The 48,669-nt window shown below is 69.8% G+C and carries 40 protein-coding genes (1 of these 40 cut by a window edge); 19 read left to right on the forward strand and 21 right to left on the reverse strand.

Annotated features, from left to right (window positions below; translation table 11 throughout):
• The 3 genes from TsocGM_RS12260 to TsocGM_RS12270 form a co-directional block, all read left to right on the forward strand.
• Nucleotides 1–1,275, forward strand: partial view of an outer membrane beta-barrel protein gene (locus tag TsocGM_RS12260; protein ID WP_233578794.1) — the 3' portion only. Its footprint begins 180 nt before the window's first position; only the last 1,275 of its 1,455 coding nucleotides appear in the window; its start codon lies off the left edge, out of view; it ends in the stop codon at nt 1,273–1,275.
• Between the two features lie 415 nt (nt 1,276–1,690).
• Entirely contained in the window at nt 1,691–3,193 is a 1,503-nt protein-coding gene (locus tag TsocGM_RS12265; RefSeq protein ID WP_126725665.1) for an ammonium transporter, read from the forward strand.
• A 230-nt stretch (nt 3,194–3,423) separates the two neighbouring features.
• On the forward strand, nt 3,424–3,771 hold the full coding sequence (locus TsocGM_RS12270; protein ID WP_126725666.1) for a P-II family nitrogen regulator: 348 nt from the start codon (nt 3,424–3,426) through the stop codon (nt 3,769–3,771).
• Nucleotides 3,772–3,892: 121 nt separating this feature from the next.
• Here TsocGM_RS12270 and TsocGM_RS12275 read toward each other — a convergent pair whose 3' ends face one another.
• Nucleotides 3,893–6,169, reverse strand: coding sequence for a [protein-PII] uridylyltransferase family protein (locus TsocGM_RS12275; protein WP_158633516.1), 2,277 nt, complete (start codon nt 6,167–6,169; stop codon nt 3,893–3,895).
• A gap of 148 nt (nt 6,170–6,317) precedes the next feature.
• Here TsocGM_RS12275 and TsocGM_RS26000 point away from each other — a divergent pair, with 148 nt between their 5' ends.
• Nucleotides 6,318–6,959 carry a metallophosphoesterase family protein gene (locus TsocGM_RS26000; protein WP_158633517.1) on the forward strand — a complete coding sequence of 214 codons (642 nt, stop codon included), beginning with the start codon at nt 6,318–6,320 and terminating at the stop codon, nt 6,957–6,959.
• A 90-nt stretch (nt 6,960–7,049) separates the two neighbouring features.
• On the opposite strand, the gene TsocGM_RS12285 is transcribed toward TsocGM_RS26000, so the two are convergent.
• The 6 genes from TsocGM_RS12285 to TsocGM_RS12310 form a co-directional block, all read right to left on the reverse strand.
• Entirely contained in the window at nt 7,050–8,528 is a 1,479-nt protein-coding gene (locus TsocGM_RS12285; protein ID WP_126725669.1) for a glutamate synthase subunit beta, read from the reverse strand.
• Complete coding sequence (gene gltB, locus TsocGM_RS12290; RefSeq protein WP_126725670.1) at nt 8,521–13,368, reverse strand: glutamate synthase large subunit; 4,848 nt, start codon at nt 13,366–13,368, stop codon at nt 8,521–8,523. The genes TsocGM_RS12285 and gltB overlap by 8 nt, the downstream gene beginning before the upstream one ends.
• A 135-nt stretch (nt 13,369–13,503) precedes the next feature.
• Complete coding sequence (locus tag TsocGM_RS12295) at nt 13,504–14,577, reverse strand: LysR family transcriptional regulator (protein ID WP_233578795.1); 1,074 nt, start codon at nt 14,575–14,577, stop codon at nt 13,504–13,506.
• A gap of 341 nt (nt 14,578–14,918) precedes the next feature.
• On the reverse strand, nt 14,919–15,395 hold the full coding sequence (locus TsocGM_RS12300; protein WP_126725671.1) for a carboxypeptidase-like regulatory domain-containing protein: 477 nt from the start codon (nt 15,393–15,395) through the stop codon (nt 14,919–14,921).
• A gap of 222 nt (nt 15,396–15,617) precedes the next feature.
• Complete coding sequence (locus TsocGM_RS12305; protein WP_126725672.1) at nt 15,618–16,085, reverse strand: hypothetical protein; 468 nt, start codon at nt 16,083–16,085, stop codon at nt 15,618–15,620.
• Nucleotides 16,086–16,264: 179 nt separating this feature from the next.
• Nucleotides 16,265–17,311, reverse strand: coding sequence for a DUF1559 family PulG-like putative transporter (locus TsocGM_RS12310; protein ID WP_126725673.1), 1,047 nt, complete (start codon nt 17,309–17,311; stop codon nt 16,265–16,267).
• Between the two features lie 664 nt (nt 17,312–17,975).
• Here TsocGM_RS12310 and TsocGM_RS27640 point away from each other — a divergent pair.
• From TsocGM_RS27640 to TsocGM_RS12325, 4 genes are all read left to right on the forward strand, one after another.
• Nucleotides 17,976–18,104 (forward strand): hypothetical protein, encoded by a 129-nt coding sequence (locus TsocGM_RS27640; protein ID WP_261341642.1) that lies wholly within the window; start codon nt 17,976–17,978, stop codon nt 18,102–18,104.
• A 131-nt stretch (nt 18,105–18,235) separates the two neighbouring features.
• Nucleotides 18,236–19,144 (forward strand): ParA family protein, encoded by a 909-nt coding sequence (locus tag TsocGM_RS12315; protein ID WP_126725674.1) that lies wholly within the window; start codon nt 18,236–18,238, stop codon nt 19,142–19,144.
• 66 nt (nt 19,145–19,210) lie between these two features.
• The gene (locus TsocGM_RS12320; RefSeq protein WP_126725675.1) at nt 19,211–19,489 is read left to right on the forward strand and encodes a hypothetical protein; all 279 of its coding nucleotides are present in this window, start codon (nt 19,211–19,213) and stop codon (nt 19,487–19,489) included.
• A 27-nt stretch (nt 19,490–19,516) separates the two neighbouring features.
• On the forward strand, nt 19,517–20,470 hold the full coding sequence (locus TsocGM_RS12325; RefSeq protein ID WP_126725676.1) for a ribonuclease H family protein: 954 nt from the start codon (nt 19,517–19,519) through the stop codon (nt 20,468–20,470).
• Between the two features lie 523 nt (nt 20,471–20,993).
• On the opposite strand, the gene TsocGM_RS12330 is transcribed toward TsocGM_RS12325, so the two are convergent.
• A complete protein-coding gene (locus tag TsocGM_RS12330; RefSeq protein WP_126725677.1) occupies nt 20,994–22,061 on the reverse strand; it encodes a 3'-5' exoribonuclease YhaM family protein in 1,068 nt (355 codons plus the stop codon).
• 685 nt (nt 22,062–22,746) lie between these two features.
• On the opposite strand from TsocGM_RS12330, the gene TsocGM_RS12335 reads away from it, so the two are divergent.
• Both TsocGM_RS12335 and TsocGM_RS12340 read left to right on the forward strand, forming a co-directional pair.
• Nucleotides 22,747–24,237 carry a cellulase family glycosylhydrolase gene (locus TsocGM_RS12335; protein WP_126725678.1) on the forward strand — a complete coding sequence of 497 codons (1,491 nt, stop codon included), beginning with the start codon at nt 22,747–22,749 and terminating at the stop codon, nt 24,235–24,237.
• On the forward strand, nt 24,234–24,647 hold the full coding sequence (locus TsocGM_RS12340) for a transposase (protein WP_158633518.1): 414 nt from the start codon (nt 24,234–24,236) through the stop codon (nt 24,645–24,647). The genes TsocGM_RS12335 and TsocGM_RS12340 overlap by 4 nt, the downstream gene beginning before the upstream one ends.
• Before the next feature lie 204 nt (nt 24,648–24,851).
• Here TsocGM_RS12340 and TsocGM_RS12345 read toward each other — a convergent pair whose 3' ends face one another.
• Complete coding sequence (locus TsocGM_RS12345; RefSeq protein WP_126725679.1) at nt 24,852–26,426, reverse strand: B12-binding domain-containing radical SAM protein; 1,575 nt, start codon at nt 26,424–26,426, stop codon at nt 24,852–24,854.
• A 322-nt stretch (nt 26,427–26,748) separates the two neighbouring features.
• On the opposite strand from TsocGM_RS12345, the gene TsocGM_RS26005 reads away from it, so the two are divergent.
• From TsocGM_RS26005 to TsocGM_RS12360, 4 genes are all read left to right on the forward strand, one after another.
• Nucleotides 26,749–27,972, forward strand: a complete 1,224-nt coding sequence (locus TsocGM_RS26005) for a hypothetical protein (RefSeq protein WP_158633519.1) — start codon at nt 26,749–26,751, stop codon at nt 27,970–27,972.
• Nucleotides 27,973–28,056: 84 nt separating this feature from the next.
• Nucleotides 28,057–29,073, forward strand: coding sequence for an RluA family pseudouridine synthase (locus tag TsocGM_RS12350; RefSeq protein WP_126725680.1), 1,017 nt, complete (start codon nt 28,057–28,059; stop codon nt 29,071–29,073).
• 205 nt (nt 29,074–29,278) lie between these two features.
• Nucleotides 29,279–30,694: a sialate O-acetylesterase gene (locus TsocGM_RS12355; protein WP_126725681.1), complete on the forward strand. Its 1,416-nt coding sequence runs from the start codon at nt 29,279–29,281 to the stop codon at nt 30,692–30,694.
• 833 nt (nt 30,695–31,527) lie between these two features.
• Nucleotides 31,528–32,544, forward strand: coding sequence for a sigma-70 family RNA polymerase sigma factor (locus tag TsocGM_RS12360; protein WP_126725682.1), 1,017 nt, complete (start codon nt 31,528–31,530; stop codon nt 32,542–32,544).
• Nucleotides 32,545–32,697: 153 nt separating this feature from the next.
• On the opposite strand, the gene TsocGM_RS12365 is transcribed toward TsocGM_RS12360, so the two are convergent.
• The 5 genes from TsocGM_RS12365 to csrA all read right to left on the reverse strand — a co-directional run bounded on the left by TsocGM_RS12365 (nt 32,698) and on the right by csrA (nt 36,898).
• On the reverse strand, nt 32,698–33,630 hold the full coding sequence (locus TsocGM_RS12365) for a UDP-glucuronic acid decarboxylase family protein (RefSeq protein WP_126725683.1): 933 nt from the start codon (nt 33,628–33,630) through the stop codon (nt 32,698–32,700).
• Between the two features lie 103 nt (nt 33,631–33,733).
• A complete protein-coding gene (locus TsocGM_RS12370) occupies nt 33,734–34,162 on the reverse strand; it encodes a hypothetical protein (protein WP_126725684.1) in 429 nt (142 codons plus the stop codon).
• A gap of 51 nt (nt 34,163–34,213) precedes the next feature.
• The gene (gene dapB / locus TsocGM_RS12375) at nt 34,214–35,014 is read right to left on the reverse strand and encodes a 4-hydroxy-tetrahydrodipicolinate reductase (protein WP_126725685.1); all 801 of its coding nucleotides are present in this window, start codon (nt 35,012–35,014) and stop codon (nt 34,214–34,216) included.
• Between the two features lie 58 nt (nt 35,015–35,072).
• Nucleotides 35,073–36,530: a threonine synthase gene (gene thrC, locus TsocGM_RS12380; RefSeq protein ID WP_126725686.1), complete on the reverse strand. Its 1,458-nt coding sequence runs from the start codon at nt 36,528–36,530 to the stop codon at nt 35,073–35,075.
• Between the two features lie 89 nt (nt 36,531–36,619).
• A complete protein-coding gene (csrA, locus tag TsocGM_RS12385) occupies nt 36,620–36,898 on the reverse strand; it encodes a carbon storage regulator CsrA (protein WP_126725687.1) in 279 nt (92 codons plus the stop codon).
• Nucleotides 36,899–37,281: 383 nt separating this feature from the next.
• Here csrA and TsocGM_RS12390 point away from each other — a divergent pair, with 383 nt between their 5' ends.
• Nucleotides 37,282–37,695, forward strand: a complete 414-nt coding sequence (locus tag TsocGM_RS12390; RefSeq protein ID WP_126725688.1) for an ArsR/SmtB family transcription factor — start codon at nt 37,282–37,284, stop codon at nt 37,693–37,695.
• 381 nt (nt 37,696–38,076) lie between these two features.
• Here TsocGM_RS12390 and TsocGM_RS12395 read toward each other — a convergent pair whose 3' ends face one another.
• On the reverse strand, nt 38,077–38,928 hold the full coding sequence (locus TsocGM_RS12395) for a sugar phosphate isomerase/epimerase family protein (RefSeq protein WP_233578796.1): 852 nt from the start codon (nt 38,926–38,928) through the stop codon (nt 38,077–38,079).
• Between the two features lie 337 nt (nt 38,929–39,265).
• Between TsocGM_RS12395 and TsocGM_RS12400 the strand changes: the two genes are divergently transcribed.
• Entirely contained in the window at nt 39,266–40,450 is a 1,185-nt protein-coding gene (locus TsocGM_RS12400; RefSeq protein ID WP_126725689.1) for a site-2 protease family protein, read from the forward strand.
• Nucleotides 40,451–40,465: 15 nt separating this feature from the next.
• Nucleotides 40,466–40,822: an HNH endonuclease gene (locus TsocGM_RS12405; protein ID WP_126725690.1), complete on the forward strand. Its 357-nt coding sequence runs from the start codon at nt 40,466–40,468 to the stop codon at nt 40,820–40,822.
• A 21-nt stretch (nt 40,823–40,843) separates the two neighbouring features.
• Here TsocGM_RS12405 and TsocGM_RS12410 read toward each other — a convergent pair whose 3' ends face one another.
• The gene (locus TsocGM_RS12410) at nt 40,844–41,110 is read right to left on the reverse strand and encodes a cupin domain-containing protein (protein ID WP_126725691.1); all 267 of its coding nucleotides are present in this window, start codon (nt 41,108–41,110) and stop codon (nt 40,844–40,846) included.
• A gap of 421 nt (nt 41,111–41,531) precedes the next feature.
• Here TsocGM_RS12410 and TsocGM_RS12415 point away from each other — a divergent pair, with 421 nt between their 5' ends.
• Together TsocGM_RS12415 and TsocGM_RS12420 are read left to right on the forward strand one after the other, a co-directional pair.
• Complete coding sequence (locus tag TsocGM_RS12415; RefSeq protein ID WP_126725703.1) at nt 41,532–42,506, forward strand: DUF1559 family PulG-like putative transporter; 975 nt, start codon at nt 41,532–41,534, stop codon at nt 42,504–42,506.
• Between the two features lie 98 nt (nt 42,507–42,604).
• Complete coding sequence (locus TsocGM_RS12420) at nt 42,605–43,039, forward strand: hypothetical protein (RefSeq protein WP_126725692.1); 435 nt, start codon at nt 42,605–42,607, stop codon at nt 43,037–43,039.
• A gap of 235 nt (nt 43,040–43,274) precedes the next feature.
• Here the strand turns inward: TsocGM_RS12420 and tnpC are convergent, their stop codons facing one another.
• The 5 genes from tnpC to TsocGM_RS12450 all read right to left on the reverse strand — a co-directional run bounded on the left by tnpC (nt 43,275) and on the right by TsocGM_RS12450 (nt 48,469).
• Nucleotides 43,275–44,804, reverse strand: coding sequence for an IS66 family transposase (tnpC, locus tag TsocGM_RS12425; protein WP_126725693.1), 1,530 nt, complete (start codon nt 44,802–44,804; stop codon nt 43,275–43,277).
• A gap of 54 nt (nt 44,805–44,858) precedes the next feature.
• Entirely contained in the window at nt 44,859–45,209 is a 351-nt protein-coding gene (gene tnpB, locus TsocGM_RS12430) for an IS66 family insertion sequence element accessory protein TnpB (RefSeq protein WP_126725694.1), read from the reverse strand.
• Entirely contained in the window at nt 45,206–45,562 is a 357-nt protein-coding gene (gene tnpA, locus TsocGM_RS12435) for an IS66 family insertion sequence element accessory protein TnpA (RefSeq protein ID WP_126725695.1), read from the reverse strand. The genes tnpB and tnpA overlap by 4 nt, the downstream gene beginning before the upstream one ends.
• Before the next feature lie 500 nt (nt 45,563–46,062).
• Nucleotides 46,063–47,199 (reverse strand): calcium/sodium antiporter, encoded by a 1,137-nt coding sequence (locus TsocGM_RS12445; RefSeq protein WP_126725697.1) that lies wholly within the window; start codon nt 47,197–47,199, stop codon nt 46,063–46,065.
• 301 nt (nt 47,200–47,500) lie between these two features.
• On the reverse strand, nt 47,501–48,469 hold the full coding sequence (locus TsocGM_RS12450) for an SMP-30/gluconolactonase/LRE family protein (RefSeq protein ID WP_158633520.1): 969 nt from the start codon (nt 48,467–48,469) through the stop codon (nt 47,501–47,503).
• Nucleotides 48,470–48,669 lie beyond the last annotated feature (200 nt).

Raw genomic sequence — 48,669 nt, forward strand, 5'->3', positions numbered from 1 at the left:
GTCCCGCCGGTCCAGCCCTTCTCCCCGCCGCCGATGCAGCCCTACGCCCTGCCGGCCGCCGAGAACCTCTACGCCGCCGAGCAGCCCACCCTCGAGGCCGCCGCCGAGGAGGCCGCCGCCGAGGGCGAGCCCCGCCGCTACCTCATGGAACTCTTCGGGGCCGAGCAGAGCAAGTTCCAGGTCTACGGCTGGATCCAGAACAGCTTCACCGCCAACCCCGCCTTCCCGTCCGACGGCATCAACTTCGGCGTCACCCCGAACTACGCCTCCAACGACTGGCGGGGGAACCAGTATTACACCGTCTTCGAGCGGCCGCTCGACCACGACGGCACGATCAACTTCGGCGGCCGTCTCGACTTCCTCTTCGGCCACGACCACTCCTTCAACCACATGAGGGGCGTCTTCGACAACGCCTTCGGTCCCACCCAGTTCGCCGGCATCGACCTCGCGCAGTTCTACGGCGAGGTCCACCTGCCGGTGCTCACCGAGGGCGGCCTGGATGTGAAGTTCGGCCGCTGGTACACGCTGCACGGCTACGAGGTCGTTCCGGCGATCGGCCGGCCCCTGCTGTCGGTCCCCTACATGTTCACCTTCGGCCAGCCGTTCACGCACTGGGGCCTGATGACCACCTGGAACGTCTCGGACAACCTGGTGATCTACAACGGCTCTCCCCAGGGCTGGGACGACTTCCAGAACAGGAACCTCGTCTGGACCTACATGGGCGGCTTCAGCTACACCGGCCTGCAAGACAAGCTCAACCTGACGTTCGTCTACAGCTACGCCGTCAACCAGTTCCACAAGCAGGAGGTCCAGTTGGAGGGAGGCCCGCTGATCGAGGCCTCGAACATCGGCTACACCGGCAACTTCACCCACCTGTGGACCACAGTCCTCAGCTACCAGTGGACCGACCGGCTCACCCAGGTGCTCGAGAACGACATCGGCTACGAGGAGGACGTGCCGTTCGACGCCGGAGGCGGCGTGGTCGGCCACGCCCCCTCGCGCTGGACGAGCTTCGGCAACTGGTTCCTTTACGAGCTGGGCGACAACCTGACCGGCGTCTGGCGGAGCGAGATCTTCTGGGACAACGACGGCTTCCGCACCGGCTTCGCCGACCGCTACTACGAGCAGACCCTCGGCCTGATCTACAAGCCCTGCCCGAACCTCTGGATCCGGCCCGAGACCCGATGGGACTGGGCCCAGTTCGGCACCCCCTACAATGGCGGTGTCTCCGGCAGCCAGTTCACCTACGGCTTCGATATCATTCTGCTCTACTAAACGAAGCCCTCACCCCACCGACTCCCCTCGAGGCCCGAGGCCCCCGACGGGCGGGGCCTCGGGCCTTGCTGCTTGATTCTCGGGCACAAACCGCCCGCCGAGACAGCACCAACGCAGTCCCCACCTCCCGGCGGGTTTCCTCCGCGGAAAGGGCAACTCCTTCCGAAACAAGATCTTGCGACCGATCACACCGGGAAACCTCTCGGATGGCACGGGATCTTCTGACAGCGGCAACGATCCCGGGAGCCGGACGACTCATCGCGTCGACCACGACCGCGCTCCTCTCCTCATCCGTCCCCCCCGATCGATCGGGCGCTCGAAGGCCCCCCGCGCCGAGTCGGGCGGCATCGAACCGCCCCCCCCGGGCCCGGCCGCAGCGGTCCCCGACGATCGACATCCCCGAGGGAACTGACCGATGCAACGCCGAAGGACCCGGACCCTCCTGGTGGCGCTCGGCGCCACAATCGGCCTGGGGCTCGCCCTGGCCCCCCCCGCGATGGCGCAGGAGGAGGATCTCGCCTCCGTGGTCGCCGGCCAGCAGGTGGCCCTGGACACCCTCTGGGTGATGCTCGCCGCCTTCCTGGTGTTCTTCATGCAGGCCGGCTTCGCCTACGTCGAGGGCGGCCTGACCCGGTCGAAGAACACCAACAACATCATGATGAAGAACCTCGGCGACTTCGCCCTGGCCACCCTCGGCTTCTGGATCTTTGGCTTCGCCATCATGTTCGGCGACGGCACCCCGCTCTTCGGCACCAAGGGCTGGCTGCTGCTGGGGGCCGACAACTCCCCGGCCATCGACGACTATGAGGGGGTCTACAGCTCCATCTCCTGGTCTGGCGTCCCCCTGGCCGCCAAGTTCATGTTCCAGCTGGTCTTCGCCGGCACCGCGGCCACCATCGTCTCCGGAGCGATGGCCGAGCGGACGAAGTTCCACTCATACATGATCTACTCGTTCTTCATCAGCGCCTTCATCTACCCGATCGTCGGCCACTGGATCTGGGGAGGCGGCTGGCTCGCGTCGCTGGGCATGTGGGACTTCGCCGGCTCGACGGTCGTGCACTCCACCGGTGCCTGGCTCGCCCTGATGGGGGCCCTGTTCATCGGCCCCCGCATCGGCAAATACACGAAGGAAGGCAAGGTCAACCCCATCCCCGGCCACTCGATCCCGATGGCCGCCCTGGGCGTCTTCATCCTCTGGCTCGGCTGGTTCGGCTTCAACCCCGGCTCGACCATGGCCGCCACGCCCGACATCGCCCACATCGCCCTGACCACCAACCTGGCCGCCGTCGCCGGCGCCGTCGGCGCCATGGTCCTCTCCTGGCAGCTCTTCAAGAAGGCCGACATCTCGATGACGCTCAACGGCGTCCTCGCCGGTCTGGTGGCCATCACCGCTCCCTGCGCCTTCGTCGCCCCCTGGGCGGCGGTGGTCATCGGCCTGGCGGCCGGCCTGCTGGTCGTCGTCTCGATCCTCTTCTTCGACAAGGTCCGGGTCGACGACCCCGTCGGCGCCATCTCCGTGCACGGTGTCTGCGGCGCTCTGGGCACGATCGCCGTCGGCCTCTTCGCCCAGGACAAGTACGCCCCGGGCACGACCGGCGACGGCCTGCTCTTCGGCGGAGGAGCAAGCCTGCTGATCCACCAGATCATCGGCGTCGTGGCCGTCTTCGGCTTCTGCGTCGTCACCGGGGCCATCCTATTCGGCGGCATCAAGCTGATCTTCGGCCTGCGAGTCTCGGCCGAGGAGGAGGTCAACGGGCTGGACATCGGCGAGCACGGCATGGAGGCGTACCCCGACTTCGCCCCCACCGTGAAGGCCTCGGTCCCCTACGAGGACTACCCGATGGCCGCCCGCAAGGCCTCGCTTAAGTCCGAGCCCCCCGCCTCGGCCCCCCGGCCGGTCGAGGTGTCCGCGCAGTGAGCTGACCCGAGCGGTCCCCCGGCCCGGCCCCGAGGGGCCCGGCCGGGGCCGGCCAATGACGGCCGGGCGGCCCCTCCGGAGCCGCCCGGCCCCCCACTCGAACACCCCGGCCGCCGATCCCGAGAAGGGATCGGCATCCCCACCCCAATCCAACCGACGCCTCCGGCCGTCGCCGGCCCCACCTCGGGCCGCCCTGGAGGCGATGGGAGCGGTCCGCCGACCCGAATCTCATGAAGCTGATCATCGCGATCATCCAGCCCACGAAGCTCGAGGCCGTCAAGCTCGCGCTCTCAAAGGTCGAGGTCTACCGCCTCACCGTCATGGACGTCCAGGGCTTCGGCCGTCAGAAGGGATTCACCGAGGTCTACCGAGGCCACGAGTTCACCGTCAACCTGCTCCGCAAGATCGAGCTGCAGATCGCCGTGAACGAAGACTTCGTCGAGCCGACGATCAACGCCGTCATCGACGCCGCCCGATCCGGGCCCGAGGGAGCGATCGGCGACGGGAAGATCTTCATCCTCCCGCTCGACGACTGCATCCGCATCCGCACCGGAGAGCGCGGCCCCGAGGCCATCTGACAACGGTCGGCCGAGGGCCGGAGGGTGGCCGAGCGAGGGCCGTCGAGGGGGGCTCGCCTCGCCCCGGAAGCCCCGCCGGAAGCCGAGAACGGCGTCGGCCGACCGCCATCGCCCTGCGTCCTCACCCCAGCCCTCCCAGCACCCGATCCACCGCAGCCCTCACCCCCTCCATCTGGGCCCCGAGCCGCTCCCGGAGCGCCTCGGGGCCGTCGAGCCGAAGGCGACGGGCAAGTAGGGCAAAGTCCTCGGAATCGGCCGGGGGAACGGTGAGATCCTCGGCGTACCCCCGCACCACCCGGAGGGCGCCGATCAACGACCGCAGGAACCGGCATCCCGAGCGCAGCGTGGCCGCGGTCGAGGGGTCGACCCGGCCGGCGCGTTCCAGCGCGGTGAGGGCCTCGAGCGTGCTGGGACAACGCAGCGTCGGGTCCTCGCGGCCGAAAGTGATCTGAAGGGCCTGCACGGCGTACTCGATGTCCACCAGCCCTCCCGGGCTGAACTTGGCGTTCACGGTCCCCGGCGCGACGAGTTGCCGTACCTGTTGCGCTCTCATGTGCCGCAGGCCCTCCAGGTCGAACGGCTCGGGCCCGAAGACGAAGGCGTCGCGCAGCCGCTCCAGATGCCGGCCCAGCTCCTCGTCGCCGGCCACGGCCCGCAGCCGGATCAACGCCTGCCGCTCGTAGGACCAGGCCGCCCCCCCGGCCCGGTAGTACGACTCGAAGAGCGAGAGCGCCGTGGCCGGAGGCCCCCCCTTGCCATACGGGCGGAGCCGGAAATCCGGCTCGAAGGTCGCACCAGAGCGGATCCCCAGCACCTGACGGAGACCGGTGACGACCCGGTCGAAGTAGTCCGAGGCCGGCGTGTCTCCCGGCGTCGAAGCCACGTCCCGATCGTCCCAGACGACCATCAGCTCCAGGTCGGAGGCGAACCCCAGCTCCCGGCCGCCGAACTTGCCCAGCGCGCAGACCGACACCGGCACCGGCGTCCCGTCGGTGCGCAGGGGGGGCTCGGCCCCGATCCGCTCGACGGCCAGCGCCAGGGTCGCGCGCATGACCACCTCGGCCACCTCGGTCAGCTCGTCGGCGAACCCCTCGGGGCCGTCGCTCTGCCCGAGAATCGTCCGCACGTCGGCCCGGAAGATCTCCCGGTCCTTGAACCGCCGCAGCGCCCGGATCTTCCCCTCCAGGTCGCTCGCCCGGCCCAGGCGATCGGCCAGGTCCGCCTCCAGCTCCGCTGGCGAGGGGGACCGGCGCCATCGGGTCGGATCCCCGATCATCGGCAGCACGTTCTCCGGCTGCGCCAGCAGGAAGTCCTCCCAGAGGAACCGGCTCTCCCCCAGCACGCGAACCAGCGCGTCGATCACCTCGGGACGATCCAGGCTGGCGAACTCCCGGGCGCGATCGGGCCGGGCCATCAGGTCGTTGGCGAAGCGGCTGAAGTGCACCAGGGCGGCCTCGGGGTCGGTCGCCATCGGGAGCCGGGAGCTGAAGTGCTCGATCAGGATGAGCGCATATTTCAGCGCCAGCACTCGATCCGGGTCGGTGACCGGCCTCCCGGAGCGGTCGGTGATCCAGAGCGAGTCCTCGGCCGTGCCGTCGTCGGCGCCGGTGCGGATGTCGGCCCGCACGATCCTCAGGCCGCTCAGCGCCAGGGCCGAGGCCGTCAGCGAGAGGAAGCCGAAGCTGTCCCGGGCCCTCACGTCGACCCGGGTCGGCGCCTCCGGCCCCTCGGAGGTGAACTCCAGGAGGATCGCCTCCAGCGGACCGCCGACTGGCCCCCGATCCCCCAGGGCGGCGGCGAATCGGCCGAGGATCCGGTGGTGGACCTCGTCATGCTGCCCCTGGCGGAGCAACTGGGCGAGGTCGGACAGCTCCCCCCCAAAGGCGTCCCAGTCCGGCGGCGGGGCCCCCGCTTCCCCCCGGACGACGAACACGTCGACGATCTTCCTCCTCCGGTCCGGCCCGGTCGGGCCCCGGGAGGGCCGGGGGAGGTGGCCCGGCCTTCCGGGGCCGGCGCGGCCGGCCGCGAGCCCTTGCGGCCGGGGGCGGGACGCCGGGGCGGCCTCCTCCGGCGGCTCAGAGGTGAAGATGCTCGCCTCGACGATCGACAGCCGGTGGATCGCCAGCAGCGAGCAGACCGTCGAGAGCAGTTGGAAGGCGTCGTACCCGACGATCTCGACCCGCCAGGTCCCCTCCGCCTCCCCTTGCGGCTCGGCCCGGACTCGCACCGGGCGATCGACGCCCAGCTCCCGGATCATTCCCAGGTGGCGAGACAGCGCCTCGATGTCGAAGCGTCTCAGGTATTCCGGCGGGAAGGAGCCGATCAAATGGTCGACCCACGGCTCGGGATGCCGCTGGGCCAGAGCCCGGCGCACCTCCGCCGGGATTGGCGTGGCCATGAGTGCTGCCCCGGACGATAATAGGCCCTTCGCTCGCCGAGCAGGATCCCTCGCACGACCGGGTCGCGGCGAGCGGCGGTCGAACCTCTCCACTGTACCAGAATCCGCCCCGGCCGCCCCCTGGGCCGGATCGCGATCGGTCATCGTTATGAAGCTCGGCCTCATCGGCGACATCCACGGCGACCCCCGCGCCCTGGACTCGGCCCTCCGGCACCTGGAGGCGCTGCGGGTCGACCAGATCCTCTGCACCGGGGACCTGATCGGCTACGGCTATCAGGCCGACGCCGTCGTCGATCGCGTCCGGGAGCTGGCGATCCCCAGCATCCGGGGGAACCACGACCGCTGGGCTCTGGAGCGGCGCCAGGTCATCGGCGCCCGAGGCTGGAAACCGGCCAATCTGTCCGACTCCACCTGGGAGTTCCTCGACCAGCTCCCCGCCGCCCTCTCCTGGACCGCCTCCGGCGTCATCGTCGAGATCCACCACGGCTCCCCCGCCAGCGACACCGAGTTCGTCTCCCCCTATCGCCCGCTGCCCGACTCCGTGCTGCGATTCTGGGACCGGACTGACGCCTCCGTCCTGGTGCTCGGCCACACCCACCTGCCCATGATCGACCGCCAGCCCCACGGCCTGATCCTCAACCCCGGCTCCCTCATGGGCATCCCCGGCGTGCAGACCTCGTACAGCTTCGCCGTCCTGGAGGTCCCCTCGCTCGCCGTCCGCATCTACGAGGTCCGCACCGGCCGAGAGATCCGCCGCGACCCGGTCTTCCTCGACGACCAACGCCGCTGATGCCCTCCGCCCGCGCACGAGAGAGGCCCCGAGGGCCGTGGCCGTCGCCCCCCGAGGCCTCGAGCGGCGGCTCGGCTTCAGCCGAGCCGATCAGACGGCAAACGGCCGCAGGTAATTCTCGTGCTCCAGCGGCCGGGGCAGGTCGGAGCTTCCCATCAGGTCGCGGTCGATCGCCTGCGCCGCGTGCCGGCCCTCGGCGATCGCCCAGACGATCAGGCTCTGGCCCCGGGTCATGTCGCCGGCCGTGTAGACCCTCGGCACGCTGGTGCGCTTGGTTTCCGGATCGGCCTTCACGTTGCCCCGCTCGTCCAGCTCGACGCCGAACCCCTCGATCAGCCGGTTCCGCTCCGGGCCGACGAAGCCCATCGCCAGCAGCACAAGGTCGGCCTTGTAGGTCCGCTCGGTGCCGGAGATGGGCTCGAAGATCATCCGGGCGCCGTCGCGCTTCATCGCGACGTGAACGGTCTCCAGCGCCGTCACATGACCATGCTCTCCCCGGAAACGGACGGTGCTGATCGAGTACTCGCGCTGGCCGCCCTCCTCGTGGGCGCTGGAGGTCTTGAACGTGTTCCACCACTGCGGCCACGGGTTGTCCGGCGAGCGCGAGGCGGGAGGCCTCGGCACGATCTCGAACTGGTGGACGCTGGCGCAGCCCTGGCGGTGGACGGTGCCCAGGCAGTCGGCGCCGGTGTCGCCGCCGCCGATGATGACGACGTGCTTCCCCTTCGCGTCGAGGTCCGGGTCGTCGGCGACGGGATCGCCGGCCACTCGCCGGTTCTGCGCCGGGAGGAAGTCCATCGCGAAGAGGATTCCCTTGAGGTCCCGGCCCTCGATGGGCAGGTCCCTGGGCTGAGTGGCGCCGCAGCAGAGGCAGACGGCGTCGAACTCGTCGAGGATTTGCTTCGGATCAAGATCGACGCCGATGTTCACCCCGGTACGGAAGGAGACGCCCTCGGCCTTCATCTGCTCGAGCCGGCGGTCGAGCCGCCACTTCTCCATTTTGAAGTCGGGGATGCCGTAGCGGAGCAGGCCGCCGATGCGGTCGTCGCGCTCGAAGACCGTCACGTCGTGGCCGGCCCGGGCGAGCTGCTGCGCCGCGGCCAGGCCGGCCGGCCCGGAGCCGACGACGGCGACCTTCTTCCCCGTCCTGACCTTGGGCGGCATGGGGACGACCCAGCCCTCGTCCCAGGCGCGATCGATGATCGCCAGCTCGATCTGCTTGATCGTCACCGCGTCGTCGTTGATCCCCAGCACGCAGCTTGCCTCGCACGGCGCGGGGCAGAGCGTGCCGGTGAACTCGGGGAAGTTGTTGGTCAGGTGCAGGCGGTCGATCGCCTCGCGCCAGTGGCCTCGGTAGACCAGGTCGTTCCAGTCGGGGATGAGGTTCCCCAGCGGGCAGCCCTGGTGGCAGAACGGGATGCCGCAGTCCATGCAGCGGGCGCCCTGGTTCTGCAGCTCGACGGTTGGGAGGCTGGTGAGCACCTCCCGGTAGTCGTTGCGCCGTTCGTCGACCGGACGATAGCCGGCGGCCCGGCGGGGCAGTTCCATGAACCCGGTCGGCTTACCCATGGTTGACCTCCAGCGTCAGGCCCGAGTCGCTCGGGCGATTCGGGGCGTCGGCGCCGAGCCGCTTGCGCTCCAGCAGCAGGCGGCGGTTCCCCTCGGGCAGCACCTTCACGAAGTTGGTGAACGGCCAGTCCCAGTCGTGGCCGTTGCGGGGGACGAGATAGCCGTCCACCTCGTCGAGCGAGGACGGGAGGGCGAATCGCGTCAGCATGTCCTCGACGAACGCGAAGTCGTTCGGCTCGGCCTTGTGCCGCAGGTCGTCCAGCTCGAATCCGCCCTGGCTGCGCCGCAGGCCGACCGCCTCCTCGAAGAGCGAGGCCATCACCCGCTTCTGGCGGTCGAGCACCCGGCGATAGTCCCGGGGCATGACCTTGACGAACCGGCCGACGGCCGCGTCCCAGTCGTTGAGCAGCCGGGCGGCCACCGCGCTGCCGGTGTACCCGGCGTGCTGGATGAGCAGGTCGCGGACCAGTTCCAGGTCCTCCGGCTCGGTGAAGGGCTCGATGTCGACCATCTCCGTGTTGCAGCGAGAGCGGAAGTCCCCCGCCTCATCGAACACGAAGGCCATGCCGCCGCTCATTCCCGCGGCGAAGTTCCGGCCGGTGGGGCCGAGCACGACGGCCACGCCCCCGGTCATGTACTCGCACCCGTGGTCGCCGATTCCCTCGACGACCGCCAGCGCCCCCGAGTTCCGCACGCAGAACCGCTCGCCGGCCCTCCCCCGGAAGAAGGCCCGGCCGGCGGTGGCGCCGTAGAGGACGACGTTGCCGACGATGATGTTCTCCTCGGCCAGGAAGCTCGCCTCCCTCGGCGGGTAGACGACCACCTTGCCGCCGGAGAGTCCCTTGCCGGTGTAGTCGTTGGCGTCTCCCTCCAGCTCCAGCGAGATGCCGCGCGGGAGAAAGGCGCCAAAGCTCTGCCCGGCCGAGCCGGAGAACTTGATCCGGATCGTGTCGTCGGGCAGCCCCTGGCCGCCGAACCGCCTGGTCACCTCGCTGCCGAGGATCGTGCCCACGGTGCGGTTGATGTTGCGGATCGGCACCTCGAAGGCGACCGGCTCGCCCCGTTCCAGCGCCGGCTCGCAGCGGGGGAGCAAGACGGTCCGGTCCAGCGAGCGGTCCAGGCCGTGGTCTTGCTCGACGACCTTCCGCACGGCCACCTCCGGGCCGACCTCCGGCCGGTGGAGGATCTTGGAGAAGTCCAGGCCCTTGGCCTTGTAGTGGTCGATCGCCTGCCTCATGTCGAGCAGGTCGCTGCGGCCGATCATCTCGTCCATCGTGCGGAAGCCGAGCCGAGCCATCAGCTCTCGGACCTCCTCGGCGACGAACTTGAAGTAATTGACCACATGTTCCGCCTTTCCGGCGAACTTGGCCCGCAGCTTCGGGTTCTGCGTGGCGATTCCCACCGGGCAGGTGTCCAGGTGGCAGACCCGCATCATGATGCAGCCCATCACCACCAGCGGAGCGGTGGCGAAGCCGTACTCCTCGGCTCCCAGCAGGGCGGCGACCACCACGTCTCGGCCGGTCTTCATCTGGCCGTCGGCCTGCACCACGATCCGGTCGCGCAGGTTGTTCAGCACGAGGGTCTGCTGCGTCTCGGCCAGGCCCAGCTCCCAGGGGATGCCGGCGTGCTTTAGCGAGGTCAGGGGGCTGGCCCCGGTGCCGCCGTCGAAGCCGGAGATCAGCACCACGTCGCTGTGCGCCTTCGAGACGCCGGCGGCGACGGTGCCGACGCCGACCTCGGCCACGAGCTTGACGCTGATCCGGGCCCTCGGATTGGCGTTCTTCAGGTCGTGGATCAGCTGCGCCAGGTCCTCGATCGAGTAGATGTCGTGGTGCGGAGGAGGGCTGATCAGCCCCACTCCCGGAGTCGAGAACCGGACCTTGGCGATCCAGGGCCAGACCTTGTGGCCGGGGAGCTGGCCCCCCTCGCCAGGCTTGGCTCCCTGGGCCATCTTGATCTGGATCTCGTCCGCGTTGACGAGGTACTCGCTCGTCACCCCGAACCGCCCCGAGGCCACCTGCTTGATCGCCGACCGCTTGCTGTCGCCGCCGGGCAGGGGCTTGAACCGCTCGGGGTCCTCGCCGCCCTCTCCGGTGTTCGACTTGCCGCCGAGCCGGTTCATGGCGATCGCCAGCGTTTCGTGGGCCTCGGCCGAGATCGAGCCGTAGCTCATCGCCCCGGTGGCGAACCGCCGGACGATCGCCTCGACCGGCTCGACCTCCTCGATCGGCACCGGAGGCCGGGCGCCGAACCGGAACTCGAAGAGCCCCCGCAGCGTGCAAAGCCGCTCGTTCTGCTCGTCCACCCGCCGGGTGTACGACTTGAAGATCTCGTACCGGCCCGACCGGGTCGCGTGCTGGAGCCGGAAGACGGTTTCCGGGTTGAACAGGTGGTACTCGCCGTCCCGGCGCCACTGGTACTGGCCGCCCTCCTCGAGCATCACCGGCCCGACCTCGCGCCCGGCGAAGGCCCGGCGGTGGTGGGCCAGCGTCTCCTCGGCGATCTCGGCCAGTCCGATCCCCTCGATCCGGGAGGCGGTCTTGTCGAAGTACTTCGCCACGAACTGCGAGTTCAGGCCGATCGCCTCGAAGATCTGGGCCCCTCGGTAGCTCTGGATCGTGCTGATGCCCATCTTGGACATCACCTTCACGACCCCCTTCTTGATCGCCTTCCGGTACCTGGCCACGGCCTCCTCGTGGGTCATCCCGTTGAGGTAGCCGGTGGCGATCATGTCGTCGAGCGTCTCGAACGCCACGTAGGGGTTGATCGCCCCGGCGCCGTAGCCGAGCAGCAGGGCGAAGTGGTGCACCTCCCTCGCGTCACCGCACTCGACCAGGAACCCGCAGCGCATCCGAAGCCCCTCGCGCACCATGAAGTGGTGCAGGCCCGAGGTGGCCAGCAGCGACGGGATCGGCGCCAGCTCCTCGGTCACCGAGCGGTGCGAGAGGACGATGATCGTCGCTCCGTCCTCGATGGCCGCCTTGGCCTCCAGGAAGATCTCCTCCAGGCGGCGTTCCATCCCCGCGGCTCCCTCGGCGGCGGGGAAGAGCATGGCGATGGTGGCCGACTTGAAGCCTCGCCAGCCGTCGAGGTGCTTGATGGCCGCCGTCTCGTCGTTGTCGAGGATCGGCGTCTCCAGCCGGATCTGCCGGGCGTTCTCCGGCCCGGGGGCCAGCAGGTTCCCCTCGCCGCCGAGGCCCGTGAGCACCGAGGTGACCAGCTCCTCCCGGATCGCGTCCAGCGGCGGGTTGGTCACCTGAGCGAACAGTTGCTTGAAGTAGTTGAAGATCGGCTGCGGCCGGTCGGAGAGGACGGCCAGCGGGGTGTCGGTCCCCATGGAGCCGATCGCCTCCTCCCCCTTCTCCCCCATCGGTCCGAGGATGTACTTGATGTCCTCCAGCGAGTAGCCGTAGGCCAACTGCCGGTGCAGCAGCGTGTCGTGGTCGGGGCCGGGGACGTGCTCGACCCGGGGCACGTCGGCCAGCCTCGGCATCCCCCGCTCGACCCACTCGCCGTACGGCTTCGCCGAGGCCAGGGCGTGCTTCAGCTCCTCGTCGCCGACGATCCGGCCCTGCTCCATGTCGACCAGGAACATCTTGCCCGGTTCGAGCCTCCCCTTGAGGAGCACGTTCTCGGGAGCGATCTCGTCGAGCATCCCCGTCTCGGAGCCCATGATCACCAGGCCGTCCCTGGTGACCGTGTAGCGGCTGGGCCGCAGCCCGTTGCGGTCGAGCGTGGCGCCGATGACCCTGCCGTCGGTGCAGGCGATCGACGCCGGGCCGTCCCAGGCCTCCATCAGGCAGGAGTGATAGGCGTAGAAGTCCCGCTTCTCCTGGGACATCGACTCGTGGTTCTCCCACGCCTCGGGCACGAGCATCATCATCGCGTGCGGCAGGCTGTAGCCGGCCCGCACCAGCAGCTCGATCGCCGCGTCGAGGCAGGCCGTGTCGCTGAGGCCCTCGCGGATGACCGGCTTGAGGTGTTCGAGGTCTCCCGGCTCGAACCGGTCGGAGGCGAACAGCGCCTCCCGGGCCCTCATCCAGTTGATGTTGCCCCGCAGCGTGTTGATCTCGCCGTTGTGGGCGATCATCCGGTAGGGGTGGGCTAGCTCCCAGCTTGGGAAGGTGTTCGTGCTGAACCGGGAGTGGAACATGCACAGGGCGCTGACCAGCCGTTCGTCCCCAAGGTCGTCGGCGTAGTAGTCGATGACCTGCTCGGGTGTGAGCATCCCCTTGTAGACCAGCGTCCGGCAGGAAAGGCTGGAGAAGTAAAAGAAGGTGCGGTCGTCCAGCCCGGCCTCCTCGACCGCCGACTCGAACCGCTTGCGGACGACGAACAGCTTCCGCTCGAAGGCGTCGGTGTCGTCGCCGAACCGGGAGCCGACGAAGGCGTGCCAGACGCCCGGCTCGACGGCCCTCGCCGTGGCGCCGAGCGAGGAGTTGTCGGTCGCCAGTTCGCGCCAGCCGAGCAACGGCAGGCGTTCTTCCTCCAGGATCTTCTCGAAGATCGCCTGCCCGGCCGCCCTCCGCTCGGGCACCGGGGAAGTGAACATCGCGCCGACGCCGTACTGGCCAGGCTCGGGCAGCTCGATGCCCAGCGGAGCGCAGCGGGCCTTGAGGAATTCGTGGGGGATCTGAATCAGGATGCCGGCACCGTCGCCCGTGTTCGGCTCGGAGCCCCGGGCGCCGCGGTGGTCGAGGTTGCACAGGGCGCGCAATCCGTCGCGCACGAGTTTGTGCGACCGCCGGCCCTTGAGGTCGACGACGAAGCCGACGCCGCAGGCGTCGTGCTCGAGGGCGGGGTCGTACAGGCCCTGGCGGGGCGGCTGACTCGTGCTCATGGATCTGATCCCTCCGACTTCCGGACGGCCCGGGGGGCCGGGGGGCGCCGGCCCTCCGGTCGGGCCCCGCGACGCGCGGGGGGCCCGGGGGTCGGTGCCCGGCCCCGGTCCCCGGGCCGATGCACCAGCATCTGCTCAGCGTTCGGTTTGTTTCGGGGCCGCGGCCGCGGCCCTCCCATTGCGACACGACCGCCCATTGGCGGCCGGATCCGGCGCCGGGCCGGCCGAAATCGAGGAGGACCCGGCCCGCTCGCCGGCCGCCGGCTCCTCGCGCAAGGCGTCGAGAAACCGCGCCCCGGCCAGGCCTAGCGTGGCCTCGCCCCGGTGGATGATCGCCAGCGGGCGGACCATCGGGTGGTCGGCCAGCGGCGAGGCCACCAGGCTTCCCGAGGCGACCTCGCGCTCCAGGGTCGGCCGGGGCAGGATCGCCACCCCGGCGCCGACCTCGACAGCGCGCTTGATGTTCTCGATGCTGTCGAATTCCAGGCTCGGCTCCACCTGCACCCCGCGGCGCCTCAGGTGCCGGTCGATCGCTCGACGGATCGGCAGATCAGGGTCGTAGTGGACGAACCGCGCGCCATCGAGCTGGCCGACGGCGATCCCGCCCGGCTCGGCCAGCGGATGGCCCGGCGGCGCGGCCACCACCATCTCCTCGTCCCGCCAGGGGACCACGTCCAGCCCCGGCCACTTCCTCGGGAAGGAGACGATCCCCAGGTCGGCCCTCCCGGCGCGGACCTGCTCGACGACCTCGCTGGGATGCATGCACTCCAGCCGGCAGTCGGCCATCGGGTGGCGGGCCCGGAACTCGGCGATATGCCGAGTCAGGTGGCTCAGGCCGACCGAGTAGATCGCCGCGATCCGCACGACCCCCTCGATCCGGTCCTCCCTCCCCATCGCCCGGACCCGACGCTCCACCTCCTGATACCGCTCAACCAGGTCCCGGCACCCCTCGTAGTAGACCTTCCCCTGCGGCGTCGGCACCAGCGGCCGCTTCGAGCGGTCGATCAGCTTCACGCCGAGCCGCTCCTCCAGGTTATGCACCGTCTGGCTGGCCGTTGATTGCGACACGCCGTTCTCGGCGGCGCCCCGCGAGAAGCTCGCGCGGCGGACCACATCGCAGAAGATCTTGAGGGCCTCGAACTGCATCGCCGCGGTGTACCTCGATCGCAAGGCGGCCCGGTCGGGGCCGACTCGCTCGCGGAAGGCCATTGGTCCCGGCCCGACCGGGCCGGCGCCGCTGTTCTCGAATCCGCCTGGTCGCGGGAGACGCCCCCCACCCCCGGCCGCCCGGGCCTCGCGAGCCAGGCGATGCGGTATTCGAGATTCCAATAATACACTCGGACTTCAGCGGCTTCGTCAATAGGCTACCGCGCCGACCGCCGGGATTCTTCCCCCCAATCGGCCCCGAATCCGTCCCACCCGTCGGACCCGATGCCTTCCCGCGTCTCAATGCGATCACCGTCGCCGACGAATCCCCCCCCCAGGAGAAGGGGCGCGACGGCCAAGCACCGCGCAGCGCGAGGCCACGCCTTGGGCCAGACGATCCAGCGTCATCGAGAAGCGGCGTCTGACCCGACTCCGCTGGCTTCCACTCCACCAACCTCTCCCGGCTCGGCGTCCGCAGGCCGGGCTTCGGGAACGTCGGCGGGCTCGGCCGGCTCCTGGGGGTCGGATCGGGAACGGAGGGGACCTTCCAGCGCGAAGTCGATCGTCCCTCCGACCTCCGACACTTCGGCCCTCAACTCGCTCCGCCCAAGATCGGAATACCGTGGTGGGAGCAGTTCCTCCGCCTCGCCCAGCTTGGGACTGGGTGCCAGGCTGGACTGGATGGCCAGGCCCAGCGGCTCGCCCGAGGCGGTCACTTTGTAGCTGATCGCCACGCGATAGGTGCCCGGAGAGGCCCCGGAGGCGTTCAAATAGGTCAGCCGGTAGACCCCCTCGTCATCGGTCTCACCCACGGCCACCGTCCGTTGGCCGCTGATCGGCAGAAAGGTCACGGTGGCGGTGCCCAGAGGCTGACCATCCACCGTGACCGTTCCCTGAACCGGAACCAGCAGCGGGGGGCCTTCGGTGTCTTCGGAGCTTCCCGAAACACACCCGACCACCAGCATCACCAGGGACGGAAGCAACACTCGGCAGGCCAGGCGGGAATGAGGAATGCAACTCGATCGCAAGGGTCAAGCCCTCAATCGACGTGTCCGGAACGAGGAGTGAGAAACCACGAGAAACCAAGAGACGCACCGATCGGATCAGCGGCCCTTCGAATCGAGTTCGAAATCGTAAGGCCCACCGTTGGCGGTGACCTGGATATCAAAGGCCGTCTTGCTAATGTCGGCATACGCTTCAGGCAACGCTTGCCGAGTGAATCCCCCCAGCTCCAGCTGGGCCGGATCGTCGAGCATCTCTTGGGGCATGTTCGTCACGTCCGGCTGGACTTCCATTTTCCGGAATGTAATCTTGTAGGCTCCCTCGGCCAGCCCGAACCGCCCCATGTAACGAGCCTTGTATGAGCCGTCGGCGGCGGTGACCGCCGAGCCAGGCGTGACATGAGTGTTCCCCTGATCGGGCACGAACGTTAGCTCGGCGTTCTCCAAGGGCTTCCCATCGAAGGTCACGGTTCCCTCGACCTTGACCAGGGGAGGTCCTCCCGAACCGCAACCGATCACCGCCACGGCGCCCACCAGCGAAAGGAACAGGGCGACTCGTCTGGCTCTCATCGTGTCCATCCTGTCAGCGAAGCGACGGCAACCCTCCCGCCACTCGCGGCCGGTGGGAGTGGAGGGTCGGCGCGGTCAGGGTCGAACCGTTGAGTCGAAACGCGAGAACGCGGGCTCGTCTGCCAGGGCGTCACGCCGTGGCAGACGCCCTGGACTGAAGACAAACGTCGCCTTATCAATCAATACTGATCGGCGCTGATCACCTCGCCGCCAGCGATCGTCTGGAGACTCCACCAGACATAGGCATCGATGGTGTTCTTGATGAAACGGACGGATCCGTCTCCCATGGTCATATTCACCCCTCCTGGATGCTGGCTGCTGATGCGCCAGGCGTATCCAAGCTTTTTGGGATTCTGATCGGTCGTCCAGCTGCCGTACTGATACCACGGGGCATTGGGCAACGACGTGGGAGACCACTGATGGGTAGGCGGGTAGACCGTGCCGTGGGTTGAGGTGTGCGTGCCTGAACCCCAGAACGGCCCGTAATACTCGCTCCACTTCTCCTGCCTGGACTCGCCGATCATGACCGTGTTGCTCAAGCCATCCTTGACTTCGGCCAGCTTGGTGGACAGATCGGTGAAGAACATCCCGCGCACGTTCCGAATCGACGACGACGAGGCGTTGGGCGGGCAATTGTACTCGGTGTACTGGCTGGCCATCATCACATAATTGCTGCGACGGCCTTCCAGCATGTAGTAGGGAACCGAGTTGGTCACAGTGCGTGTCTCGGCCGGGATGTCCGAGGGACAAACGTAGGTGGAAATCAAGGCGCTGGTCACCGTGGTATTGGCCGTCTGATCGCCGATGAGCACCGTGTTGGGATAAGAGGACCAGCCCACCGAATTCGATGAAGCCTGGCTGAAATTGTAGGCGCTGTGCATCGCTTCCTGCTCGATGAAGTTGAGGATCATCGAGAACCCGGTCGTATTGAGCACGGCGCCGGCGGGAAGGTTGTTGGTCGCCGGATAGAGAACGGTGCAGGCGGAGGAGCGAATTTTTGGCGGCGGCAGGGCGCCATGCGTGCTCTCGTAATTATGCAACGCCAAACCAATCTGTTTCAGATTGTTCGTGCACTGCGATCGTCGGGCGGCTTCTCGCGCTTGCTGAACCGCCGGCAGGAGCAACGCGATCAAGACGCCGATGATGGCGATGACCACCAGCAGCTCGATCAAGGTGAAGCCACGGCGGCCAACCGCAAGGGCGGGTGCTCTGTAGGAACGAGTCATCGCGGGAGACTCCGGATCTGACCCATTGAGAGATGAAAGTGCGATGCTGGAATTCCCACCGTCGGAGCCCAAGCCCAAACGGTGCACGGTGAATTCCAACGAGAGCGGCAAACGCCAGTTGGGTGCGGCGGAGAGATCGGCACCGAGCAACCGGCGTGAACATGCGATTCGACCGACTGTGGGGGAGGCTCCCAGATGAGCCGGCAGAGGAAACGAGTGAGGATCGATTTCGCTGGGACGCATCTTGGGGACGTCTCGACCGGGGAAACCGCGGTGAGCACGGCACGGCCGATGCCAGTCGGTCGGAAGTTGAATCAGGGTCGCATTCCGCCAAAAGAAAGTCAACCATGAAGTTCGGCGATTCTCACGCATGCCTGATTGCCTATGTTGGCGGCAGGAGTTGGCGGCTTGAGATTGGCCGGTGGCGGTCGAACAAACCTGGAGGTTGGAATTGGCCAAGGCCGAGGCCTGGGGGCGGGCCAACGGCGTCCTTCTCTCGTCGAACCGGACGATTCTGCCCGTCGGGCAAGGGACGGCTCGCTTGGGGAGGATTGGTGCACTGCCCCAGGGGAGGCCTTGAGCTGATGATCCCCGTGATCGCGTCTCTTGCCGCCGGACCCGGAGGCCGGGCCGAGCTGGCCGCGGTGTTCCGGATGTGATCACGGTGGTCGCGAGGAGCGAGCGCCTCGACCACCGGAAGGCCCACCAGGAGGCGCCGCATCCGGCCGCCTTCCGGAAGCCGGCGAAGGCGTTGATCGCCGGAACCTGCCTGTCGATCCCCCGGCCTTCCTGACCGGTGCCGGCTGTCTCCCGGACGGACTCGGGTTCGCGCCTCGGGCGGTCCGGGATAGACTCCGGTCCTTGCCACGGGGCGCCGCCGCGCGGCGTCGGGAGGTCGGAGTCCGCGACGAGGGAGGGAGCCCGATGACGCGTCGGATCGCGGTCCTCAACCAGAAGGGGGGGGTCGGCAAAACGACCACGACGGTTAACCTCGCCGCCGCCCTGGCCAACGAGGGGCACCGGACCTTGGTGCTGGATCTCGACCCCCAGGCTCACGCCACGCTGCACCTGGGGCTGATGCCCGGCCGGTCGGGGCCTTCGCTGTACGAGGTGCTCACCCAGGGGCTGCCGCTGAAGGAGGTCCGCCGGACAGTGGCCGACAACCTGGACGTCTGCGGCAGCCACATCGACCTGGCCGCCGCCGAGGTCGAGCTGATCGGCACCGTCGGCCGAGAGGTCATCCTCCGAGACCAGCTCGCCGCCGAAGACGGGGAGCCGTATGACTTCGTGATCATGGACTGCCCTCCCTCGCTCGGCATCCTCACGCTCAACGCCCTCTGCGCCGCCCGCGAGGTGTTCATCCCGCTCCAGGCCCACTTCCTGGCGCTGCACGGGCTGTCGAAGCTGTTGGAGACGATCCATCTGGTCAGCAAGCGGGTGAACCGGGACCTCCGCGTCTCGGGAGTGGTGCTCTGCCTGTACGAGTCGGGCACGAGGCTCGGGGCCGAGGTGGTGGAGGACCTGGAGCGGTTCTTCGAGTCCCGTCGTCAGGCGAGCTCGCCGTGGTCCGACGCCCAGATCTTCCGGACCCGCATCCGGCGCAACATCCGCCTGGCCGAGTGCCCGAGCTTCGGGCAGTCGATCTTCCAGTACGCCCCGACCAGCCGGGGGGCGGCCGACTACGCCTCGCTCGCTGGCGAGATCCAGGGGAGGGCCCCCGCCGGCTTCTGGGCCTCCAGCGACCAGCCCTCCCCGGCGGCCGAGCCCGACTCCGACGGCGAGGTCCCCGCCGTCCCCGCCCACTCTCCCCGGGCCGACGCCCCCGCGGCCTGAGCGCCCCTGGCTTCCCCTGGACCCGAGCGGGCCCCCTCCGCCCGTTCCTTCGATCGGGAGATCGGCATGAATGCGGATCGATCCCGCCGCCTTCGGCTCCGGCTCCTCTGGGCAGCCGGGCTCCTGGCCGTCCTCGTGCTGGCCTCGGCCGGCACCGTCTCGATCGCCGTGATCCGGCCGCTGGCGGCGGGCCGGCCGGTCGTGGCCCACGTTCTGGGGTTCGACCTGACGATCCTGGTGAAGGCCCGGGGGCCCGGGGCCGGGCGACAGCTCCTGGTGAACCTGAGCCGTCGCGTCGGGGCCGGACCGAAGGCCGACGGGCCGGCCGGCCGTCCCGGAACCTGAACCGGCCTCCCGGCCCCGGTCATCACCATGCGCTGGATCGGCATCGACGAGGCCGGATACGGTCCGAACCTCGGCCCGATGGTCCTGGCCGCCGTCGTCGCCGAGGGGCCCGGGCCGGATCGGCCCGACCTCTGGAGGGACCGCGAGGAGTTCGTCTGCCGGGCCGGGGGGCGGGGGGGCCGACTCTGGATCGACGATTCCAAGCGCCTGTACAAGCAAGGGGTCGGAATCGACCGGCTGGAGGCCGCCGCTCTTGCCGCCCTGGACGCCGCCGGGTTGCCATCGCCGACCTCGACCGTCTCGCTCCTGGCCGCGCTGGGGACCAATGCCGAGCGGTCCGAGCTGCTCTCCTGGCTCCCCGAGGGGTCCGACCCTCCGCTGCCGAGCCCGGGATCGGCGATCCGGGTCGAGGCCGCGCTGAAGGCCCGGCCGCTGTTGGGGGCGCCGTGGCGGCTGGCCGCGATCCGGGCCGAGGTCGTCGGGCCGGCCCGGTTCAACCGGGGGCTGATCGCCTCGGGGTCGAAGGCGAAGGTCCACTTCGACGCCTTCGCGACCCTGCTGCGGTGGGCCTGGGAGCTGGCTGGCGACGGGGCTCCCACTCTCGTCCGCTCCGACAAGCACGGCGGCCGCCATTTCTACACCGAGCTGCTCCGAGACGCCCTCCCCTCGAGTGCGATCGTCGCCGGCCCGGAGGGGCCTGAGCTGAGCCGTTACGAGCTGACCGACGGCGACCGCTGCCTCTCTCTGGAATTGCTCCCCCGGGCCGACGGCGATGACGGGCTGGTCGCGCTGGCCTCGATCCTCGCCAAGCTCGTCCGGGAGCGCTGGATGCTCGCCTTCAACGCCTACTGGGCGTCCCGGGTGCCGGGGCTGAGGCCGACGGCCGGCTATCCCGTCGACGCCTGCCGATTCCGTCGAGAGGTGCTCGCCCACCGTCCCGACCCCGATCCGCCGCTGGACCGCTGGTGGCGGGCGAAGTAGCGCCGGGGCGATCGCCCCTCGGAAGAGATCATCGCCGAGAACGGCGGGGCCACTCACAGAACGGGTCGGCAACTCGACCTGAGGCTCCCGGAACGCCGTTCGAGGCCGGCGGTGCGCCCTCCGGTGCGCTGAGGGCGATTGACGCAACTCTTGACGCGAAGGACGCTTGCCAGTTCCCATTGGCTTCGCTCCGCGCCGGGTGCGCGCCGGGTCGGTCTGGGCTCCCGATCCGATCGGGAGACGTCTCCCGAGCCGTCTCCCCGGATTGAGAAGGAGCCGACGACCGGGCGTTCCTCCCGAGCGGACGATCCCCGCCCCGGCGGAGGCCGGTCGAGTCAAGAAGATGATCGGGAGAGCGGCCGATCGCAGTCATCTCGATCCGAGCGGGGGGCCGCCGCCGGCGATTGGCACGAGGCCGGGGAGGACGGGGTTCGAGGCGGCCCCGACCTCCTCGGTTCCGCGACCCATCATCCACGGACTCACCCTGGCGGGGAGGTGGTGACGGGGGGCCGAGCCGATTGGCTCAGAACGGGGGGTGGTCGGGGTCGGCGTCGGGCAGGGGGAGGGGGGTGCCCCGGTAGAAGCGGCGGTTCTCGACGGCCCAGATCTTGCCGGTGAACGGGTCGTCGCCGTCGGCGGTGCGGAGGGCCTTGGCGACGGCGTTGAACTTGGCGTCCAGCTCGTCGGCGTAGTGCAGGATCATCGCCTCGAGGGTCGCCGGGGGCTTGGGGGAGCCGAACTCGGTCTTGCCGTGGTGGGCGAGGATGGCGTGCTCCAGCAGCAGGAGCGTTTCCAGGGGGACGCCGCCGATCTCCCGGGCGGTGTCTCGGACGAGGTCTCGGCCCATGAGGATGTGGCCGATCAGGTTCCCCTCGGTGGTGTACTTCGCCTCGATCGGGTGGTAGGCCAGTTCCCGGAGCTTGCCGATGTCGTGCAGGATGGCGGCGGCGATGATGACGTCCCGGTTCAGGGGGGGGTTCAGCTCGTCGTAGTATCGGGCGTAGTGGTCGGCCAGCAGGATGCTGACCCGGGTGACGCTCCAGAGGTGCTCGACCAGCCCTCCGGTGAAATTGTGGTGCATGAGGGTGGCGGCCGGCATCAGCTCCAGTTGCGGAGCGTGGGCCTCCAGGATGCGCCGGACCAGCTCGGCGATCGTCTTGTCCTCGATGTAACGGTCGACGAACTCGAAGATCTTGGCCAGCCGGTCCCCCTGGGGATACTTCGACCGCTCGACCAGGTCGCCGAGGTCGAACCCGTCGGCCTCGTCGTCGGGGCCGCCGGCGGGGCGGATGTCGATGATCTCGAGTTGCAGGCCGTAGCGGGCGTTGAACCGCCCTCGGGCCTTGACGCGGTAGGCGAGCCCCTCGGTCCAGCCGTCGGACTGCTTGAGGAACCGGCTATCGGCCCAGAGGGGGGCCTCGACGGTCAGGTGCCGGTCGCGGAAGTAGCACTTCACGAAGGGTTCGTTCTTCTTGGTCGTGCCCTTCTCCTTGCTCGCCAGCATGGCGAAGCACTCGGCCTCCTGGCCGTCCTGGAAGTCGCCGAGGCGGATCAGGCCGGTCGAGGCCTCGATGCCGTGGTCCAGTTGCATGGGGTCGCTCCCCCTCTCTCCGGTGGGTCCGGTGCGGGTGCCGGTCGGGACCGGGGCCGATCCGGGTCGCTCGCGAACGGGATCGGCGCAAGAATGGGCGCCATCCCCTGGGGATCGGCTGCGGAGCGGGCTCGACTCGACCAAAATGAAGCGTACCATTCGTCGAGTACGATGCAAACTGATACACTGGTCGTTTGTTGATTGCAACCTGATCAAAATGCCACTATCGCCGCTCCGATCGTCAGATCGGCCGCCACCGCTCCGGCCGGCAAGTCCGTCGTGTTCGGTCCCTCCGCTCCCGATCTCCCCTCGATCGCTCGACGGGGGGACCCGCCGGAGGCCGATGATCGATCTCGAATGCCGGGTCCGTCGGGAGGGCGGGCCGGATCTCGATCGGGATCGATGGCGGATCGCCGATCTTCGGATCCGGAGGTCGTTCTTGGCGAAGACGGATCGACTCCGGTCCCGTCAGCCGGTCGATGCGGGGGAAGCCACGCCCCCAGCCCCCGCCGGATTTGAGTCCTCCGGGATTTGAGAACCGCGGGGTCGGCCCTGGCGGTTTGGCACCTTCTTGTTCCCCCGTTGCGCGGATGCGACCGCCCGAGCCGCAACGCCCTCGGGACCAGGACTCCCGGGGAGAGCACGGGCGGACCCCGCCGGCAGGACGACGACACGGAGGTCATCGATGGCATCGTCGGCGGAGCGGAGGAGGAGGGCAGGAGGGGTTCGGGCGGCCCTGATCGGGTGGCTGCTGTTCTCCCTGGAGGGGGGGGAGGTCCGGGGAGGAGGGCCGGCGCCGACTCCCCAGGTTTCGGTTTCGGCCCCGACGGCGCTGGGAGTCTCGGGCCGGCACTTCGTCGACCCGGCCGGCCGGGTCGTGATCCTGCGCGGGGTGAACCTGGCCGGCGACTCGAAGGTGCCGCCGTTCCATCCCCGGGTCGGCCCGGAGGACCTGGACCGGGCCGAGGCGCTGGGGTTCAACGTCATCCGGCTGCTGTTCGTCTGGGAGGCGTTCGAGCCGAGCCCGGGGGTCTACAATGAGTCCTATCTGGCCGCCGAGCTGGCCTTGGCCGTCGAGGCGGGGCGGCGGGGCATGTCCACGATTGTGGACCTGCACCAGGACGGCTTCTCCCGGTTCGCCTCGAAGGGGGCCGGCGACGGCTTCCCCGCCTGGGCGATCTCTCCCCGGGCCACGCCGAGGAAGCCCGACAACGGCCCGGAAACGCGACACTGGCCGCTGAGGGTGGCGCTCGATCCGACCACGCACCGCTCCTTCGCCGACTTCTACGACGACCTCGGCGGCGTCCGATCGCGCTACCTGAGGATGCTCGATCGGGTGGCGGCCGCCTTCTCCGCCGTGCCCGGCGTGATCGGCTACGACCCGATCAACGAGCCCTGGGGCCACGAGCGCCGAGAGCTGGCCCCGCTGTATCGAGACGCCGCCGCGGTCATCCACGCCTCCCACCCGGGGGCCATCCTGTTCCTGGAGGGGCACGCCGTCACCAACACCGGCGTGCAGACCCGGCTCCCCCGCCCCGAGGACGGCCCCGTTTCCTACGCGCCGCACTATTACAACCCGACGACCCTGGTGCTGAAGCGCTGGCACGGCCTGACCGCCACCATGGACAATGCCTTCCGCCACATGAGGGCCACCTCGATCGCCTGGAACGCGCCGCTGTTCCTCGGCGAGTTCGGCATGGACGCCCGAGTGATCGGCTGCGGGGCCTACGTGGACGAGGTGTACGACCGGCTCGACGCCGAGCTGGCCTCCGGCGCCCAGTGGAACCTCACCCCGGGCTGGACCCCCGCCCTGAAGGACGGCTGGAACGGCGAGGACTTCACCATCCTGGATCCCTCCGGCCGCCTCCGCCCCAACTTCTCTCCCCGCCCCTACCCCCGAGCCACCGCCGGCCTTCCCCTGAGCTTCCGCTTCCGCCGAGGCCGCCCCGGCTCCGCTCCCAGCACCGTCGAATTCTCCTGGCACCACCGCCCCGAGCTGGGCGAAACCGAACTGTTCCTCCCCTCCTCCCTCTTCCCCCCCGGCTCCCCCGTCGAGCTCCTCCCGGCCGACCCCCTCGCCGCCGTCTCCTCCCGCTGGGACCCCGCCCGCCAGCTCCTCGTCATCCACTCCGACCGACCGACCCCGATCCTCGCCCGCCTCCGCGGCCGACCTTGACACTCCGGCCGGGTTGGCGGGGGCCGTCACGGCCGCAGGATCGAGGGGCGTCCGGACTGGGAGCGGTTCGACCGCAGCCAACCCGCCGCTGGAAATGTGTCACCCCGGACGACCAGGCCCCCACGCACCCCGCTCGGCTGATCCTGGACCGGGGCTCCGACAGCGACCCGCTGCGGCAGCGGCTGGCCGGTCGGGGCACCGAGATGATCTGCCCGCACCGCAAGAACCGCAGGCGTCTGAAGACGCAGGACGGACGCCCCCTGCGGCGGTACAAGCGGCGATGGAAGGTGGAGCGGACGTTCGCCGGGCTGGGCAACTTCCGCCGACTTGTCGTCCGGTACGAGAAGGACCTCACGATGGACCGGGCGTTCTTCCTCGTCGCCTGCCTCCTGATCACGATCCGGCAGTGATGAAACCGCTTCTCGCCCCAGATTCCCTACAGAATGGATGGTATTTCGAGAGGGGACCCAGTGAAAGCAATCACAGCCGGGGAGGCTGGGGTCGGCACGCCCCAGCCTCCCCAACTGAGACGCCCCCAGGATCGAGGGCCCTCCGAAGGGAAGGGGAGGCTCGAGCCCGCCACTCATGGGCACCGGACATCGTTTCAACAACGATCAGGTATTCACCAGTCGCGATTCTCCCCGGACCATTTGCTGGGTCATGACGGCGAAGTGGGTGTGCATGACGCATCGGGTGGCGAAGGTGAAGAGGAAGCGGAGGGGGCGGCGTTTGAGGAGGAGTTTGCGGAGGGTGCGGGCGTAGACGGGGCGGAAGGGTTTGGTGCGGGGGTCGCGCCAGATGCGGGCCAGGACGGTGAGGGCGGCGAGGACGATGCCGATGTGCTGGAGGACGTAGGAGACGGGGCGGTGGCGGCGCATCCAGGCCATCTTGGCGGCGCCGAGGGGGATGGCGTGGTCGGCGAAGAGGGCGTCGAAGCGGCGGAAGTATTCCTCGGGGTCGTAGAGGCGGTCCATCAGGTCGAGCCAGCCGTCGCGCATCTCGTGGACGGACATTTGCAGGGGGATGACGTTGGTGGCGATGGCGGGGTCGTCGGCGGCGGCGTTGTCGAGGCGGCCCTCGGCGAGGAGGCGGTCGTAGAGGGGGGTGCTGGGGATGGCCGAGAGCATGCCGGCCATCACGGTGGGGATGCGGGCGGCGGTGAGGAAGTCGAACTGGCGGTCGAAGACGCCGAGGTCGTCGGAGTCGAAGCCGACGATCATGCCGGCGTAGACCTCGATGCCGGCCTCCTGGATCGTGTGGACGCGATCCAGCATGGTGAAGCCCTTCTTCACGTTCTGGATCTTTTTTGTCTCCATCAACGCATCTTCATCCGGGCTCTCGATGCCGATGAAGACGGTGTTCATGCTGGCCTGGGCCATCAGGTCGAGCAGCTCGTCGTCCTCGGCGAGGTTCAGGCTGGCCTCGGTGCCGAAGACGACGGGGTAGCCGTTGCGGCGCTGCCAGTCGATCAGGGCGCGGAGGATCTCCTTGGCGGCCTTCTTGTTGCCGATGAAGTTGTCGTCGACCAGGAAGATCATGCGGGCCCCCTGGCGGTGCTGGTAGTCGACCTCGGCGACGACCTGCTCGGGGGTCTTGATCCTCGGCCGGCGGCCGAAGATGACGATGATGTCGCAGAACTCGCACTGGAAGGGGCAGCCGCGCGAGGTCTGGACGCAGCCCATGGCGTACTCCTGGAACTTGACCAGGTCGTAGCGGGGCATGGGGACCGTCGTCATGTCGGTCTTGTCGGCCTGCTCGTAGCGGGGGGAGTGCTCGCCGCGCTGCCAGTCCTCCAGGAATTTCGGCCAGGTCTGCTCGGCCTCGCCGATGAAGGCGACGTCGACGAGCCCCTCGAAGCGGTCCCAGCCCTCGGCGACGGTGATCCAGGGGCCGCCGACGACGGTGAAGTGGCCGCGGTCCTTCAGTTCCTGGAGGATCTCGATCATCCGGTCGCGCTGGACGGTCATCCCGGTGACGCCGACGATGTCGAACCCGGCGAGGGCGTCGAAGTCGAGGTCCTCGATGTTTTCGTCGAGGATCGCCACCTCGTGCTCGGAGGGGGTCAAGCCGGCGATCGTGGGCAGGGCGAGCACCGGCATGTTGCACTTCTTGCCCAGCAGCGGCAGTCCGTGGTTCAGACCCCAGAACGAGGTCGGAAAGCGTGGGTTGATCAGGCAGATGCGGGCCATGGGCAGGTCCGATCCTTCGGGGTGACCGGGACGACGAGGTGGTTGATCGCAGACTGAGGGGATGATCGAGGCTACCCGCGATCGGCCCGGGACGCTACCGCGATTCGTCGCCTCCGGGGCGGGGTCTGGCATGCTCGGGAAACCGGGGAACCTGGGCAAATGACGCGCCGAGGGGCGGGGCGGGGCGTGGGCTCGCTTGACCGGGTCGGCGGCGGGCCGATAGGATGGGCGTCCTGATGGGGTCGGATCCCAGGAGTCCCCCGCGTTTGCCCCGCATCCTGGCGCGATCGGCCGGGGCCGGGGCGCAGCCCGCCGAGCGATCATGAAGACCGAGCCGCCGCCGCGCCATCACCATGAGGGGGAGCCGCCCCCCGAATCGCTGATCCACCACGACGAGCCGACGCTTTTGGAGCAGTGGCTTCGCCGCGGCCTGGAGCGGGGGCCGGCCTTCTGGGGGGGCGTGGGACTGGTCGTGATCGGGGTGGCGGCCGTCTCGGTGATCGCCTGGCGCGTGGGCGGCCCGAGCCCCTCGGGCGTCGAGGCGTGGACGGAGCTGGCCGGCGTGGCGACCGCCCCGTCGTCGATGACCCCCTTCGGCCCCGATCCGAACGCCGGCCTGCCGGAGCGACTCCGGGAGATCGCCAGCGAGTACCCCAACACCGCCGCCGCCCACTGGGCCGAGCTGCGCGCGGCCACCTTGCTGCTCAACGAGGGCTCCTCCGAGCTGGCCACCACCCGCCGATCGGCCGGCGCCGGCAAGATCATCGAGGCGGACGAGCTGTTCACCGGGTTGTATGAGAAGGCCACCGACCCGACCCTGAAGCGCATGGCCGCCCTCGGCCGCGCCCAGGCCGCCGAGGCCCGCCTGGGCCTGGACGCCGACGACACCGATCACGCCAAGCTCGACGACGTGCTCGCCCTGTATGACGCCGTCGTCGAGGAGTTCCCCGACACCCCCGAGGCGGCCCAGGCGGCCGCCCTGGGACGCCGGCTCCGCCGGAGCGACAGCCAGGCCTTCTACGAGCAGCTCGCCCGGTTCGACCCGAACGCGACGGCCGGCGTGCCGTCGACCGGCTCCACCCTGGATCTGGGACCGGGAGCGTCGTCTCCGCTGCAAGGCCTGCTGGACGACCTGCCGATGTTCGGCTCCCCCTCCCCCGGCGGGCTGCCGAGCGGGTCGATCCCCAGCCCGAGCCTGTCTCCCCCCTCGGACCTGGCCTCCCCGGAAGGCTCCGAGGAGATGCCGGCCCCCGTCACCGCCCCCGTCGCAGGAGAGGGGACGCCCACCGAGCCGGCCCCCGTCGTCGAGCCCTCCCCGAGCGAGCCCTCCCCGGACGTCTCCCCGGCCCCCGAGGCCCCGGCCGAGTCTGAGCCGGCCCCGGCCCCGGCCCCGGCCCCGGCCCCGGCCCCGGCCGAGTCTGACCCCGCTCCAGCCCCGGCCGAGCCTGCTCCGGCCCCAGCGCCGGCCGCAGAGGAGGGGGAAGCCCCCTCACCCTCGGGAGGGCTGCCGGATTCCGTCTTCCCCTCGGGAGGACCGAACGGCTGACCCGAGCCGAGCCGGAGCCGGAGCCGGAGCCGATCCCGCCTTCGGGGCCGCGAGGTCGGCTCCCATCGCCGAGGCGACCGCGTCATGCCCCGAGAGCGATCGCTGTCCGAGGAGCCGACCGAGTTCGTCGTGAAGGCCCGCGTCGAGGCGCGCCGGATCGATCATTACCTGCACAGCCGCTTCCCCGACTATTCGAGGAGCGTCTTCCAGAAGGTGATCGACGCCGGCGCCGTGCTCGTCAACGGCCAGCCGGTGAAGGCGTCGTACAAGGTGCAGCAGGATGACGTGATCCGCGTCTGGCTGCCGACGCTCGACCACGGCCCCCCCAAGGCGGAGGAGATCCCGCTCTCCTTCGTGTATGAGGACGAGGCGCTGGCGGTGGTGGACAAGCCGCCGGGGATGGTCGTGCATCCGGCCAAGGGGAACTGGTCGGGAACCCTGGTCAACGCCTTGCAGTTCCACCTCGACGAGCTGTCGAGCGCCTCCGGCGAGCACCGCCCGGGGATCGTGCACCGGCTGGACCGGGACACCTCGGGCCTGATCCTCGTCGCCAAGGCCGACGGAGCACACTTCGCGCTGGCCCGGCAGTTCGAGGAGCGGACGATCCACAAGCAGTACCTCGCGATCGTCTCCGGAGCCCCCGGGCGCGACAGCGACTACATCGAGAAGCTCATCGGCCCGCACCCGACCCACCGCGAGAAGATGGCGATCCGACGCCCCGAGGACGGCGGCAAGGAGGCGGTCACCTTCTACCGGGTCGTCGAGCGCTTCCGAGGCTACGCGCTGCTGCTCTGCGAGCCGAAGACCGGCCGGACGCACCAGATCCGCGTCCACCTGGCGCACATCGGCTGCCCGATCGTCGCCGACAAGCTCTACGCCGGCCGAGACCGGCTCACCCTCGGCGACCTGATCGGCCCCGACTCCCCGGACGCCGACCGGGTGCTGATCGACCGCCAGGCGCTGCACGCGCACCGGCTCTGGCTGTCGCACCCGAAGACCGGAGCGCCGATGGAGCTGACCTCGCCGCTGCCGGCCGACATGGCGGGGGTGCTCGACGCTCTGCGCGCCCACCGGCCGCTCGACGAACCGGGACGGCGCTGACGGTCGGCCCGGGATCGTCGTCGTTCCTCGGGCTGGCGTCGCGTCGGGTGTCACCGGAAGGAGGGGCGGGGCGGGGCCCATTTCCCGTCCCCGAGGACGGCGCCGGGTCATGGCACCGCCCGGATCGCGCCGCTATCATCGCGGGCGAGTCCGCGAGCTGGCGCGGATCCTCCCCACGGGTCACCAACACGAGGAATCCCACCCGATGTTGCGCCGAACGTTCCTGGCGACCGCGGCGATCGCCGCGCTGGGCGCCGCCCTGCCGGCCGCCGCCGAGCTGTCGCCGAACCCGATCTTCTCCGACGGTATGGTGCTCCAGCGAGGCACGACCGTCCCCATCTGGGGCACCGCCGACGACGGCGCCGAGGTCACGGTCACCTTCCGAGGCCAGACCGCCACCGCCACCGCCGACGGAGGCAAGTGGCAGGCCCGCCTGCACGACCTGGAGGCCGGCGGCCCGGACGAGCTGACGATCTCCTCCGGCGGGGAGACGATCACGATCAAGGACGTGCTCGTCGGCGAGGTCTGGGTCTGCTCCGGCCAGTCGAACATGCAGTGGACCGTCGCCAACAGCGCGGATCCCGAGACGGTGATCGCCAACGCCAAGGATGACCAGCTCCGCCTGCTGACCGTCCCCCGAGTGGGCACGGCCGAGCCCCAGGACCGGGTTGACGTAAGCTGGTCGCCCACCACTCCGGAGACGATTCCCGGCTTCTCGGCCGTCGCCTACCACTTCGGCAAGACGCTGAGGGCCGAGCTGGGGGTACCCGTCGGCCTGATCAGCACCAACTACGGCGGCACCCCGGCCGAGGCCTGGACGGCGCGGGAGGCCTTGGCCGCCGATCCGCTGCTCAAGCCGATCCTCGACCGCCCGCTTCACGAGCGCGAGTCGCACCGCCCCGGCTGGCTCTACAACGCGATGATCCACCCGATCGTCCCCTTCGCCATCGCTGGGGCGATCTGGTACCAGGGCGAGTCGAACGCCGGCCGCGCCTACGAGTACCGCACCCTCTTCCCGGCCATGATCCGCAACTGGCGGAACGCCTGGGGCCGGGGAGACTTCCCGTTCCTGCTCGTGCAACTGGCGCCGTTCATGAAGATCGAGGAGCAGCCGACCGAGAGCGCCTGGGCCGAGCTGCGCGAGGCCCAGCTCATGTCCACCCAGGTGCTGCGCAACGTGGGGATGGCCGTCATCACCGACGTCGGCGAGCAGGACGACATCCATCCGAAGCAGAAGGAACCCGTCGGCATTCGCCTGGCGCTGGCGGCGCTGGCGCTGGGCTACGACCAGGACGTCTGCTACTCCGGCCCGACGCTGAAGTCGGCCCGCTTCGAGGACGGCAAGGCGATCCTCACCTTCGACCACACCTGCGGCGGCCTGGTCGCCAAGGACGGCTCGCTGACCGGCTTCACCATCGCCGGAGCGGACCGGAAGTTCGTCAACGCCTCGGCCGAGATCGTCTCGGAGGACACGATCGAGGTCTCCAGCCCCGAGGTCGAGCGTCCGGCCTCCGTCCGCTTCGGCTGGGCGAACTTCCCGGTGGTCAACCTCTTCAACGAGGCCGGCCTGCCCGCCTCCCCCTTCCGAACCGACGACTGGCCGGGAGTGACCGGCCCCTGAGGCTGGAAGAAGGCTCGGCTCCTTCCCCTCTGCGTCGCGGACGGGCCTCCGGACCGGGGAGGCTGAGGTCGACTCGACCCCAGCCTCCCCCCACTGCACGTCCTCCGCGATCCGAGAACTCCGGGATCATGCCCGAATTCGAGGATCACCCCCCTCGAGCCTGGAATCTCCGGACCAGGTCGCTTCGCCCCCAGGGCCGGAGGCCCCGGAATTGGGCTCCGGCAGCCGGCCATGCGGGCGCCGGCGGGAATCCCGCCTGAGATTGATGCCCGTCCGGCGGAGGTCCGGCGCCTTCCCCACCGGCCTCTCCGCGCCGGCTCCGCTGGCGATCGCCTCGCCGCCCTCGCCGAGAACGCGCTCGCTCAGCCGGCTTGTCGCAGCCGCCCTCGTCGAGCGTCCCCACCGCCGGCGATCGCCCGGACTCGAAGACGGGTACGAACACAATCACGAACTCGAACTCGAACCAAACGACGCGAGCCCCAGGGTCCTCCGTCCGGGGACGCCCGCGGAGTCGGCCGGACCATCCTGGGAGGAGTTTGGTTCGTTTTGCGATTTTGGCTTGAAATGGCGAGCCAAATTTGGCAAACTGCCTCCCTCGCTCGCGATGATCACGACGTCCGTCGCGAGCGGACCGGGGCCCAGGCCCGGAACGGGGTGGTGTACGCCCGCCGCCTTGGCGGCCTGGGGAGCCCGAGTCGGGGCCCGATGACGCGCCCCGACGCCCCGAGGAGAGCAGGAGGAGCCGCCGTCCCTCGAGACGGAGAAGGCCGGAGGCCTGCGAGCGGTTCCCGCCGAAACGACCCGCGCGATCCCTCGTTCGAAGGCGAACACACATGCGATGCACCATTGAGTCCACCCGGGCCTCGGCGGGCCCGGGATGTTCGGACATCATTGACCGGGAGGCCCCAGGCGGTTCGACGACGAGCCCGACGACCTCCGTCGGGGCCACTCCGCTGGGGCCCTACTTTCGGGAGATCCGGGACGAGTCGCTGCTGACCGCCGAGCAGGAGCGGGCGCTGGCCGAGGCGATCGCCCGGGGGGACGAGGAGGCCCGGGCTCGGCTGATTCGGGCCAATTTAAGGCTGGTGGTGAAGATCGCCCGAGGGTTCCGGGGACGAGGCCTGGCGCTGGAGGACCTTGTGGGGGAGGGGAACCTCGGCCTGATCCGGGCCGCCTCCGGCTTCGACCCGAGCTTCGGCACCCGGTTCAGCACCTACGCCAGCCACTGGATCAAGGAATCGATCCGGCGAGCCCTGGGGACGACCACCGCCCCGATCCGCCTGCCCAGCTACATGATCGGACTGCTGGCCCGCTGGCGGGACACCGAGCGCGAGCTGCTGCGGAGGGACGGGAGGCCCCCGACTCCCGAGGAGGTGGCCGAGGAGCTGGGGCTCAATCCGGCCCGCCGCCGGATGGTCGAGCAGGCGCTGCAGGCCGGCCGGTTCCTGGCTGGCGGGGGCCCCGAGGAACCCTCCCCGCTGCTGGAGGAGGCCACCGTCGACGGGGAAGGCCCCGAGGAGGCGATCGAGGGAAGGGAGCAGCTCGATCTGCTGCGACGACGGCTGGGCCGGCTGGACGAGCGGGAGCATCTGGTCCTGTCGCTCAGCTTCGGCCTCGACGGCGGCCCCCCGCAGAACCTCTCGGCCATCGGCCGGAGGCTGGGCGTCTCCCGAGAGTGGGTGCGCCAGATCATGGCCCGGGCCGTCCGCAAGCTCGACGACCGAGGCGTCCCGGACGTTCCCCCCGCGGCCCATCGCCGCCGGAAGGGCGACCGCCGGCCGGAGACGGCCCGGTCTCCCCTCGCCGCGCCGGCGGCCCGGTTCCGGGCGGCGCGATGCTCGGCCAACTGATCTCCCCGGAGTACCCGGATCGCGGATCTTCCCGTCTCGGGAAGGCCGGGAACGGGGCGACCCCGGGGTCGAGGGCCTTCCGATCGGGGGGCGACCCGCCCCCGGCCTCCCCAGGATTCGAGGACTCCGCGACGCGATGGGAGCGATCCGGGATCAGATGACCGATCGGAAGAACTCCAGGGTGCGGCGGAGCCCGTCGGCGCGGTCGATCTTGGGCTCCCAGCCGAGGAGTTCTCGGGCCCGGGTGATGTCGGGGCGTCGGCGCTTGGGGTCGTCCTGGGGCAGGGGGCGGTAGTCGATGGTGCTCCGGGTGCCGGGCACCAGCGCGATGATCTCCCGGGCCAGTTCCAGGACGGTGATCTCGACCGGGTTGCCGATGTTCACCGGCAGATGCTCGTCGGAGAGCAGCAGGCGGTAGATGCCGTCGACCAGGTCGTCGACGTAGCAGAAGCTGCGGGTCTGCTGCCCCTCGCCGAAGACGGTCAGGGGCTCGCCGCGGAGGACCTGGCCCATGAAGGCGGGAAGCACGCGGCCGTCGTTGAGCCGCATGCGGGGGCCGTAGGTGTTGAAGATGCGGACGATCCGGGTGGAGACGCCGTGGTAGCGGTGGTAGGCCATGGTGATGGCCTCGGCGAACCGCTTGGCCTCGTCGTAGCAGCCTCGGGGGCCGATGGGGTTGACGTGGCCCCAGTAGTCCTCGCGCTGGGGATGGACCTCGGGGTCGCCGTAGATCTCGGAGGTGCTGGCCAGCAGGAACCGGGCGTTTTTGGCCTTGGCCAGGCCGAGGGCGTTGTGGGTGCCCAGCGCGCCGACCTTGAGCGTGGGGATCGGGTGGGCGAGGTAGTCGGCCGGGCTGGCGGGGCTGGCGAAGTGCAAGACGGCGTCGACCGGGCCGTCGATCGTCAGGGGCTCGGAGATGTTGTGCAGGACGAACGAGAAGTCCGGCCGGTTCCTCAGGTGGGCGATGTTTCGCTCCAGGCCGGTCAGCAGGTTGTCGACGCAGACGACCTCGTGCCCCTCGGCCAGGAACCGCTCGCACAGGTGCGAGCCGACGAACCCCGCCCCTCCGGTGATCACCGTCCTCACGTTCGAACCCTCCTCGCGGCCTGATCGACGCCCGAACCCCGGGCGCAACAACGGTAGTCCACCGGTGCCCGTGGCGACAAGGCGAACTTCGATGCCGGCCGGATCAGCGCCGTCCGGCCGGGCCGGCCTCTTGCCTCGCCTGGCGATCGAGCAGCGCGAACCAGATCATCAGGGCCGGCACGATCAGCAGAACGAGGTACGAGCGACGGCCCTCCAGCACCGAGTCGATCGCCGAGGGGGCGAACCGCTCGAGCGAGAGGAACGCGAGCAGCCCGCCCAGGCCGATCGTCAGCAGCAGGGCCTGGATCGCCGGACCGGGGCGGATCCGGTCCCGGCGCGACCAGAGCCAGCCCCCCACGGCGTTGGTCGCCGCGAAGCAGGCCAGCCAGCAGAGGGCCGCCGTCGGCGCCCGGGCCGCCAGGGAAACCGCCCCGACGAGCAGCCAGGCCGTCCCCCCGAGCAGGCTGCCAAGCCAGGCCCCCCCGTTCCACTGGAACGGGCCCGGCCCGGCCCTCGGCTCCCGGATCGCCATGACAAGGCTCCTGTCTGGTTCAAGCCCTCCGAGCGATCGGCCCCGGGTCGGTCAGCCTCCCAGACGGAGCAGGTCGTCCATCGAGTAGCGTCCCGGAGGCTTGCCGGCGAGGAACCGGGCGGCGTCGAGGGCCCCCCGGGCGAAGCCGTCTCGGTTGAGGGCGCGGTGGGAGAGCTCCAGGCACTCTCCCATCAGGCCGAAGACGACGGTGTGCTCGCCGGGGTTGTCTCCGGTGCGCAGGGCGTGCAGGCCGATCTCCCCTGCCGGACGCTCCCCCACCAGGCCGTGCCGGCCGTGGACGAAGCGGTCGGAGCCGATGGCCGAGGCGGCCACCTCGGCCAGGCGGAGGGCGGTGCCGCTGGGGGCGTCCTTCTTGAAGCGGTGGTGGCGCTCGACGATCTCGATGTCGGCCGACGGCCCCAGGACCCGGGCCGCCTCGCCGACGAGGAACATCAGCACGTTCACCGCCTTGCTAAAGTTGGCGGCGATGAGGAGGGGAATGCGGTCGGCCAGCCGCTCCAGGTCGGCCCGGGGGCCGGGTTCGAGGCCGGTCGTGCCGACGACCAGGGGGATGCCGCGGTCGGCGCAGACCGGGGCGATCGCCGAGGTCCCCTCGGGGGTGGAGAAGTCGATGACGACGTCGGCCTTCCCGTCGAGCCGGTCGGCCAGCGGGACGCCCAGCCGGTTGAGGCCGGCCATCGGCCCGATGTCCTCCCCGAGCTGGGGGTGGCCGGGACGGTCGAGGGCGGCGGCGAGGGCCAGGTCGTCGGCCTGGGCGATGAGCTGGATGATCCGGAGGCCCATCCGGCCGGTGGCGCCGTTCATGGCGATGGTCAGCGGTGCTCGGTTCACGGTCGGCCGGGGCTCCGCAACGGGGACAAGGGCAGGGGTCGGAGACGGGACGAGGCCGTCAGCCGGGAGCAGGGGCGTCCGAGTAGAGGCCGATGGTCCGGATGATGGCGTCCAGTTCGTTGGGGACGACCACCGGGCGGTTGGCGAAGCCGGCCCGCTTCACGCCCCGGGAGCCGAGCACGCGGTCGAACTCGTCCTGGTCGGCCGAGTGGTAGGCGACCGTGGCGGTCGGGTCCTTGAGCTGGTGGCCGGTGAGGATGCAGACGACCCGGTCGCTCGGGGCGATGATCCCCTCCTCGCGCAGCCGCTTCGCGCCGGCGACGCTGGCGGCGGAGGCCGGCTCGCAGCCCAGTCCGCCGGCGCCGACGCGGGCCTTGGCGTCCATGATCTCCTGGTCGGAGACTTGGCGGACGACGCCGTCGCAGACCTCCAGCGCCCGCAGGCATTTCTTCAGGTTGACCGGCCGGTTGATCTCGATGGCCGAGGCGATCGTCGAGGCGCGGATCTGCTCCCGGTCGAGGCGGTCGTAGTAGGCCCGGGAGATCGACTCGTCGGGCAGGCCGCTGTTCCAGGTCATGCCGTGGGAGCGGACCAGCAGGTCGAGCGTCTGGGCGCCGGCGGCGTTGATGACGGCCAGCCGGGGGATGCGGTCGATCAGGCCGAGGTGCTTCAGCTCCTGGAACGCCTTGCCGAAGGCGGAGGAATTCCCGAGGTTGCCGCCGGGGACGACGACCCAGTCGGGGACCTCCCAGCCGAGCCCCTCCAGGACCCGGTACATGACCGTCTTCTGCCCTTCGAGGCGGAAGGGGTTGACCGAGTTCATCAGGTAGATGCCCAGGCGGTCGGCGACCTCCCGGACGCGCATCAGGGCGTCGTCGAAGTCGCCGACGATCTGAATCGTCAGGGCGCCGTGGTCGAGGGCCTGGGCGAGCTTGCCGTAGGCGATCTTGCCGGAGCCGATGAAGATGATCGCCTTGAAGCCGAACTCGGTGGCCGAGCAGAAGACCGCCAGCGAGGCCGAGGTATTCCCGGTGCTGGCGCAGGCGACCCGGCGGGCACCGACCATCCGCGCGTGGCTGAACGCGGCGGTCATGCCGTTGTCTTTGAAGCTGCCGGAGGGGTTCATCCCCTCGTACTGAAGCAGCAGGTTGCCGTTGTCGACGCCGACGTAGCGGGCGACGCGGTCGGAGGGGCGGAGCAGCGTCTGCCCCTCGCCGATGGTGACAATCCGGTCCGGCGGGGCGAACGGCAGCAGCTCGTAGAAGCGCCAGACGCCGGAGGAGCAAAGCGGGTCAAGCCGCCGGGACCACTTGGCCTCGAAGTCGCTCAGGCGGGAGGGGACCGGCAGGCGGTCCCAGTCGTAGACGACGTCGAGCAGGTCGCCGCACTCGGGGCAGGAGAAGACGGCCCGGTCGACGGGCAGGGTGGCGGCGCATCGGGAGTTGATGCACCGCTGGTAGGCCAGGTCGGCGTCGACTCGGGTGGGTGCGGCGGTCGTCGAGGCGTGGGAGGGCATCGCGGTCCTCGCGGCGTTCCGATCGGCGGCGCGACGACCCCGGATCGAGGCCGAGGATCGGGCCGTCGCGAGGTCGCCCCCGTCCCACTCTACCGGGCGGCCCGGCCGCCCGACAAGGACGAGTCGGCCCCCTCCGGCCCCGTCCCGCCGCGCTCCGTCGCCTCGGGACCGGGCTCGGGCTCGGGACCGGGGCCGGGACCGGACGCCGGGGACCGGAGCCGGCGGTAGACCTCCTCCCGGTGGATCGCCACCTCGGTCGGCGCGTCGATCCCCAGGCGGACCTTGTCGCCGTGGATCCGGACGACCGTCAGGACCACGTCATCGCCGATCCGGATCCGTTCCCCGATCTTGCGGCTCAAGACCAACATGGTGCGGGACCTCCTTCGTCCTCGGTGCCGGGCGGGCCTTCCCTCCGGGCCGGCGATACGACTGGACAAACGATCCGGCGGGAATAAGCCGGCGCGGGGGGACGGGCCGGACGGGGGACGGCTCCGCCCCGAACCCCGGGCCGGCTCCGCCACCGCTCCCATCGCCCCTCCTCGCCTGCTCCGATCGATTTACGCCCCTCGCAACGCGGTGTGACCGTCTCTCGTTCATGAGGCTGTCGTGAAGGCCGACCAAGATGAACTTGACCGAACGGTATACTACGTATAATTACGGAGGAATGCTCATCTCGTCTTCCGACTCGAGGGGTCGCGGGGGAGAGCATCCCGGCGCCCCGATCCACCCGAGAGAAGTACCGAGTCCCTCCATGGCAGAGAAGTCGACCACCGCGACCAAGGCCGCATCGAAGTCCTCGGGCGTGAGGAAGTCGGCGGGCGACGGCAAGGCGACGGCTGCGGCCAGGCCCTCGACCAACGGCAAACGCTCGGCCCCGAAGCGGGGAAGGGGCCCGTCGGCCGCGGTGCGGCAGGCGGCGGAGCGCCTTAAGCAGGTCTCCGACCCGACCCGACTTCAAGTGCTGATGCTGCTCTCCGAGAAGGAGCGCAACGTCTCGGAGCTGTGCGCCGACCTCGTTTCGACCAGCCAGCCGGCCGTCAGCCACCACCTCGCCCTGCTGCGTCACGGCCGGCTCATCGAGCCCCGCCGGCAAGGCAAGCACAACTACTACTACCTGACCGATGCCGGCCGAGAGCTGGCCCAGGTCGTCGACGCGATCGTCTGACCCCGGGACCTCCCTGGAGGCCGGGACCCCGACGGACGCGGCGCCCTCCCTCTCCCGCCGCCTCGGTCGGCCGATGCCCCCCGATCAGGGCCCTCGACGATTCGGATCGCGCCCTGCCGCCCCGGGGCCTGGTCCCCCGGGACGAATCGGCTTCCCCGGCAACCGCCGGGCTGGGCTGAGTGGAGGGTGCGCCCGGGGGATCGCCGTCCGGGGGGGAGGGGAATCAGGACCGGGGCTCGACGGCCCGGAGGCCGTCGGGCGACGCTCCCTCGGAGGCAGGAACGGAGGCCCCGGGCGGGCGATCGGGAGGGAGGGCCCGGGGCCCCGACCGGAGCGGCGCACGCGACGTGCCGGGCGGGAAGGAAGACCGGCCGGCCGGCGTCAGGAGCCGGCCAGGAGGGAGCGGACGGCCTCCAGGCCGAGGCCGATGTCCCGGATGCGGGCGGCCTGGTCGCCGACCTCACGCTCGACCATCAGGGGGCCGGAGTAGCCGATCGCCTTGAGGGCGTCGAGGAAGCGGGCCAGGCCGACCTCCCCCTGGCCGAGCGGGACTTCCTCTCCCCAGTGGCCGGGAGTGGTGGGGCGCCGGGCGTCCTTGAGGTGGACGCTCTTGATGTCGGGGCCGAGCAGCTCGACGGCCCGGATCGGGTCGCCCATGTCGTAGAGAAGCATGTTGGCCGGGTCGAAATTCACTTTCAGGTTGGGGGCCTTCAGCTCGTCGAGCGTCTGGCGGAGCAGCTCGGCGGGCTCCTGGCCGGTCTCGAAGGCGAGGGTGATCCCCTGCTCTCCGGCCAGGCGGGCGGCCTCGAGCAGGGTGTCGAGGAAGGCCTTGCGGTCGGGGTCGCCGGGGTGGGGAATGAAGCCGGCGTGGAGCATCAGGTCGGAGAGGCCCAGCTCCTTCGTGCGGCCGAGGGCCCAGCGGAGGCGGTCCATCCGCTCGTCCCGCAGCGAGACGGGGCCGAAGCCGCCGGTCTCCTTGATCGTCTGGGGGGTGGTGTAGTCCTCGCCGGGGAAGCCGAGCATGGCGCCGGTCATCTCGAAGTCGGCGGCCAGGGCGGCCTGGGGCATGGCGTCCCCCTCGTCCCAGGAGGCATGATGCGGGTCGCCGCAGGCGATCTGAGTGGCCTTCACGCCCAGCTCGGCGAGCAGGCGGTTCAGCTCGGGGATGCTGGTGACCTGCAGGCTCCAGCTGCAGACGCCCAGGGTCGATGGCTGCGATGCGGCGGTGGACACGGCGGCACCTCGATCGGGTCGGCGAGGGAATCGGGGTCGGTTCCGGACGCGATGACGCCCCATTCTTACCAGCGCCGGCCGCCGGGGGCCACCGGACGGGCCGAACCGATCCAGGAGTCGTCCCAAGATCTCCCCCTCCCCTCCCCGACCCGACCCGACCCGACCCGACCGGCCCCGTCTTGGGCCGAGGGGGTCTCTGAGCTACTCGCTCCCTCGGCTCCGACCGTCTGGCGGCCATGTCGACCGTTCGGATACGCTTGAGGCGGAGGGGCCCCCGCCCGCTGTGACCATCCTCAGCGGAGGAGCTCCGGCGCCGTATCGAGGAGCTGGAATCGAAATGTCCTGGTCCATCAAGCTTGGCCGGCTCGCCGGCATCCCCCTGTTCGTCCACTGGACGTTTTTGATCTTGCTGGCGTTCTTCGGCTTCAGAGCCTATAGCCTCAGCGGTCAGAACCTGGCGGCGGCGCTGGGAGCGATCCTGATGATTGTCGCCGTGTTCGGCTGTGTGGTGCTGCACGAGCTGGGTCATGCGCTGATGGCCCGGCGCTTCGGTGTGCCGACAGCCGATATCACGTTGTTGCCGATTGGAGGGGTGGCCCGGCTGCAACGAATTCCTGAGAAACCGGTCCAGGAGCTGCTCGTCGCCCTGGCCGGGCCGGCAGTGAACGTGGTCATCGCCTCGGTGCTCCTCGGGGGGCTGGTGCTGGGAGGGGCCAACCTGGCCGAGCTGCAGATGGGAGACTTGTTGATGTCTCGTCCCGGCAATCCGTTCTTCACGCTGGCGTTGATCAACATCTTTCTGGTTGTCTTCAACCTGATTCCGGCCTTTCCGATGGACGGCGGCCGGGTCCTTCGCGCCCTGTTGGCCCTGGCGATGCCCTATGAGCAGGCGACCCGGGCGGCCGCCTCGGTTGGGCAGGTCATGGCGATTCTGTTCGCCTTTGTCGGCCTGTTTGTGCCGGGGGCGTTCATGCTGTTGCTGATCGCCATGTTTGTCTGGATTGGAGCGGAGGCCGAAGCCAGCCAGGTTGAGGAACGGATGAATCTCCAGGGAACCCGAGTCCGGGACGCGATGCTCACGGAGTACCACACGCTGGATCCTCAGGACACGCTCGGCCGCGCCGCCGAACTGCTGCTGGCCGGTTCGCAGCAGGATTTCCCGGTGGTGGAGAAGGCCGATCGCGACCGTCCGATTGGGCTGTTGACTCGGGCCCGCCTGATGGAAGGGCTCTCCAAGGCTGGTCGCGAGGGGCGAGTGGCCGACTTCATGCAGCCGACGCTTGGCACAATCGCCATGGACGCCCCTCTGGTCCGAGCGCTGAGCCGGCTGAGGGAAGGGGAGGGGCCTTGCTTGCAGGTCGTGGACAAGTTGGGCCGGCCCTCGGGCCTGTTGACGCTAGAGAACATCGGCGAGTTCGTGATGGTCCGCACCGCGCTGGAAGGGGCCCGGTCTCGGGGAGAGCGTCACCCCTTCGCCAGGTCTCACAACGAGGACGAGGCCGACGCTGCCGCCCGGGCCTGAGGCGACTGACTGGCCATGACCACCGGCGAGAAGTTCGACCGCGTCGCCCGCACCGACCGGACCTTCGAGCGCCGCGGCGGCCTCTGGGTCGGCAAGTGCCTGATCTGCAACGGCCCGATCGCCTTCGACGCCCGCACCGGCGAGGGGGCCACCCTGGAGCACATCCGAGCCCGAAGCCGGGGAGGCACCGAGGACCTGACCAACCTGGCCCTCGTGCACGGCTCGTGCAACCACGAGAAGGGGAGGCGATGGGACCCCAGGAGGAGACGCTCGCAGCAGGACTACGACGCCTTCGTCGATCGCCTGCTGGCCCGCCGCCTCGAGCGCTGGCGAGACGACCCCGGCCCCTCGCCCCCATCCCGGCCCCGCTGAGTCCGATCCGGCCCCGGCCGATCAGGCCGCCTGCGCCGCCTCGGCCGCGGGCCGCAGCAGCACGGCGATGACCGTCCCTCCCGTCGATCGCAGAGCACACGGCTCTCCCGAGTCGACCGTCAGCCGGTCCCCCGCCTTGACCGGGACCCACACGTCTCCCGCCAGGGCCGAGCCGGAGCCCTCGACCACCACCAGGACGACCGGCCCGAGTTCCGATCGCCTGGGGCCCGAGCAATCACCGGCCTCGACCCGGATCAGCTCCGCGTCGATCGTCTCCTCGTGCCGCATCGGGGGGCCTCCTGCCCGGGGGTCGACCGGCTCCCGATCGGCTCGGGAGCGGATGGGAGAATCGGCTTTCTGAGTCTTCGGCCGGGAGGGGGCGGCGCCTTGACGCAATCCCGTGGCGGAAGATGGATGCGGCAGGGCGAAGGGCGAAGGGCAAAGAGCGAAGGGCAAAGGTAAGCGTCCGACGCAACACACCCTTGACACGATAGATGGTCTGACGCCCGTCCAGGACGTTCAACCACCTTGTCGAAGGTGGGCGCCGAATAACACTTAGTTGTCATTTGTACAAAAAAAGACGATCTCGCACCTTAACGGCTTATTAATTTGCCGGACGGCCAACTACTTTGGCAGACTGCGGTCCGTCGGACCTACGGCGATCTCGACCGGGCTCTCCGCCCGAGGCGCATGGCAGGAGGATAGGGTCATGGTTCATCGAGCCAGGCGTGGGGGAGGGTCATACCTGGCGGGCTTCACCCTGATCGAGGTGCTGGTCACGGTCGCCGTCATCGGCCTCCTGGCCGCCCTGCTGATCCCTGCGGTGCAGGCGGCCCGGGAGGCGAGCCGGCGGGCTCTTTGCTCCAACCACCTCAAGCAGATCGGTCTGGCGATCGCCAATTACGCCTCAATCCAGAATCTCTATCCGCAGGGAGGCAACGGGTTCTCCATCTTCACGAAGCTCCTCCCCGCCCTTGAGCGACAGCCCGACTACGACGCGATCAACTTCGATCTGGCCATGACCGGCCCCGCCGGCTGGTACGCGAACGGCACCGCGGCGAACAGCCGAATCGAATCTTTCATCTGCCCGTCCGAGGCCGCCGGGACCGGGGGCGGGCCGTTTGCCGAGCGAGGTCCGACGAGCTACGCCTTCAACGCGGGGGTCGGGGTGGATCGGGACGGCCCGCTGAAGAACGGCCCCTTCTCGGACACCTTGTACCGGAAGAGGCTCTCGGACGCACACGTGCGGGATGGGACCTCGAACACCGTCGCGGCTGCCGAGTGGCGTCGAGGGGCCCCGGGCTCGACGGATCCCATGCGGGGCGTCTTCACGAGCCGCCGGGGCTATACCATCCCGCCGTCGTATTCCCAATCCCTGGACGACTGCTCCGGGCTGCAGGGATTTGTGCCCAAGCCGTTCGCCAGCAAGGGCGAGAGCTGGTTCGCCCACGGGCCGGGCAGCAGCACCTATAACCACAACCTGCCGCCCAACAGCCCGACCTGCGAATTCGAGGGTGCCATGCCGTTCTACAGCGCCTGGTCGGCCGGGAGCGAGCATCCCCGGGGCAACCACGCGCTCTTCCTGGACGGGCACACCTCGTTTGTCAAGGAATCGGTGCCGCGGCAGACCTGGCACGCACTTGGGTCGATCAGCGGAGGCGAGATCGGTATTCGACTCGACTGACGCGTCGCCCGGCGCGACCCGGTCCGTGGCCCATAGGCGTCCCGTCGACCCGGGCGGCGTTCGCCGTCCGTCTCATCAACATCACCAGGAGTACCGCGATGAATTCGCTTCGCTCGTGGATCCCGGCTCGCACGCTCGCCTGCCTTCTCTCCGTGCCGGCCCTGTGCCTCGCGTCCGGGGGCTCGGCCCGCGCTGCCGACGTGTGGAAGGTTTCTATCGACACCCCCGGTGGCCTTGAGGGCGGCCAATTGAATCTTTCCGGGAAGTACACCGCTCCGGATGTGCCTGGTACGACACAGGTGCTCATCAGGGTGTCGGTCTACGAATACGAGCCCAACGATGGCGGCACGGGCGACCAGATCGGCCCCACCATCAACATCCAGAAACCCGACAATGTCACCGATGGTTCTTGGTCGACGTCGGTGGGCGGGCTGTCCGCCGGCGACAACGTTACCATCTTCGTGGTCCTCGACAACCCGAATGATCCCCTGTTCGATCCGGTCTCCTCCGTGACCATCGAGGACCTGGATTAACCGCCCGATGTCCATGAACGTGCCCGATCGGCGAGGTCATCGCCCAGGAGACGGTGGCCTCACCGGTATCTGATTCGGGCTCTACCCCTGCAAGCGAGTTGCCGGGCTACTTGCGATCCCCCCCGCTCTGTATCTTCCGAACGCCGGAGGAAGGAAGGGGGGAGGCCACGCTTCCGGCATAATTCCCGGATGCGTCAATCCCGACCCCCGGGCCTTCCCCGGGGGTGGCCGATCTCTACCTTACCGGTTGGGGGGGCCTTCCCGGCAGCACCCGGCGGTCCGGCAGCAGGTCGCCGATCCGGCTCGCCGGATGGGTGCTGACCCGGTCGAGCACGTCGCGGAGGTAGGCGAACGGCTCGTTGCCATTGCGCTTGCAGGACTGCACCAGGCTCATCAGCGTCGCCGCCGTCCGGCCGCCCCGGTCGCTGCCCAGGTGCAGCCAGTTCTTCCGCCCCACGGCGATCGGCTGCAGGGCGTTCTCGACCGCGTTGTTGTCGATCGCCAGATACGGCGACTCCAGGTACCGGCCCAGTTCCGCCCGATTCGAGCGGGCGTAGGCGATCGCCTCGCCGATCGGGCTCCTGGGCAGCACCCTCGCCGCTTCGCCGTCCAACCACGACGCGAACGCGTCCAGCAGCGGCCGCGATCGCTCCAGCCGCGCCGCCATTAGCCGGTCGTCGTCCCAGCCGCCGGCCCTGGCCTCGCGTTCCACGTCGTAGAGCCGGCCGATCCTGGCCAGTGCCGCATGCGACCGCTCCGGGTCGCTGGTGCGGGCCTCGTGGAACTTCCGCCGCGCGTGCGCCCGGCAGCCGACGGCGACCAGGCCCCGGGCGTGCAGGCCGTCGTATCCGGCATAGGCGTCGGACTGGAGGTAGCCGATGCGGTAGGCGGCCAGGAACCGTTCGGGGCCGTCGCGGCTGCGATCGGCCGTGTCGTCATACACGACGAAGGGGTTGTCCCGGTCCCCGAGGTAGGCCCACAGCCGGCCGGTCCTGGTGCCCTTGCCGCCATGGTCCTGCACCGCCACCGGCGTGTCGTCGGTGCCGATGACTTTCGAGGCGAGTACCCGCCGGGTCATCGCCCGGACGATCGGCCCCAGCAGGCCGGCGCACTCGGCCATCCAGCCGCACGTGGTCGAGCGGGAGAGGTCCACGCCTTGGCGGGCGAAGATCCCCTCCAGGCGGTACAGCGGCAGGTGGTCGGCGAACTTGCTGGTGATGACGTGGGCCAGCAGCCCGGTCCCCGGCAGGCCCTTCTCGATCGGCTCGGGCAGCCGCGGGGCGACGACCACATGGGCGGCGCAGGCTCGGCAGGCGTACTTGGGGCGCACGTGCTCGAGGACCACCAGGCTGGCCGGGATGTATTCGAGCTGCTCACGCGTCTCCTCGCCGATCCGCTGCCGCTCGGCCCCGCACTCCGGGCAGGCGCGGTGCTCGGGGGCGACGTCGTGGAGGACGCGTCGCCGCGGCAGCGACCTCGGCAGCGGCTTGCGGCCGGTGGGCCGCCCGGCGGCCTTGCCGCCGGGGGCCGCTGGCGTCGGCCCCGGGGCCGGGACGGCGACCTCGACCACACCGGGGGCGAAGAGCAGCAATTGGCCGGGGTCGGCCTTCTCCCCCTTCCTGCCGTACCGCTGCCGCAGCAGCTGCTCGAGCTGGTGCTGGAGCCGCTCGATGAGGTGGGCCTGCTGCCGGAGCGTCTCCGCCTGCTCGCGGATCTGCCGGTGGGCGGTGGCCAGGTCGTCGGGCAGCGGCGCGTCGTCTCGCATACCGGAGTAGGCGCCATCGGGATGCTGCCGGTGCGCCCGATCCGCCGGGTTCGCTCAGGCGGGCTGGAGGGCGAAGCGGGGCCGTCGCCGGGTGGCCTTCAGGTCGATGCCGCCGAGCACGGCGGCCAGCTCGGCGGGGGGCCACTCCAGGGCCGCGGCCCTCGGAGCCGGCCAGCGGAAGGTACCGCGTTCGAGCCGGTTCATCCAGATCGCGTAGCCGTCGCGGTCCCAGTACAGGATCTTGATGCGATCACGGCGGCGATTGGCGAAGACCAGCAGGTGGCCCGAGGTCGGGTCCTGCCCCAGGGCGTCGCGGGCGACCTGCGCCAGGCCGTCGTAGCTCTTGCGGAGGTCGACCGGGGCGGTGGCGACGAACACCTTGAGCGTCGGCGGTAGGCCGATCACGGCCGGTCCCCCAGGGCGTCGAGCAGGCGGCGGAGCGTCCGGGGGTCGAAGCCGGGGGCGACGGCGATGCGGAGCCGGCCGTCGAGGATCAGGACCAGGGGGTCGTCGGCGGCCGCGGCTGTCCCGGCGGCGACCGGGTCGGCGACGAGGGTGACGGGGACCAGACGCGGCGTGTCGGCCGGGGCCGGGGCGGCCGGGGCGGCCGCGGGCCCGCGACGGCCGTAGAGGTACCTGCGGAAGGTGTGCAGCGGCAGCCCGCGGCGGCGGCAGAACTCGGCCTGGGTCAGCCCGCTGTGGCGGAACTCGGCGATGGCGGCCAGCCACGGTGTGTGGTCGGATGCCTGGCGTGGCATGAGTGGTGCTCCCGGGCGGGGCTCGGTCCCGCCGCGGGTATCGTCGCGTCCACTCAACCCGCTTTCCAGATGTGCTTCATCGGACGCTTACGGGCAAAGAGCGAAGGGCAAAGAGCGAAGGGCAAAGAGCGAAGGGCAAAGAGCGAAGGGCAAAGAGCGAAGGGCAAAGAGCGAAGGGCAAAGAGCGAAGGGCAAAGAGCGAAGGGCAAAGAGCGAAGGGCAAAGAGCGAAGGGCAAAGAGCGAAGGGCAAAGAGCGAAGGGCAAAGAGCGAAGGGCAACGAGCGAAGGGCAAAGAGCGAAGGGCAAAGAGCGAAGGGCAAAGAGCGAAGGGCAAAGAGCGAAGGGCAAAGAGCGAAGGGCAAAGAGCGAAGGGCAAAGGGCGGAAGACCGAGCCGACCCGTCGGTCGATGCCGACGGAACTCCCAGCGACCGGCCCCGCGCCGGGCCATCCTCCCTGGGTTCGGTCAGCCTTCCGGCCTCCGGTGTCGGTCTGCCGGCATCAGCCCTGGCCGCCCGAGGGCCCCGCCTGCCGGCGAGAACGCAGGGCCCCCAAGACCGTCAGCCCCAGGCCAAGGACGGTCAGGGGCAACACGAAGGCGAGCATCACGGCGTTGAAGGGGGTGAGCAAGGCGTGCTGCTCGGAGCGGAGGTAGAGGAAGGCGGTGTAGGCCGCGTAGTAGAGGACGAACAGCAGGCCCTCCCAGCGGGTGATCCGGGCGCCGGTGAAGACGACGGGAAGGCAGGCGACGGCGACGGCGATCATCACCGGGATGTCGAAGCTCCTCGCCTGGGCCGACACCGGGAGCCCCTCGGGGGTGACGAGACCGGCCAGGCCGAGCACGGCGAGGATGTTGAAGAGGTTGCTCCCCACCGCGTTGCCCAGGGCGATGTCGCGCTCCCCCCGCAGCCCGGCGATGATCGAGGTGGCCGCCTCGGGAAGCGAGGTGCCCACGGCCACGACCGTCAGGCCGATGACCAGCTCGCTGACCCCCAGCGCCGAGGCGATCGTCCGGGCGGCGGCGACCAGTTGATCGGCCCCGACGACGAGGATCACCAGGCCGACGGCGATCAGCACGAATTGCAGCAGCACCTGGCCGGCCCCCGAGGCCGGGACGGCGGGCAGGCCCTCGGCTCGGATGTCGGAGGCGGCGGCGGCCCGCTCCCGGGCGGTGGCTCGACGACCTTGCAAGATCGAGGCGACCGTGTAGATGAGGATGCCGCCGAACATGATCGCCCCGTCCAGCCGGCTGATCGTCCCGTCCCAGCCCAGGACCAGAAGCAGGCCCGAGGCGACGATCATCACCGGCACGTCCCAGCCCACCAGCCGCCGACGCACCACCAGCGGAGTCAGCACGGCCGAGACGCCGAGCACCAGCAGGATGTTCGCGATGTTGCTGCCCACCACGTTCCCCACCCCGATGTCGGCCGCCCCCGGATCTCCCGACCAGGCCGCGCGCAGCGTCACCGCCAGCTCCGGAGACCCGGTCCCGAACGCCACAACCGTCAGGCCGATCACCAGCGGAGAGATCCCGATGGTCGCCGCCAGCCTCGACGCCCCCTGCACCAGCAGCCGGGCCCCCAGGATCAGCCCGACGACGCCAAGGACGAACCGACCGACGGTGACTGCGTCAACCACTGTGCCCCTCCGAATCCGTTGAGGATCGCTGATCGCTGATCGCTGATCGCTATTGGCTGATGGCTGATCGAGGGCCGCCGGGGGAGGGCTGCCGATCGAAGTCCGAAGGACAGGGGACGGGTGCGGCCCCGATCTCGGAGGACGCTCCCGGCCGCTCGTCGCGGAGCCCAATCGGAATCCGGGATCGACGGATCGGGTGACGCCTCCTGGTGTCGAGCCTCCGCCTTCCTTCAACCACCAGCGGCCCGCCTCCGTTCCTCTGATCTCAATGCTCGCCCCCCCTCCGGCCCGAGTCCCAGGATCACCGGGCCGGCGGCCAGAGGGCGTACCCGCTCACGGAGACGGGCAAACGGTAGACCGTCCGTCCGGCAGTGACGAAGAGCGTCCGGCGGCCTGGGCCGCCGAAGGCGAGGTTGGTGACGACGTCCTCGGGGATCGGGATGCGGCCGATCGGCTCGCCGTCGGGGGTGAAGACGTAGACCCCGGCGGGGACGGCGTCCGACTCGCCGCCATGCCTCGGCCGGGCAATGCCGGCGGCGACCCAGAGGTGCCCGTCGAGGTCCAGCCTCATGCCGTCTCCTCCTCGGCCGGAGCCGAAGTCGACCACGAGGCGGCGATTCGACGGGGAGCCGACGTCGTCCAGGTCGAACGCCCAGATCGTCCGGTTGCCGCCGGGTCGGCTGTGGGAGTCGACAACGTAGAGCGTCTGACCATCAGGGGAGATGGCCAGGCCGTTGGGGCGCTCGATCATCGGCTGCGAGAGCACCCGGCAGACCGAGCCGTCCGGGTCGATCCGGTAGACGGCCTCGGCGTCTTGCTCCAGGATCGCTCGGTGCTCGCCGTAGTACGGGTCGGTGAACCAGACGCGGCCGGAGGGATCAACCACCACGTCGTTCGGGCTGTTGTAGCGACGGCCGTTGAAGCGGTCGGTCAGCACCTCGACGGCGCCGGTGCTGAGGTCGGTGCGAACGACGCGACGGCCGCCGTCGAGCCCCTGTTCGGTCCCCTCGCAGGAGATCAGGCGGCCCTGGGCGTCAAAGGTGTTGCCGTTGGCCCGGCCGCTGGGCTCCCGGAAGGTGGAGACGGTGCCGTCGGGAGCCCGGCGAAGGATGCGGTTGCCGGCGATGTCGCTGAAGTACAGGTTCCCCCGGTCGTCCTCGGCCGGGCCTTCGAGGAAGCAGACGGCCGAGTCGACGGTGACACTCGCCTCGGGCGCCAGCAAGGCCAGCGGAGGCCCCAGGGCGGCGAAGTCGATGCGGTCCTGGCCCATGTGGCATGCTCCCGGAACGCCCCGAGATCCCCTCGGCTCGAGGGCAGATTCTCGCATGAGGCCCGTGGCGAGGGAAGGGGAGGGCCTCTTGCAAGGCGGCGGAGCCTTCGGAAAGAGCAGGAGAGCAGGAGAGCAGGAGAGCAGGAGAGCAGGAGAGCAGGAGAGCAGGAGAGCAGGAGAGCAGGAGAGCAGGAGAGCAG

The organism is Tautonia sociabilis (genome assembly GCF_003977685.1).
GTDB classification, from domain to species: Bacteria; Planctomycetota; Planctomycetia; order Isosphaerales; family Isosphaeraceae; genus Tautonia; species Tautonia sociabilis.

What these genes read in the sequence shown, in the direction of transcription:
- TsocGM_RS12390 (WP_126725688.1), top strand. Translation starts at nt 37,282, where the DNA reads ATGGCAGAGAAGTCGACCACCGCGACCAAGGCCGCATCGAAGTCCTCG.
- TsocGM_RS12415 (WP_126725703.1), top strand. Translation starts at nt 41,532, where the DNA reads ATGGTTCATCGAGCCAGGCGTGGGGGAGGGTCATACCTGGCGGGCTTC.
- TsocGM_RS12325 (WP_126725676.1), top strand. Translation starts at nt 19,517, where the DNA reads ATGCGCTGGATCGGCATCGACGAGGCCGGATACGGTCCGAACCTCGGC.
- TsocGM_RS12405 (WP_126725690.1), top strand. Translation starts at nt 40,466, where the DNA reads ATGACCACCGGCGAGAAGTTCGACCGCGTCGCCCGCACCGACCGGACC.
- TsocGM_RS12310 (WP_126725673.1), bottom strand. Translation starts at nt 17,311, where the DNA reads ATGACTCGTTCCTACAGAGCACCCGCCCTTGCGGTTGGCCGCCGTGGC.
- TsocGM_RS12360 (WP_126725682.1), top strand. Translation starts at nt 31,528, where the DNA reads ATGCGATGCACCATTGAGTCCACCCGGGCCTCGGCGGGCCCGGGATGT.
- TsocGM_RS12355 (WP_126725681.1), top strand. Translation starts at nt 29,279, where the DNA reads ATGTTGCGCCGAACGTTCCTGGCGACCGCGGCGATCGCCGCGCTGGGC.
- TsocGM_RS12450 (WP_158633520.1), bottom strand. Translation starts at nt 48,469, where the DNA reads ATGGGCCAGGACCGCATCGACTTCGCCGCCCTGGGGCCTCCGCTGGCC.
- TsocGM_RS12345 (WP_126725679.1), bottom strand. Translation starts at nt 26,426, where the DNA reads ATGGCCCGCATCTGCCTGATCAACCCACGCTTTCCGACCTCGTTCTGG.
- TsocGM_RS26000 (WP_158633517.1), top strand. Translation starts at nt 6,318, where the DNA reads ATGAAGCTCGGCCTCATCGGCGACATCCACGGCGACCCCCGCGCCCTG.
- TsocGM_RS12410 (WP_126725691.1), bottom strand. Translation starts at nt 41,110, where the DNA reads ATGCGGCACGAGGAGACGATCGACGCGGAGCTGATCCGGGTCGAGGCC.
- TsocGM_RS12320 (WP_126725675.1), top strand. Translation starts at nt 19,211, where the DNA reads ATGAATGCGGATCGATCCCGCCGCCTTCGGCTCCGGCTCCTCTGGGCA.
- thrC (WP_126725686.1), bottom strand. Translation starts at nt 36,530, where the DNA reads ATGCCCTCCCACGCCTCGACGACCGCCGCACCCACCCGAGTCGACGCC.
- csrA (WP_126725687.1), bottom strand. Translation starts at nt 36,898, where the DNA reads ATGTTGGTCTTGAGCCGCAAGATCGGGGAACGGATCCGGATCGGCGAT.
- TsocGM_RS12270 (WP_126725666.1), top strand. Translation starts at nt 3,424, where the DNA reads ATGAAGCTGATCATCGCGATCATCCAGCCCACGAAGCTCGAGGCCGTC.
- TsocGM_RS12420 (WP_126725692.1), top strand. Translation starts at nt 42,605, where the DNA reads ATGAATTCGCTTCGCTCGTGGATCCCGGCTCGCACGCTCGCCTGCCTT.
- TsocGM_RS12285 (WP_126725669.1), bottom strand. Translation starts at nt 8,528, where the DNA reads ATGGGTAAGCCGACCGGGTTCATGGAACTGCCCCGCCGGGCCGCCGGC.
- tnpA (WP_126725695.1), bottom strand. Translation starts at nt 45,562, where the DNA reads ATGCCACGCCAGGCATCCGACCACACACCGTGGCTGGCCGCCATCGCC.
- TsocGM_RS12275 (WP_158633516.1), bottom strand. Translation starts at nt 6,169, where the DNA reads ATGGCCACGCCAATCCCGGCGGAGGTGCGCCGGGCTCTGGCCCAGCGG.
- TsocGM_RS12330 (WP_126725677.1), bottom strand. Translation starts at nt 22,061, where the DNA reads ATGCAACTGGACCACGGCATCGAGGCCTCGACCGGCCTGATCCGCCTC.
- TsocGM_RS12315 (WP_126725674.1), top strand. Translation starts at nt 18,236, where the DNA reads ATGACGCGTCGGATCGCGGTCCTCAACCAGAAGGGGGGGGTCGGCAAA.
- tnpC (WP_126725693.1), bottom strand. Translation starts at nt 44,804, where the DNA reads ATGCGAGACGACGCGCCGCTGCCCGACGACCTGGCCACCGCCCACCGG.
- TsocGM_RS12350 (WP_126725680.1), top strand. Translation starts at nt 28,057, where the DNA reads ATGCCCCGAGAGCGATCGCTGTCCGAGGAGCCGACCGAGTTCGTCGTG.
- TsocGM_RS12370 (WP_126725684.1), bottom strand. Translation starts at nt 34,162, where the DNA reads ATGGCGATCCGGGAGCCGAGGGCCGGGCCGGGCCCGTTCCAGTGGAAC.
- TsocGM_RS12265 (WP_126725665.1), top strand. Translation starts at nt 1,691, where the DNA reads ATGCAACGCCGAAGGACCCGGACCCTCCTGGTGGCGCTCGGCGCCACA.
- TsocGM_RS12400 (WP_126725689.1), top strand. Translation starts at nt 39,266, where the DNA reads ATGTCCTGGTCCATCAAGCTTGGCCGGCTCGCCGGCATCCCCCTGTTC.
- gltB (WP_126725670.1), bottom strand. Translation starts at nt 13,368, where the DNA reads ATGAGCACGAGTCAGCCGCCCCGCCAGGGCCTGTACGACCCCGCCCTC.
- TsocGM_RS12305 (WP_126725672.1), bottom strand. Translation starts at nt 16,085, where the DNA reads ATGAGAGCCAGACGAGTCGCCCTGTTCCTTTCGCTGGTGGGCGCCGTG.
- TsocGM_RS26005 (WP_158633519.1), top strand. Translation starts at nt 26,749, where the DNA reads ATGAAGACCGAGCCGCCGCCGCGCCATCACCATGAGGGGGAGCCGCCC.
- TsocGM_RS12335 (WP_126725678.1), top strand. Translation starts at nt 22,747, where the DNA reads ATGGCATCGTCGGCGGAGCGGAGGAGGAGGGCAGGAGGGGTTCGGGCG.
- TsocGM_RS12295 (WP_233578795.1), bottom strand. Translation starts at nt 14,577, where the DNA reads ATGGCCTTCCGCGAGCGAGTCGGCCCCGACCGGGCCGCCTTGCGATCG.